We start from the raw sequence: 57,671 nt of genomic DNA on the forward strand, positions 1-57,671 counted from the left end.
AACAATTAAAAGAGTTCGGAGATAAATTATCTGAAGGAAATAAATCTAATATCGAAGGAGCTTTAGCTGAATTAAAAACAGCTTTTGAAACTAAGAACTTAGATACTATCCAACCAGCGTTAGACAAAATTAACGAAGCTTGGAAAGCAGCATCTGAAGAAATGTACAAAGCACAAGCTGAAGGTGGTCAAGCAGGTCCTCAACAAGGACAGCCAAACCAAGGTGGTGATGCTGATGGTACACAAGATGTAGAATACGAAGAAGTGAAGTAAACCCACTTATATAGTTGTAAAGAGAGAAACCGAGTCTGTATAGGCTCGGTTTTTTTATGTGGTAAATTTATAGTTAGGGAGGAATGTGTTTATTTATTTTGTGTAACTTTGTGTTGTAAATGAATTAGTTATGAGTGTAGAGGTAAAGAGACAGCAGATAGTTAAATCCCTTATGGATATTCACGATGAGGCATTGATCGACCAGATAAATGAATATGTCAATGCTCTGAAACGAGTGGAAGAGGAGATGTTTTTACCTATGACAGAAGAGGAATTAGAGAGCAGATTAGCTATATCTCGTAAAGACTATGAGGAGGGAAGGTATTATACCTTAGAGGAAGTAGAAGAGATGAGTACTAAATGGTAGTAGTATGAAAATAATATTATCTGATTTTGCAGCCAGTCAATTAAGGGATATATACTTCTATTATGTTAATCATGTCAGTGTAAGCAAGGCTAAAGAGGTAAAGGATAATATTATTAAAGCAATCAAGCAGTTAATTGATTTTCCCTATTTAGGACAGAAAGAAGGTATGATGTATAGTCGATTCGAGAGAAGGTATCTCTTAGTTTATGAGTATAAAATTCTATATGAGGTAACTGAAGAGAATATTGTTATTCTGGATATCTTTCATACTAAGCAATCTCCTCATAAGATGTATGTCAATGAAGATAGAGAAGAATATCAGAGAAATAATAGTAAACCGAGTCTGTAAAGGCTCGGTTTTTTGTTATCTTTAATTGTATGTAAATTTCAGATACTATGGCAAATAGAGTGTATTTAACTTTTAAAAATAAAAATAACGAGGAGGAAGAGCTAGAAGCTATAGGAACTTTGCCACAATTGTGGCAAGAATTATATGATTTAGAACTACTGAATGAACAAAAAAGTAAACTAATAGAAAGTTATATAACGGAAGGAGATAATAGAGTTTCTTTGATAATTGATAAATCAATAGTACTTAGTAATTTACAACAAAGAATTAATCATAATTTAGCTATTGAAACATCTACTAAAAAGCAATTGAGAAAAGATTTTTACAATTTCTTATTGAATGAGGTGAAAGATGATGAAATTATATGTATTGATTTTGAAGAGTTAAGTTGGTTTTATAATGAAACAGAAGATTTCTTTAGTGAATTAGAATTATTTCATAATGACGATGAGGTATACCAAAGAAGTAGCTTGGAAGACTCAGTTTATAAAATAATGGGATGTACTGATACTTTAAAAAAATACTCTGATATTTATAAACAATGGAGCGATGATAATAAGAGTATTAAGCAATTGTATTTAGAAGAGTATGCGAAAAAACTAAAGAGGGAAGATAGAAAAGAGTTTTTTAAAAATATATTCTATTTATTTTTATGTTTAGTTTTTCTTGTTGTAGGTGTATTAATGCTTATCAAAGAACCCAATCAATTTTGGACAGCATTGAGTGGCGTGATATTTGGATTAATAGGATGTATAGTGTTTGGAGTGAGAATTTATGAATACCTATTGGAATAGATACAGTGTATACTATAGTTAATCTATAAGAAACTTAGTTTATTAGTAATATAGTGTTTTCTCATAACAATTAAACACCCCTTTTCTAAACTGAACTGTACCTACTAATTGATAACCTTTTTTAGTGTAAACCGCATTAGCAGTAGTATTTAGTGTATATGCATCAAAGCGAATAGATGCATAGTTATTGTCTTTGGCGTATTGTTCTGCGAATAGAATCATCTTACTAGATATCCCTTTACCTTGTGCCTTAGGACTGACAAATAATCTATGGATAACAATAAATGGAGTAGGGCTAGTCCAATGTAGATCATTATACTCTACATCATATTCTTCGTTTAAGACCATATAAGCAATTACTTCTTCTTGTTCAACATAGATATAAGCTTGCTTCTTTTGAATGTCATTAGAGATAATATCTTTATTAGGATAAGATTCATCCCATTGATCAATACCTTGACTGAGCATATGTTGTTTTACTTCTTCTAATACATGTAAAGTCTGGGGTAAGTCGGTAATATCAATTGGTTTTATCATCGTTATTTTGTTTGTAGTAAAATGTCTTTTATCTCCTTGTTATAATGATTAGGAGTACTTATTAGAAATGAACTAGGTAAGTCGACATCATACAAATCGTTATAAATAAAGGTAAAGTCTATATAGGGAGGAACAGCCAAGATTATCACTTCATAGCTGATAATAGTATAGTCCTCATTGATATTGGTTGTGCTCTCTAGAATACTAATTCCTCTATCCTTAAAAGCATTTGTAATCGTCAAAACTATATCATCCCATAGTTCTTCTAAGTAATCAAAACTGTTGTGTATATCCACGATAGCATAGTCAAACTGTACAGATAGTGCTACTTTTTGCGGATAAGGAATAAGTAAGTTTTGTTGAGATATAATCGGCATAATGTTATAATGAATAGCTAAAGGTAATCAAAAGCAGTTTTAAAAAACTTAATTTTGTTGATATGATGTTATATGACTTATTATGTTTGACCTATTAATTCAACACATTCAAGAAAAAGTACACTTGACCACAGAAGAAACTGTTCGTTTAGAAGATTATTTTACAGTTAAAAAACTAAGGAGAAAGCAATACCTACTGCAAGAAGGAGAAGTGTGTAAGCACATGGCTTTTGTTGCGAAAGGAGTACTGAAGTCTTATGTGATAGACGAAAAAGGAGTAGAGAATATTAACTTCATTGGTTGGGAAGGCTGGTGGATGGCAGATTCTTATAGTTTCTTTACCGGTGAAAAAGCAGTATTGAACATTGATGCCTTAGAAGAAGTGGAGCTACTGCTTATAAGTAAAGAAGACTATGATAGAATAGTGATAGATCTGCCTGTGATGAGTAACTATTTCAGAATACTGTATGAACGCAGTTTAGCGAATAAAGATAGACGTATATTGAGTAATATAGCCTATAATGCAGAGGAGAAATATGCGCAAATCATTACTTGTTATCCAGACTTAGTCAACCGTATTCCACAGCATCTTTTGGCTTCCTATTTAGGTCTAACCCTAGAAACAGTTAGCCGTATTAAGAAAAAAATGAAGTAATCTACTTGATCTAGATCAAGGGATTGACTTATCTTAGGTCAATGCACAGCTATTTTACTTGCTTTAGCTTTGTCTTCAAAGAAATGAATCATGAAGAACAAAGCATTAGTAGTAGGCGTTAGTGGTATCGCTGGTAGTAATCTAGCAAAAGAACTAATCGCTCAAGATTGGACAGTATATGGATTCGCAAGAAATCCAAAAGGAATTGTAGACGGAGTCATTCCCATTGCTGCAGACTTATTAGATACAGAAGGTTTAGCTATAGCCTTACAAGATATAGCTCCTACCCATGTTTACTTTACCACATGGATGCGTAAGGATACAGAGGCAGAGAATATCATTGTCAATGCTACTTTAGTTAGGAATTTACTAGATGTATTATCTCCTAAACAGAGCATAAAGCATGTAGCCTTAGTAACAGGATTAAAACATTATTTAGGCCCTTTTGAATCTTATGTGAAGTCAGGTATCTTACCTATTACCCCTGTTAGAGAAGAACACCCTCGATTAGAATTAGAGAATTTCTATTATGCTCAAGAAGATGAAGTGTATAAAGCGTCTGAGCGAGACGGTTTTACTTGGAGTATACATAGACCTCATACTTTGATAGGGCATGCAGTAGGTAATCTGATGAATATGGGGATTACACTTGCTGTGTATGCGAGTATATGTAAGGAAGAAGGACTTCCTATGGTGTGGCCAGGATCAGAAGCACAGTGGAATGGGGTGTCAGATGTAACTGATGTAAGCGTATTAGCAAAACAGTTGGTATGGGCATCTACTACAGATACAGCTAAGAATCAAGCATTCAATGTTATCAATGGAGATGTGTTTAGATGGAAGTGGCTATGGGAAGAAATAGCTAATTATTTTGATATACCTTTTGAAGGGTATAAGGATACTATCAGACCATTAGAAGCAACCTTGTTACAGAAGAGTGAGGTATGGCAGACTATTATAGCGAAGCATAAACTACTAGCTATGGATTTAGGTACATTAGTCTCTCCATGGCATACAGATGCAGATTTAGGTCGTCCTATAGAAGTGATTACTGATATGTCTAAGAGTAGGAGATTAGGCTTTACAACTTATAAACCTACAAAAGACTCTTTCATAGAACTATTTGAACAATTAAAAGCAGAACGTCTTATACCATAAAATAGAATTAAGCAGACTACGGTCTGCTTTTTTATTGGTATTATTTTAACCCAGAATAAGCGTTAGCCAAATACTACAAAGCAATTCTACTTCATATCTCTTTCATTAGCTCTAAAACCATACTATAGTATGCTTGTATCACTAATTCAGAGCTATTTTGTATAATTACTTTTCGTTTATCTGTCTATCACTGATTCTGGGTTTAATCAATTTTCTTTAAACTGGACTATCTCGCTTGCTGATTATAGTTGTATTTTTGTAAGAAATAATTTAAGAAGCACAGATGTATATTTTCCTTGTCTTATGGAAGTAAATAGACAAGAGTATAGAAGTGTTTTCTCATTTCATTATCATGACAAATAACACAATAGAACCTCATATTATATCCATACAGAGTACTGTCTCTACTGGGTATGTGGGGAATAACTCAGCTAGTTTTGCTATACAGCTTCACGGAATTAATTGTGTAGCGATGCCTACCATTCTTTTATCAAGTCACACAGACAAGCCTGTTTATTATGGAGAGGCTGTACCTAAAGAATTATTCGAAAAGCTGGCTCGTGGAGTATTAGAAATTAACACGGCACAACTTACGCAGTATGTAGTAAGTGGGTACTTAAAAAGCAAAGAGATAATAGATGCGACAGCACAGTTCATTAAGCAATTAAAAGTACAGCATACCATCACCTATATCTATGACCCTGTATTTGGAGATACGCGTACAGACGGGCTATATATTCCTAAAGAGCAGGCAGATTATTCTAAAGAGCGATTATTAGCGCTAAGTGATATCTTAACTCCTAATCACTTCGAATTAGAATATCTTTTAGGTAAGTGTATAACTAATGAGCAAGAACTACTAGAAGCAGTACAGACAGATGAGGTATTGTCTTCTAAAACCATTGTTTTGACTACAGCCGAAATGAAAGAGAATATTAATCATCAAGTAGAAGTCATCTTGATTAATGAAGGTAAGTTGACTCATTTTTATGCTGATAATATACCTGTAGAAGTAGTAGGGACAGGAGATTTATTCACAGGAACACTCTCTGCACAGCTAACGAAAGGTCGTACGATAGAAGAAGCTATACAGATTAGTATGAACTTTTTGTCTGAAGTATTGAGATATGTTCATCAGCACAGATTGAAAGAAATGAATGCTATGGCTATCTTACAAGCGCAAGATGTTCTAGCAGTAAAGTATTAGTAAAACACAAAGGCAGTACGTTAATATTTCATACTGCCTTTCTTATTTATTACTAACTACTTAGAATTTATGTATGTGATAGCGAAGCTACCATGGTCTTCTGATCAAAGAATAAGTCTATTAGCTCTTCTGTCACCATCAGCGTGATATCGTCATCTTCTTTATATAAGCTATAAGTAGCTTGTTCTATCTCAGGGCTAAACGCAAAATAGATAGTCTGTGTCTCTTCTGTACAACATGCATCTATTATCGCATCGAGTTGTTTGACATTGTGATCTCTTTGATAAATAGAATAGATTGTCAGTTCGCTTTCTTCTTGCTCATAGATAATAATGGCATCCAATGTTTTGCTGTAGTAAATAGAGTTTTTAAAACCAAAATCTAAATTAGCATAACAATAAAAGAAAGCCAACCCTACATTTTTAGTATTTAGCCTATTATAGGTATATCCATTTTTGACATATTCTTCAAATAGAGCAAGCGATGTAGGATTGTCTAAATCTAATTTCTCTAAACTCGATAGAGTAGAAGGTTTTGTATTCACCTTTAGTGTAGCTTGATATTCTTCTACAGGTACATACCCAAATTTTGGGTAGAAGTCCAGTACTGTATCATTTGCAAACAAGAAGTAACCTATTACGATATCTTTATATTCTGCTTCTATATATTCTAATAAGAATCTTGATAAACCTTTGTTTTGATAAGCAGGGTCTGTCATTACAGTACCTAATTGTCCTGTTTTATACGTTTTATTATCCTTCGTTATTTCGAATAGGCTTAAAGTTGTATGTGCGACTATCTTATCTTCTTGGAATAAAGAAAATATGATACAGTCCTCTCCCCAATATCCCGATTGGTAGTATCCTTCAAAGTCAAACTCCCACACCTTCTGACACATTCTATTGAACTCTTTTCGTTTTTGTTCATCATCTTGATAGTTGATATATAGTGTATAAGATGTATCTTTTATAATTACTGATTTACTGGTCATAATCCTTTTTTATTTGATGCAAAGTTCTGAATAAGACCTTATTTATCTATTGACAGTATTGTTTTATAAATGTGCAATAAGTTGTTTTTATTGTTAACTTTGACTTATTAACTACAGAGTGATGAGTCAGCATTTCCCTATTCAGATTATAACATCGGATAGTATTATTCCTTCTTTATTCTCTACTATTACATATAGGGAGAAAGGAATACTGCTGTCTTATTGTATGGAGGGAAGTAATGAACTCAAAGTTGATAACCAAACAGAAATGTTCTCTGTAGGTTCTCTATTGACAGTATTTCCACAGCGTTTGTTCTCTATTCCTACTATAGAAAGTAAGGGGAAGTATCTATGTGTGCTGTTTGATCTGGATAGTATAAAGGATCTTATTCTACCTACTAATTATCAGTTTTTAAACGAGTTGGTGAGACAGCCTGTTATTCATCTGAATGAGGGGGATCAAAAAGTGTTTATAGATTACTATCAGTTGTTGTTGGCCAATCGCAGTACAGATGCATCTGTGTTTTATCCTGATGCGATGAAGTATCTATTGTATTCTTTAATCGCTCATATTAACCGATTTTATGAACAAGATGAGGTAAAGTTGAAGCCAAGTTCGAAGAAAGAAACAACTGTTTTTAGACTGTATAATTTGGTTCATCAGCATTATTTAGCTGAGCGCACAGTACAGTTCTACGCTGATCAACTAAAGCTCACTCCTAAGTATCTAACGACTTTGGTACGCAGGCAGACGGGCAAGACAGTCTCTTCGATTATTAATGAACTAGTACTCACTCAAGCGCAGTCTTACCTTATCGCAACGGATAAACCTATCTACACAATAGCTGAAGAGCTTCATTTCTTAGATGCGACTAGCTTCTGTCGTTATTTTAAAAAATCTACAGGACACTCACCTTTAGCCTATAGACAAGCGCATTTATAGATGATTTAAACAACTATTTGACAATAGAGGTGTATTGATATAAATCATAGCAATTTAACTTCTGTAATCGAATGATTTTCTTGTTCATGAAAAATAGTGATACCTTTGATACATGTCAGAACAAAAGCGAATTACATCTTTTCAACCAATTGTTGATGCTAATGCTAAAGTACTTATTCTTGGGACAATGCCTAGCATAAAGTCACTGTTGTACCAAGAGTATTATGGCAATCGTCAAAATGCATTTTGGAAGATACTCTTTTGTCTTTTCGAACAAGAGTTTAGCGAAGTGTATTCGGATAGGGTGGCCTTGATACAAGAACACGGTATAGCTTTATGGGATGTATTGCAATCTTGTGAACGAAAGAGTAGTCTAGATAGTGATATACAAGAGGAAAAGGCAAATGATATACAAGGTTTACTTCAACAGTACCCTAATATCAACACTGTTGTATTTTCGAGTCAGAAGGCAGCGCTATACTTTAAGAAACACATTGGTTCGATTGCAGGTATTGAGTTATTGACATTAGCCTCACCTAGTGGAGCAAACGCATGTATGAGTTTATCTGAAAAGATAGCAGATTGGCAACAATTAAAAACAAAACTATGAAACAACTTACAAAAGAGCATATTGATTTTCTAATCACATTAAGTCAAAACAACAACAAACCCTGGTTTACTGAGAATAAACCTACTTTCGACAAGGTATTCGCAGAGGTTAAAGCGTATTTCAAGATGATATACGATGAGATGCAACAACATGATAGTATAGATGTATTTCATGTACACCGTATCTATAGAGATGTAAGGTTTTCAAAAGACAAGACACCTTATAAGGATTACTTTGGATTGCATTTAGGACGTACTAAACCAATGCTTAGAGGAGGGTATTATGTAAATATAGAGCCAGGTAGAAGTTTTGTTGGTGGTGGTTTTTGGGAGCCAAACAAAGAAGACTTATTGCGCATTCGCAAAGAGATAGAAATAGATGCAAGTGAACTAAGAGATATTATTGCAGAAGAACAATTCCAGAAGTACTTTGGAGAACTACAAGGGGAGGAACTAAAGACTGCCCCTAAAGGATTTGACAAGGAGCATCCTGCTATCGACTTATTGCGTAAGAAGCAGTATCTCGTGATGCGTTCGTTCACTGATAAGGAGGTATTAGCTCCTAATTTTAAAGAGGAGGTAATTAAGACGTTTCTTGCGATGAGACCACTGTTTGACTATATGTCAGATGTACTGACTACTGATGTGAATGGAGAAAGCTTGTATGGGTATTAATTATTGGAGAAATTGAATTATATAGAAAGCGTGTAGTATGGTGTCTTCTAAGTATTTGGGGAATTTGATTCCTTTTCAGTTTGCAAGTTGGAAGTTTGAGAATAAGTTGCCAATAGCTGATAGTGTTTTTGTTGATGTTATTTTGGATAGTTATTTCTTAAGTGAAAATAGCCAATTAATTACTCAAATAGACTCATTTGTCGGACAAGTTCTTTCTGCAAAATGGAAGGTTACTTTTGAAAGTTTTACTACTTATTTATATCATCAATTAGTATTAAAGAAAGGATATGCCTTCGATAAACAAGAATACATTTACACCACACCAGCAGAAAGTATATCTCTTGAGCAGCTTTGGAATTATTTAGACATAGAAGTTATCGTTTTATTGGATGAAGATTTAGAGGAATGGTCTTTTAAATTTGATATTTCAGGCTTTAACACCCATTTATCAGTACTGTTTACTGTAGAAGGGATGTGGGTTTCACGAGACTTAAATGACAGTAGAACTCCTATAAAAGCGGAGTATAAATTACTCGATTCAGGCTTAGAGTTTTATTATAATGAAGATGTTTATGAATGGGTAAGTACTCGTTTTATATCTTCATTAATATGGGGAAGTCATCGAGGGTGTCGTATTTCCATACAGGAGGAATTATTTGCTATAGCAGGGATGGAAGAGAGAATAGTAAATTGCATAAAAGAATATGAGCAGAAGAATAAAGATGAGATTTTTGTAACTGCTATGGGGGCTTTGGAGAAATCTTTTAATGTAGCTTGGCAGGACTATAATGAGGAATATGAAAAGGATTTTGTATTAGAAAAAGCTAATGTGAATAGAGAATTATTATGGCAATTAGTTGCGCCACCTAATAGTGTAAGAATAGTATTAAACGCCAATGAACAACTTGTTTTTATTCACTACAACGATTGTTATTGGGAGGCAGAGCATGGAATTCACTTTATATATAATGAACAATTAGATTTTCTTAGGATTGGTTTAGGTAGTGATTATTGGGAAGAAGAATAAAATTCATATAATAAAAAATGCTGACCATGGTCAGCATTTTTTGTTTTCAGTTTATGGTTCCCTGTTTCCAGTTTTCTGTTTTCTGTTTTCAGTTTATGGTTCCCTGTTCCCAGTTTCCAGTTCCCAGTTTTCTGTTTTCAGTTTCCAGTTCCCTTTATTCAGTTCCCTAAATTATTTAATAATCTGTACTTCGAACATTTTGTCCCAGTTTTTACCTGTTAGGAAGAATGTCTTAGTTTGTGGGTTATAAGCGATACCGTTCATTACATCTCTGTCTTCGTGATATGTAGTCAGGTTTACTAATTCGCTGAAGTCTATAACAGCTTCGATTGCTCCTGTTTGAGGATTGATTACAGCTACTGCATTTTGTGCGTAGAAGTTAGCATATATCTTACCATCTACCCATTCTAATTCATTAGCGTATGGAATAACATTCTTATCTGTATATACGCTTACTCTGTCTATTTCTTTAAAAGTCTCTGGATCTAGTTTATAGATAAACTCAGAACCTGATGTCATATACAGGTGCTTACCATCATTCGTAAGTCCCCACCCTTCCATCTTCTGAAAATAAGGAAGTGTTTTTTCTTGTTCTAATGTTTCAGGGTTGAATACATAAGCTTCATTGTTTTGATAAGTTAGTTGGTATAGTTTACCATTTAAGATAGTACACCCCTCACCGAAGATCTCCATTGGTTGTTTGTGAATCTTGATGATTTTACCCGTTTTATAATCTACTTGGCGTACACTAGAGATTCCTTTCTTACCTGTTCCTCTTCCCGTGTTCGTTGTTCCTCCACCTTCGCCATTACCTGTACTTTCGTATAAAATACCATTGTAGAATTCTAGACCTTGTGTATAGGCTTCTTGATCATGAGGATAAGTGTTTACTAATTTATAGCTGTAAAAAGCAGGTTCTTTTGGAGCTGTTATTTCTATATTCGTAGTGAATTCTTTATTCGAATTCTCAGCATAAGCAACAGCTTTAATCGTTGTTTTACCTAACTTTTGTTCACCTAAGTTTAGATTTAACACCTCATTTTTGATAGAAGCACCTACTTTTTTGTCGTTGAAGTAATAAATTACAGAGTCTACTTGCGCATTTTCGGTAGTTTTTAGACTCAGTTTTATGTCTTCATTTCCCTTATATAGCTGTTTTAGATGAGTAGTATCAATAGATAAAACATTTTTTTCTAAATTTTTTTTGTTTGAACAGCTTATAAAAGCTACTCCTAATGCTAACGGAACTAGAATGTTATATTTTTTCATTGTCATTTTTTAATTTGATACAATATACAAATCTAATGCGAATAGTTGAAAAAGCTTGGAAAAATAAAAAACCGTTGTATATTTGCAGTGGCAAGTCCTACACGACCAGCTCCCTCTTAATCCTCCAGGGTGGGAACGCAGCAAAGGTCCGAGGTTGTAGCGGTGCGATGTAGGTAGCTTGCCATTTTTTTCTTAATTGTAGATCTCCGTGTTGGAGATTTTTTTTTGCCCTAAAGTTTTTTCCTTTTCCTTTGAATGGATCAGTGACAAAAGTTGGGGACTACGCAAAAAGTTTGGTTAATCTAAAAAGGAAAAACTTCTTATCTCTAACACCTCTATACATCATACGGAAGAATTTAATTTTGGCATTAAATGATTCCGCAGAAGCATTTGTACTTCTATTAATAAAGTAATTGATGATTTCGTTATAGTGTACATTAAAAGTCTTTAAAACAGTACTAAAGTGTTTGAGTGAAGCTTTTTCAATATCATTAAACCAATGAGCTAGCTTAGTCATGGCTATTTCTTTATCTATTTGTAGATTATATATCTGTCTAAGGTTATTAGCTAATAGATAGGCTTGTTTAATCTCTGGGTATAATTCAAATAGTATTTTAGCTCTTTCTTGTTGATCAGATGTCCAATTAATTTGGTTTTTATAAAGTAGAGAACGTGAGCGAACTAAAAGTTGCTTCTTAGTATCTCCATTAGTAAGTATTTCAGGATTATATATAGTGCCTTGTTCCTTAGCCTTTAAAATAGCAGTGTTCTCAGCGTCAAGTTCAGCCCATCGATATTTTATTCTAATATCTTGTACAGCTTCGCTTACAAGCTTTTGTACATGAAAACGATCGATTACCTGTACAGCTTTAGGAAAGCACTTCTTAGCTATCTGTTTCATAGCCCCTGCCATATCTAAAGTAATCTCAGTTACTTTATCTCTAAGCTTTTTAGGTAGTTTAGATAGATGCTTAATTACAGTATCTGATTTTGTTCCTTTAACTATCGCAACAATAGTTTTTTCCTGACCTTTACTGGCTTTAGAAGTCAGTATAGTATATAACTCTCCCATAGATAAACATACTTCGTCTATGGACAACTGATTAGTTATATTTTCTGGGTAGAGTAGCCAGTCTTGTGCATGTTCTTGTTGATCCCATTGTTTGAAACCACTAGTTTTATGTTTGTATTGGCGTTGAAACTTCTCTCCTTTAACCCCAAATAATTCACCAATAACCTTACAGCTAAGTACTTTAGTATCGGCCAATTTTTTTAAGAACTCCGAAAACTCTGTAGTCATTCGTGTTCCTTCTGCGATGATATTCCAATCACGTGATATAATTTCTCCTGTTTGTTTATCTGTCCAACGACGACGTTGAACATGTAGTTTAACTGATTTACCTCGTAATGGGAAGTCTTCAATAGTAATCATACTATAGAAACCTTTAGAAATAAGCTGTCTTTCTGTACATTGATTTGCGTAATCATTCTTCTCTTCAAAGTAGATATGTAGTTTTGTTTCTAATTCTTCTATTTTGGTAATATTGAAGTGTTCTACTAAGTAAGTAGGTAAGATTAGTTTTAGTATTTCTTGGCTATCCATCATAAGGCAAAGATATTATTTTACACTTTCCTCCCCAACCTTTAACGTTGATCCCTTTGAATATCATTGTTGGAGAGGTACGATTTTTGTTATTTTTGTATAAAAAATTTGTTTTGAAGAAGATAACAATTAAAATAGGTAAGGTACTGGGCTGGTTCTTACTTAGTTTATTTCTAATATTACTACTTCTTATCGTTGCGATACAGATACCTGCTGTCCAGAATAAGGTGAAGGATTTTGCAATCACCTTTGTACAGGATAAGATAGGTACCCCTGTGTCCTTAGATAGGATAGAGATTGCCTTTCCAAAAAAAATAGTAGTTAAGAACCTTTATGTTGAGTCTCAACAGAAGGATACTTTGTTATATACTAATTATCTAGGTGTAGATATTAGCTTATTTGCCCTCCTGAAGAGCTCTGTCAATGTCAATAGTGTTCAGTTAGATGGACTAAAGACAGATGTTAAACGCGATAGTCTAGGACGCTTTAACTTTGATTATATCATCGAAGCCTTCGCTTCAGAGGAAGAGGAGGATAAAGAGGACAGTAGCTCTATGGCTATAGATGTAGGTGAGATAAGCCTTAGCGATATCCAGGTGAAGTATAATGATGATTATGATGGTCATCACGTCTCATTTGGGTTAAAGAGATTTATTACGCGTTTTAAACAATTTGATTTAGAGCAGATGAAATTTGCTATTCCTAAGATTGCGATCGCAGGAATAGACTTAAATTATAAAAAAGAATTGCCTTCTCAGGCTTCTATTGAGGCAGCACAGTTAGTGGTAGAGCCGATAGAGGAAGAGTCAAATACTTCTGTGATGCCTATAGTAGATTTAGGTACTATAGAGTGGACAGATAGTAATATCGTTTTTGAGGATAAGGAGAGCAAGTTATATGCTAATCTTGCATTAGGAGCTTTTAAAACTACATTTGAGCAAATTGATTTAAAGAATCAACAGATTGATTTAAAAGAGATCCGTCTAGATGATACTAAGGCTGTTGTTCATTTATTTCCTACAACGATTAAGGCAACACCACCCGTAATAGAAGAGGAGACTGCTCCTGTAGTGGATGAATCTGCTCCATGGAAGCTAGGGATAAAGGAGTTTGCCCTTAACTCTATTGATGTCAAGTTTGACAACGATAACGTTAAGGCATTGACCTTTGGGTTAGACCCTAACCATATTGCATTTACAGATATTAACTTTGATTTAAAAGATTTTCAGTTTTCGCCTAATGTGATCAGAGGAAACTTAGAAGGGTTTTCTTTTAAAGAAAAGAGTGGATTGCAATTAGATAAGTTCAAAACTTATTTTCTATACGGGGATCAAACTACTTTCATTAAAGACTTTATTTTAGAAACCCCTAACTCTAAGTTTGACGCTAATGTAACATTGAATTATAAAGATGTGAATAAGTTGTCAGAGCATTTAGAGGATACTTCTGTGGATGTATTGATCAAAGATTCTCATCTAGGATTAAGAGATGTATATCTAGCTATGCCTACTGTTTTTGAAGAAGCAGGATTAACAAGTTTAACGAATAAAGATTTAGCGGTAGATATTAAAGCAAAAGGTATAGTAGGCGATTTGTCTATCGAACAGTTTTTACTAACTGGATTACAATCTACAACGATCAATGTGGTTGGAAATGTAAAAGGAGCAACTACTCCTGAAAAAGCGATAGTAGATTTAAAACTGAATAAATTTCAGACTTCTGCTAAGGATATCTTTAGTATCGCTCCAAAAGGCGTGTTGCCAACGAATATAGAGATTCCTTCGCACTTATCACTATCAGGTAATGTAAAGGGAGGGATGAAGGCGATACAGTCTCAATTAGCCCTTAAAACGACTTCAGGTAATGCAGATGTAAAAGCGTTCTTCGATCAACGCATAAAAGGAAAAGAGAAGTATTCTTTAATAGCCAATATCAATGAACTAAAATTAGGTCAAATCTTAAAGAATGACTCTATTGGTACACTATCGATGTCTGCTTCTGTAAGTGGGATAGGGCTAGACCCAAAGAATATAAACGCAAAAGGAAATATCAATGTTTTAAAAGCAGAGTATAGCGGGTATAGTTATAACAATATTGAAGTAGATGGAGCCATTGAGGATGGGAAATATACTGTTCATTCTATTAACAATGATCCTAATCTAAACTTTGCATTAGATGCTAGTGGGCTGTGGACAGATAAGGGAATTAGCTTAGACTTATTGGCTGATTTTAAAAATATTGATTTATATAAATTAAGTATAGAAGAAGCTCCGGCTAGTTTTAAAGGAACGATAGAAGGGAAACTAGCTAATATTATGCCTGATGATCTGGATGGTACAGTGTCTTTAAAAGGACTGTCCTATATGTCTGCTTCTAGGGCATATAATCTACAACCAATAGAGATCGTTGCGACGAGTAAGGATACTCATAGATCATTAGGACTGACTTCTGAACTAATAGACTTCAATATGCAAGGAGAGTATAAAATCACTCAACTAGCAGATGAATTAATGAAGACAATAGATGTCTATTATGCAATAGAAGAGCCTAAAAAAGAAATTGCTACAAAGACTGTAACTGAACAAAATGGAGCAGAGGAAAAGGAGCAAGATAAAAACTACTTTACGTATAAACTCTTGGTTAAGGAGAGTTCGGTTATTCACTCTGTGGTACCTAATCTAAAAGAATTAAAACCAATAGAGGTGTCAGGTAAGTATGATGCGAGTACTGATTATATCAGTTTAAAAGGCTTGATACCCTTAGTAATCTACGGAGAAAATGAGATTAATAATATTGCCTTAGAATTAAAACCTGTCAATGAAGCATTAACTTATGGGCTGTCTGTAGAAAGAGTGGCGAATGCTAGTGTGGCGCTTAGAAGAGTATCATTAGAAGGGGGAATAAAAGATAATACGATTAGTTATAATCTGAGTTTAAAGGATAAGTCAGATGCGGTGTGTTATCTTATCGCTGGAGATGTTCGTGCTGAGGATGGAGATATGATAGCGAGATTATATCCAGATGGTTTTATACTAGATTATCAAAAATGGGTAGTCAAACCAGAGAACAGATTTGTATTAAAACCTGAAGGGTTTTATGTGAAGGACTTTAAATTATCACATGAGGATAGTGCTTTAGTTATTGAGTCTAAGGATGAAGTAGCCAATAGTCCAATGAGAATATTGTTTAATGATTTTAGTATTGAGATGTTGACTAAGATGGTTAAGAAAGATGTTCTGTTGGCTAGTGGATTTATTGACGGTGAGGTGTATTTAAAAGATTTAGCTACAGACTTTAGATTTATATCAGATATTGACATTTCTAAGTTACAGGTGATGGAGATAGGGTTAGGTGACTTACATGTCGGAGTGAAGAATGAGAGTGCGAGTAAGTTTATAACTGATATTACTTTACAAGGAGGAGAGAATAAGATATCTATAGACGGATGGGCTGATGCTGATACTCAGGAGATGAATATGAATCTGAACTTAGCTAAGTTCCAAATGGCGGCGATAGAATATTTTGCAAAAGACCAATTGTCCCAAGCAGAAGGATTCTTCTCAGGTAATTTAAAAATAGGAGGAAAGTTTACAGACCCTAAGATATTAGGTGCGATGAACTTTAATGATATAGGCTTCCATGTGAATGATTTAAATGCTGATTTTAGAAAGATTAACGAAAAGATTTCTTTTACAAACAGAGGGATAGAATTAGATAAGTTTAGTATCACAGATACAGATGGAAATATATTAGTGGTAGATGGTCAAGTATTGACGAAGTCGTATCAAGATTTTGCTTTTAATCTGAGTATTAAGGCAGTTGATTTTAAAGCAGTGAACTCTACATCTAAAGATAATGAGATGTATTATGGTAAATTGGTTTTTGACAGTGATATAAAGATCAAAGGAGATTTAAACAAGCCTGTTGTTACTGGAGGTATTGAGATAGGTAAGAAAACCGATTTCTCATTTGTATTACCACAAGAAGACCCTAGTATAGCAGATAGAGAAGGTATTGTGGAGTTCGTAGATCAGCACAGCTTACAATTGGCTGAAATGCAGAAGTATGAAGAGGATTTTAACAACTCAGCGTTGAAAGGACTAGATGTTTCTGTTTCGATTAAAGTAGATAAAGAGGCTAGCTTTACGATGATTATGGATAAGTCAAGTGGAGATAAAATTATCTTAAAAGGAGAAGCAGATTTAGTAGGAGGGATTGATCCGTCTGGTAAAGTAACATTGTCTGGAAGATATGAGTTCTCTCAAGGTTCTTATGATTTGTCATTTAACATGATGAAGAGAAAATTCGAAATTCAGAAAGGAAGTTATATTATCTGGGCAGGTGATCCTACAGACGCTAACCTTCACTTAACGGCAATCTATGAGACGAAGACAGCTCCAATAGATCTATTAGGAAATCAGCTAAGCAGTCTATCTCCTACACAACAAAATATGTATAAGCAGAAGATACCATTCCAAGCATTATTAAAGATGGAAGGCGAATTACTGAAGCCTGAAATATCTTTTGATGTACAGTTAAAAGAAGGAATTACAAGTGTATCTGGAGATGTGCTAAGCAATACAAAGACGAAGTTAGAACAGTTAAGACAGAATGAGTCTGAACTAAATAAGCAAGTATTTGCGTTGTTGTTATTAAATAGGTTTATCGGTGAGAATCCATTTGAGAGTAGCGCAGGAGGAATGAGTGCAGGGTCTATGGCTAGACAGAGTGTGAGTAGATTACTATCAGATCAATTGAATAACTTAGCAGGTAACTTAATCGCAGGTGTAGAACTTAACTTTAACTTAGAATCATCAGAAGATTATTCTTCAGGAAGTAAAGAGAATAGAACAGATTTAAATGTAGCAGTGTCAAAACGCTTATTCTCTGATCGACTAAAAGTAACAGTAGGAAGTAGTTTCGAAGTAGAAGGAAATGCCCGTCAGAATGAACAGGCAGCTAACATAGCAGGAGATATTGAATTAGAATATGCCTTGTCAAAAGATGGTAGATACTTAATGAAAGTGTATAGAAAGAACCGCTATGAAGTAGCTCTTCAAGGACAAATCGTAGAGACAGGAGTCGGGTTTATAATAACGATGAGTTATGAGAGATTCCGCGAATTATTTGAACGTAGTAAAGATAAAAGACAATTAAAAAAGCAATTAAGAGATGAAGCTAAAGCAGAGTAAAATATATAATGGATTAGCGGGATGTCTTGGACTATTATTTATATTCTCATGTAACACAACTCGTCATTTGGCAGAAGATGAGTATCTGTATTCTGGAGGGAAAATAGTGATTAACAGTGATTCATTATCTAAGTCTCAAAAGTCTGAGATGAATGATGAACTCCATGGTTTGCTACGTCCTATTCCTAATGCGACACTGTTAGGTATGCATCCTAAATTATTTTTTTATAACCTAGCAGGGGATCCAGAAAAAAGTAATAAAGTGCGTCGATGGATGCGAAACAAGTTAGGTGAACCACCTGTATTATTCGATCAAGTAGATATGGAGAACAATAAGGCTATTCTATCTAATCGATTAGAGAATCAAGGGTACTTCAATGTAGATGTGACTTATGATACACTTCAACCAAGTGATAAGAAGAAAGGAGCAGAGTATACGGTAATCCCTGGTGAGCAATATAAAATACGTGAGTTTACCTTTGCAAAGGATTCTACAGGTATCAAACAAGAGCTGTCTAAAGCGATGCCCTATACAAGATTGAAAAAAGGAAGAGCTTATAACTTAGATGTTATTAAAGATGAACGTACTAGATTTGATAATTATTTAAAAAATAAAGGATATTATTACTTCAGTGCAGATAACTTATTAGTGCAGGTAGATAGTAGTGTAGGACATCATCAGGTCGACTTAGCTTTAAAGATTAAAGAGAATACACCTAAGTTAGCATTAGAGCTTTATACGATAGATAATATTTATATATTTTCTGATTATGTGCTGTCTGATACGAACTATATGCAGGCTCTTGACTCAGCACAAGTATATAAAGATTTTAAAATAGTAGATCCTAAAGGAAAGTTTAAATCGTCTATTTATGATAGAGCGATTCACTTAAAACATGGAGATACCTATAACAGAAATGATCATAACTTATCTTTAAATAGGTTAGTGAGTTTAGGTGTTTTTAAGTTTGTGAAGAATCAGTTCGAGATATCAGATAGTTTAAATCATAAATTAAACGCTTATTACTTCTTAACTCCTGATAATCCTAAGGCTATTAGACTTGAGTTGTTAGGGAAGATGAACTCAGCTAGTTATAATGGAGCAGAGTTAAACTTGAACTGGAGCAATAAGAACTTTATGAAAGGAGCTGAGGTGTTCTCTGTGTCTGCTTATGGTGGGGCAGATTTCCAAATGTCATCGGCTAATAATGGGTATAATGTATATAAGGTAGGTCTTGAAACTAGTCTGACTTGGCCTAAGATTATATCTCCATTTAATCTACAATCGACTAGTGCTTATATCCCTAAGACACGTGCTATTCTTGGGGGAGAATATTTGGAACGTAGCCAATTGTATTCATTGCAGTCTTTTAAAGCTTCTTGGGGATATCTCTGGAAAGAGAGTGCTTTTAGAGAGCATGATTTGAAAGTATTTGATATTAACTATGTAAAACCTGGGCATGTCACAGATTACTATAAGGAGTATGCAGCTGGTAATCCGTCGCTGGAGAGAGTATTAGATAAGCAGCTGACCTTTGGTCCTACTTATACCTATACTTATACAAATACTAGTAAGAAATTTAAAAAAGGGACAATATACTATCGTGGAGGATTAGATCTGTCTGCTAATATCACAGGATTATTAATGGGGGCTAATGTGGATAAGGATAAGGAAAAAAGTTTGATAGGTGTTCCATTTAGTCAATATATAAAAACAGAACACGACTTTAGACATTACCTAAGACTAAGTAAAACTTCACAGTTAGTGAGTAGAATACACGCAGGTATAGGGATAGCTTATGGAAATTCTAAACAAATGCCTTATACAAAGCAGTTTTATGTAGGAGGGTCAAATAGTATTAGAGCGTTTAGAGCACGTACTTTAGGACCAGGTTCATTCAATCCAGAGATTAACAATGCTAAATTTATACCAGATCAATCGGGAGATATGTTGTTAGAAATGAACTTAGAGTACCGAAAAAAACTATTTAGTATTGTACATGGTGCATTGTTTGTTGATGCTGGGAATATCTGGAATCTAAACGATGTATCAGATCGACCTGGAGGTAAGTTCAGTGGTGACTTTTTAAATGAGTTAGCAATTGGAGCAGGAGCAGGATTGCGATTTGATGTTACATTCTTAGTTCTTCGTTTTGATTTTGCATTTCCATTGCGCGTACCATATCATGCATCAGGTGAACGCTGGGTAATAGATGATATCAATTTTGGAAGTAGTAGATGGCGAAAAGATAACCTAATGTTTAACTTCGCTATTGGGTATCCTTTCTAATATGTGTGGAAACAATACACAAAAAACTCCCCATCTTTTCCTATTGTGGAAAGTTGGGGAGTTTTTTTTTAATTCGCATAATGTGTTGAATATAAAATAGATATATGAATAGGTCTTATGCCTATTAGGTTTGGCATGGTTTTGTATATATACTATTACAGTAAGGTGTTATAAAAAAAGTAAAGAAGTTGAAAAACTTCCTGCTTTTGAAAAAGAAAATTTAAGTGTTTATTTAAAAGTTATGTTATCGAGAGATAACAAGTTAGATCGTTAGTAAGGTGAAGAAGAGAAATCTTCAGGTGAACAGGGAGCTTAGGCTCCCTTTTGCTGTTTATATAGGTTAATTTTATATCGTAATTGGGAATGAATAATAAAAAGTATAAATTTGCAAGAAGCACATAAAAAATAAAAATATGAGTCACAAGATTCTGGTTATAGATGATGATGTTCCTTTCTGCGAAATGCTAAAAACTTTTTTATCTAAAAAAGGGTATATAGTTTCGAATGCATTTAGTAGTACAGAAGCAGAACAGTGTATTGATGAAGAGTGCTATGATATTGTCCTTACAGATGTTAGACTACCTGATAGTAATGGTTTAGAATTACTTAAATATATAAAATCAAAATGTAGAACTTCACAAGTTATTTTAATGACAGGATATACTGAAATTAAAACAGCTGTGAATGCAATGAAGTTAGGAGCATTCGATTATGTAGCAAAGCCAATAAACCCAGATGAGATACTGTTGACAATCAAACAAGCTCTCGAAAGAAAAGCAAGTGTGGAAAGTGGTGAGCCTTTAAAATCAAAAACTAAATCTACTGTAGTAAAAGATGTAGAGAATGCAGAAGAGCAAGTGGAAGAGGTAGAGTATGTAAGAGGCGAAAGTAATGTGTCTAAACAATTACATGAATACATTGATCTAGTAGCACCTACTAATATGTCTGTTTTGATTATAGGTGATAGTGGTACAGGTAAAGAAAATATAGCACATTCTATTCACTTAAAAAGCAAGCGTAAGGATAAACCATATATTGCAGTAGATTGTGGTGCAATCCCTAAGGATTTGGCTTCTAGTGAGTTTTTTGGACATATTAAGGGGTCTTTTACAGGAGCTGTTACCGATAAGGTAGGACACTTTGAGGCTGCTAATGGAGGAACTATATTCCTAGATGAGGTAGGTAACTTATCTTATGAGGTACAGGTACAACTATTAAGAGCGCTTCAAGAACGCAAAGTAAAACCTGTGGGAAGTAGTAATGAAATAGATGTAGATATCAGAGTTATCGCTGCAACTAATGAGGATTTGCCAAAGGCTGTAAGAGAAGGAGAATTTAGAGAGGATTTATATCATCGCTTAAATGAGTTTGGTATTGTAGCTCCTAGATTAGCGGATAGAGGTGCAGATATATTGATGTTTGCGATGCATTTCTTAAACGAGTCTAATATTGAACTTGAGAAAAAAGTAAAGAAATTCTCTTCTGAGGTAGAGTGTATCTTTTTAACTTATGATTGGCCAGGAAACTTAAGAGAGATGAAGAATATCATCAAAAGATCAGTTCTTTTAACCCGTGGAGAGATTATAGAAAAAGATGTACTACCACAAGAGATTCTCGTGCCAAAATCAGAAGTGATTAAAGCAAATACAACAAATGAGACAACAGAGGATGATCTCAAGTTGTTCTCTTCTAGAAATGAAGAACAGGCTATTCGTACTGCATTAGAAAAAGTTAAGTTTAATAAAACTAAGGCTGCGCAAGTATTAGGAATCGATAGAAAAACATTGTACAATAAAATGAAATTGTATAATATTGAATTATAAAATTTAAATGTGTTGAAGATAATTCAACACTTTTTTTATTGAATGATAGGGTTAATATAAAGTAGAGATATGCTTAAAGTTTAAGTATATCTCTACTTTTCTTTTTACCTTTGCTTAAATAAGAGAAGTATAGAATATGGATATAAAAACGCTAATACATCATAATTTAGATGAGTTATTTTATTTAGCTGATAAAAAGGAAATTCTAAATACAGACTTGGTCGTGAAGATTGGAGCTTATGTAGGAGCTGCTGTATTAAGAGGGAGATATGCAGATCAGAAAGAAGTTACTTTAGAAGAGGTAAACGGAGTGTTTGGTATTATAGGAGATTTTTGTAAAGAGAGTTTTGGAGGAAGAAGTTTCTCTAAAACACATTTTAAAAAGATGACAACCTTATCTCTTGAATTAATTCAAGAAACAACGTTTGATGCTGATGTTGAAGAATTCATTGCATCACTGAGAAGCTAAGAGAGATCTATGATATAATTTTAAAAGCCTGAGGATAGAAATGTTCACAGGCTTTTTTTATGTTTAGTTTCCAGGTTAGGATAATCTATTTTTATTATCATATAAGATTCGTAATTGATTGGTAGGGTGAGTTTTGAAACTTTTTACTATATTGTAGTAAACCAACTAAAAAACAATCAAATGAAAATAAAAACAATAGAATCAGCAAGTAATGCTCATGCCTATCAACTATTGATAAAAGACTTGCTAGAGAATTCACTTCGTGTGAATCCTAAACATGAAATCGTTTATAAGAACCAAGAGCGCTTTGATTATTATGAACTGTATAGTAGAGTGAAGCAGTTGTGTAATGTATATCAAGAATTAGGTTTAGAAGGAGGGAGTGTTGTAGGCGTTATAGATTATGATAGTCATCGCTACTTAATGAATTATTTTGCAGTTCCTATTTCAGGGAATGTATTGCATACGATTAATTGGCGTTTAGCGCCAGAACAAATGCTTTATACCATTAATCATGCAGAGGATGAGGTATTAGTTGTGCATGAGGATTTTGTACCAATAGTAGAATCGATCAAGGATAAAATGACTACTGTAAAGCAGATTATCATTATTCGCGATCATACTAATGAAGTTAAGACGGTTTTAGATGTTAAAGGATACTTTGATGACTTAGTTACTTCTTCTTCGAAAGAGTATAATTTTCCTGATTTTTCTGAAGAAGCAGTAGCTACTTTATTCTATACAACAGGTACAACAGGTGACCCTAAAGCAGTATATTTCACTCATCGTCAGTTAGTGCTACATACGATGGTAGAGATGAGTGTGTTATCTCTGATGAATGAAGGGTTTAAAATTACCTCAAAAGATGTGTATTTACCTTTAACGCCAATGTTCCATGTGCATGCTTGGGGGCTTCCTTATGTAGCGACAGCATTAAGTTTAAAACAAGTGTATGTTGGTAGATTTGAACCACAGAGTTTCTTAGAAATCTTTAGAAAAGAGAAACCTACGATATCACATTGTGTACCTACGATATTAAATATGTTATTGACGAGCCCTGCTGCTAGTGATATTGATTTTTCAAATTGGAGTGTATTAATAGGGGGATCGGCATTGAGTAAGCCATTAGCAAGAAGAGCTATGGAAAGAGGTATATCAGTAGTAACAGGGTATGGAATGTCCGAAACCTGTCCATTATTAACGACTTCTTATTTATCTTTAGAGACTATTCAAAATAATCTAGAGTCTCAATTAGAGATTAGAACAAGGACGGGTAGAGCTGCATTACTAGTGGATTTAAAAGTAATAGATGAGGATGGAGTAGAAGTGCCTAAAGATGGTAAAACATTAGGAGAAATCGTAGTAAGAGCTCCTTATCTTACCATGGGATATTATAAAGATAAAAAGAAGAGTGAGGAACTGTGGGACGGAGGGTATTTGCATACAGGCGATATAGCTTGGATTGATGAGAACAATGATGTGAAAATAGTAGATCGTTCTAAAGATGTGATTAAAACAGGAGGTGAATGGATGTCTTCACTCGCTTTAGAAGAGATGATAAGTAGTTATCCAGGTGTGGTAGATGCCGCAGTCATTGGAATTCCTGATGATAAATGGGGTGAACGCCCTTTCGCATTAGTTGTAGCAAAAGTGGGAGTTGAGATTGTGGAGAAAGACTTAGTAGAGCATATGCAAAAGTATGTTGATAAGCAAGTTATCAATAAATGGGCTATCCCTGATCGCTTTGTATTTGTAGATGATATACCTAAAACAAGTGTAGGTAAAATCAGTAAGAAACGTATAAGAGAATTACATGAGTTAAACCAATTAAGATAGTTGTTTGGTCAAGTACGAAATTTGCGGTAACTTCCAAGCCGTAAATTAACTAACGTAATATGAAATTAACACCAACAACAAAACCTACAAAAAGATCTAATCCTAGTTATTTCTGGAAACAGTTAGGGTTAGGTCTTTTTGTTTTGGGGAGCTTGACTACCCAAGCACAAAAAAAGCCTTTAGACCATTCTGTTTATGATGGGTGGCAATCTATTGGAACAAAAACTTTTTCTAATAATGGAGACTGGATTTTATATCAAGTGAATCCACAAGAAGGAGACAAAACTCTTTATATAGAGACAACAAAAAAAACTAAAAAGCTTGTAGTTCCAAGAGGGGAAAAACCTGTATTTACAGGGACGTCTAATTTCTCTGTTTTTTCTATTCGACCTACTTATGCTGATTTAAAAGCAGTAAGAACTAAGAAGAAAAAAGAGGATGAGATAGCAAAAGATTCTTTAGGAATATATAACTTAAAGACAGGAGCTTTAGTAAAGAAATCAGATATTAAGTCTTTTAAAGTACCAGAAAAGAAAGGAGATTACCTAGCATATTTATTAGAGCCAGCTAAAGATACTGCAAAGTCAAAAGACAAAAAGGAGGTAAAGAAACCTGCTAAAAAAGCAGACAAAGACGCTCCTTTAGAATTGGTATTTGAGAACTTAGTAACAGGAGAGAAAATTTCTTATGAGAATGTAACAGACTATTACTTTGATGATCTAGGACAATATTTGGTTTTTGTTACAAAGGATCCTAATGCAAAGAAAAAGGACGATAAAAAAGACGAGACTAAGACTGAGAAAACTAAGGAGGTAGCAGATACAAAAGAAGAAACTGCTAAAGAAGAGAAAGCAAAAGGACCTTTCGGAGTATTTGTAGTTGATTTGAAAACAAAAGCAGTCAAAACAATTTTAGAAGGTACAGGTAAGTATTCTCAGTTCTCTTTTGATGAGAATGGTAAGCAATTAGTGTTTATTGGAACGAATGATGAGGAGAAAGTATTAGTAAAGAAATATGACTTATACTATACTGATCTTGTAACAGGCGCTACAGTATTAGCATCTAATACAACTAAAGGAATGCCTAAAGATTGGGTTGTTTCAGAAAATAACAAACCTCGTTTTAGTAAGAATGGAGGAAGATTGTATTTAGGTATTGCACCAAAACCTATTGCTAAAGACACTACACTTATAGCAGAAGATCATGCAGTAGTAGATATTTGGCATTATAATGAAGACTATATTCAACCTCAACAATTGGTGAATCTAGATAAGGACTTAAAGAGAAGTTTTTTAGCTACTATTAACCTTAAAGATAGGAGTAAACTTATTGCTTTAGCTGATGAAAAAATCAATGGAAGCCAATTAGTAGACGAAGGAAATGCTAATATTGTGTTTAATTCTTCAGACTTTGGACGAAGAGTAGAAAGACAGTGGAATATCTCAGGAGTTTCTTCTTACTACATTGTAGATGTAAATACAGGTAAAGAAGTAGAGGTAGTTGCTGACTTACCAGGTTCAGCTCGTATATCACCAAAAGGGACTGCTGTGGTATACTATAACAGTGAAGAAGGTAATTGGTATGCTTATGATGTGAAATCAAATATTACAAAACACTTAAATAAAGGTTTAACTGTATCTTTTGCAGATGAGACTTTTGATATGCCTGACAATGCTTCTTCTTATGGGATCCAAGCATGGACAGATAATGACGAGTCTGTTTTAATTAGAGACCGTTTTGATATTTGGGAATTTTATTTGAATAGTAATAAAGCTCCTAGAATGGTTACTAATGGATATGGACGTAAGAATAATATTGCTTTTGATGTATTAAAGTTAGATGATGAAAAGCGTTCATTCAACAGAAATGAACAAGTAATCTTAGCAGCATTCAATGAACAAACAAAAGATGCAGGATTCTTTACTACAGAAATAAAAAGTACAAAAGCACCTAAAGAAATATTAATGCAACCATATAGTGGTTATAGTTCTTTGTTTAAAGCGAAGGATGCTAATGTATATGGTTATTTAAAAGGTTCTTTTACAGAGTCAATGAATCTTTATGTTACCAATGATTTAGTATCCGCTACTCAATTAAGTGATATTAATCAACAACAAAAAGAGTACAATTGGGGTACTGCAGAGTTAGTACATTGGACTACGCCTAAAGGGTATGAGTCAACAGGAGTGTTATTCAAACCTGAAGATTTTGATGCAAATAAAAAGTATCCAATGATTGTATACTTCTATGAGAAGTTATCTGATAACTTGCATCGATATGAAGCTCCAGCACCAACACCATCTCGTTTAAATATTTCATATTTTGTAAGTAATGGTTATTTAGTGTTTACTCCAGATGTTAGTTATGTAGATGGACATCCAGGTAAGTCAGCAGAAGAATATATCAATTCAGGAGTAGAGTATTTAAAACAAAATAAATGGGTTAATGCTGATAAAATTGCTATCCAAGGACAAAGTTGGGGAGGATACCAAGTTGCTCATTTAATTACAGTAACAGATATGTACGCAGCTGCATGGTCAGGAGCTCCAGTAGCGAATATGACATCAGCTTATGGAGGGATCCGTTGGCAAAGTGGTATGAGCCGCCAATTTCAATACGAAAAAACACAAAGTAGAATAGGAAAAACACTTTGGGAAGGACATGACTTATATATTGAAAACTCACCATTATTTAGAATGCCATATGTAAAAACACCAGTGGTGATTATGCATAATGATAACGATGGGGCAGTGCCATGGTATCAAGGTATCGAAATGTTTATGGCATTAAGACGTTTAGGAAAACCAGCGTGGATGTTAAACTATAATGGAGATGAGCACAACTTGATGAAACGTCAAAATAGAAAAGATATTCAAGTACGTCAACAGCAATTCTTCGATTACTACCTAAAAGATGGTAAGGCACCAGTTTGGATGGTAAAAGGAGTTCCTGCTACAATGAAAGGAAAAGATTGGGGATTTGATCTAACAGAAGATCAGGTAAAATAATCTAAATAGATAAGAACAAAAGAAGGGCTATTCTGTGAAGAATAGCCCTTCTTTATTTATGCTAATTTCCCTTAGATGAAAGAATGAATAGAGTAAAACGAAAAAAGACAGCGAAGTGCATGCTGTCTTTTTTACTTAAATCAATATATTCAACTACTCTATTTTTGTGCAGGTAATGTTCTTGTTAACCAACCTCTTTTGTTAGCGGTAGCGATAGCGTAAGGAGTAATCCAGAATAGAGTAAACGTATAGAATATACTATATGGATACGCCCAGAAAGACTCTGCTACGCTATATCTTTTCGAGTAGAAAAATACTTGAATACTCGAGAAGATAAAAATACTTACTAAAGCAGAAGTGATAAACACTAAAGGTTTAGTCGCTATGAAGAATAACATTAAGATTAATAAAGGATAAGCCATTAGTACTCTTAACCATTGGTTTAGTAATAAAATTCTTGGACCTATTGTCGATCCCTCTCTAAACTTCTTAAAAGCAAATTTACTCATAGCAATGTTTTCTCTTACATTACTTCTTTCCCAACGAATAAACATCTTGTATAATGTTCTATACTCTTCAGGAGTATTCGTTAATACATAAGCATTACGTTGGAATAGTACGTGATATCCTTGTTTTAGAATCATATTTGTCATGGCTCTATCTTCACCGATATCAGAAGGTTGCCCCATGAAGGTTTGGTTGATCCAATCTTCTAAACAGTTCATTACAGCTTCTCTTCGATATGCTGCTAATGCTCCTGGGGTACATAGTACTGATCCTAAAGCACTCTGAGCAGAACGTATAAACTCAAAACTGAATACAAAACTTACATTTAGCATTTTAGGAATAACTCCATCCTCTGTATTTAGTACTCTTACATTTCCTCCTACAGCACCACATTTCTCGTTGTACACGAATGGGCTAACTAAGTTTCTAAGAGTGTCTTTTTTTACAATAGAATCACTATCTACTGTGATATAAACCTCTCCTGTACCTATATTAAAACCTCTGTATAACGCGTGTCTTTTTCCTTGGTTTTTAGGTTGTTGTAAGATAGATACTCTTTCTCCTAATTCTGCTTTAGCTTTCAGCATCCAGTTCCACGTATCATCTTTACTACCATCATCTATAGAAATAATTTCTAACTTCTCTACTGGATAATCACCATTTGCTAAACTAAGTAGGGTATCATATACTAAACGTCCTTCATTATAAGCAGGAACAATGACAGTACATGTTGGTAATTCTTCATCGCTTAATGAAGCAACAGGTTTATATCTAAAATAAAGATATACTATATAAAGTAAGAAGCTCATTTGTAAAACAAATAGAACAAGTCCAAAGTTAATTACAGTAGAACCCCAAAATGATTTTAATTGTTCGAAACGTATTCTCTCGAAGTATGGTTGTAATTTGTAAATTAAAAATAATCCTACCCCCATTAGTAAAAAGGTACCTCCTAAAACGATATAATCAGTTGTAGATAATGATTTTGTCTTTAAAGGTTTTCCTTCTTGTTTGTCTAAAGGAATTGATTGTGGCGTATTAATCGTTTTGTCGTTTTGCATAACCTTATCTTTTAATATTGTTATACTATTTGCGTGTTTGTTTTATAATTTATTTTTTAGTGTTTGTATTTGAGAATATATCTCATTATAAAAGTTTTATTAACCAAATAGTCACTTAAGTACCTTCAATAGTTGTGCCATCGCTGTTTTAGACAGTTTGGACCTCTTTTTAACAAAATAAATGACACATAGTGTAGATAGTTGGGGAATGAAGTGAGGTCATTATACTCTCTTTTGCTGTAGAATAGTATTTATTAGTACTCTTGTGGAATAGTACATTTACACATTTTAGTACCTATACTTAATTGATAAAGTAGATTAGAAAGAATATTTAAAACAGTATTTTTGTAAAGCTACTTGTTAGAAAAGGAGTGCAAATAGAAAAGAAAAATAGGATTATGAAAGAAATTATAGGAGATTATAAAGCAGTCTTAGACTTAGGAGAAATGAAAGTAGATCTAGTATTGCATATAGAAGATATAGATAAAGTTACTTTAGACTTACCTAGTCAAGGAGCGATGGGAATCGAAGCTACCAATATAGCTTTTAAAGAAGCCAACTTAAGTTTTTCTGTCGCAGCTATGGGAATGAGCTTTGCAGGGGCGTATATAGAAAACAAAATAGAAGGAAAGATGAGTCAAATGGAACAAGAACTACCTGTTGTTTTTGAAAAGACAGTAATTACTCTACCAGGAAATCCTTCGTTAGTATCTACAGAAGAAGAATTATTGGCCTTAGCTAATAAAGAACAAGGGGAGTATAAGTATAAGGTAGAAGATTACTTTCAACGTCCTACATCATCTGGATTTCAACTCTCACCTAATGGGAAGTATTTATCTTATAGAGAAAAAGATGAGAAGAATAAACGCCATGTGTATGTAAAAGAGATTGAGACAGGTAATATCATCCGTGTAATAGAAGAAGGAGAAGAGTTGGTAAGAGGGTATGGATGGATTAATGATGACCGTTTAGCGTATGTAATGGATAATGGAGGAGATGAGAACTACCATATATATGCTGTGAATGTAGATGGTACTAATAACATAGATCTAACCCCATTTGATAAGGTACAAGCAGGTATTCTGAATATGCTTAAAGAGCAAAAAGATTATATCATTATCACAATGAATCTTGAAAATGCTCAAATATTTGAACCTTATAAGATTAATATCAATACAGGTGAATACGTTAAGCTATTTACGAATGATGATCCATCTAATCCTGTATCTGATTATGATTTTGATAAAGATGGTAATCTTAGAGGATATTCTAAGGTGTACAATGGTATACAGACACAGTATTTTTATAAAGCAGAAGGAGAAACAACTTACCAATTATTTCATACCATAAATTGGTCTGATACCTTCTCTCTTATGGCATTTAATTATGCGTCTACAGATAAAGATGAAGCTTATGTTTTGACTAATTTAGATTCTGATAAGCAACGCATTGTACTGTATAACTTTAGAACAAAGTCTGTAGTTAAAGAAGTATATGCTAATGCAGAGTATGATGCTTCTATTATTGGACTTTCTCGTAATAGAAATTGGGAGATAGATTACTTGGGGTACGAAGGCGAAAAAGTTGTGATAGAACCAGTAAGTGAGACTTTTAAGAAGATTAGTGCTGATCTAGACAGACACTTTGGAGAATATGAGTACTCTATAGCAGCTAAGACAGAAAAAGAAGACCGTTATTTGATTATAGTACAGAGTGATAAGCTTTATGGTAAGTATTATAATTATGATAAAGATACAGGTGATGTTACTTTGCTTTACGATCTAATGCCTCAATTAAAAGAAGAGGATATGGCAGAGATGTTACCTATCTCGTTTATGAGTCGTGATGGGATTAAACTGCACGGATATATTACATTACCTAAATCTGCTAAAGAAGGAAATAAAGTCCCTTTAATTGTGAATCCACATGGAGGACCACAAGGTATTAGAGATAGTTGGGGCTTTAACCCAGAGACACAGTTATTCGCAAGTAGAGGATATGCAACATTACAAGTGAACTTCCGTATATCAGGAGGTTATGGGAAAGAATTCTTTACATCAGGTTTTAAACAAATCGGACGAAAAGTAATGGACGATGTAGAAGATGGAGTACAATACGTTATTGAACAAGGATGGGTAGATGCTTCTAAGATTGCTATTTATGGTGCTAGCCATGGAGGATATGCTACACTGATGGGATTAGTGAAGACTCCAGAGCTGTATACTTGTGGAGTAGATTATGTTGGTGTATCTAGTATATTCACATTCTTTGAATCATTCCCAGAATATTGGAAGCCTTATAAAGACATGGTTAAAGAGATATGGTATGATTTAGATAATGAAGAAGAAAGAGAGATTGCTCGTGAAGTGTCTCCTGTCTATCAATTACATAAAATCAACAAACCTCTTTTCGTTGTTCAAGGAGCGAATGACCCAAGGGTAAAAATAGCAGAGTCTGATCAAATTGTGGAAGCATTAAGAGCACGTGGTTTTGAAGTACCTTATATGGTAAAATATGATGAAGGGCATGGCTTTGCAAAAGAGGAGAACAGTATTGCTTTTTATAAATGTATGATGGGCTTTATCTCAGAGCACTTAAAATAAAGAACAAAAAGATCCCTGTTATACATAACAGGGATCTTTTTATCTATTAATATTCGCTATTAGAGCCAAATACTGTCTTTCTATTTACATATTTACCTCTCGTAAAGTCAGGCATCTCTTGTACCTGACCATGTGCTGCTATAGACTTCTCACTTAGAGGAGTCACTGCATACCAAGTAGCCAAGTCATAAATGTCAAATGGGAATTCTATATTTCTTTTGATACTTTCCACAAAGGCATTGATCATAAAGTAATCCATACCACCATGACCAGCACCTACAGCTTTAGCCTCATTGTTTTTCCACAGCGGATGGTCATATTGCTCTAAGTAGTCTTTAGAGTTAGCCCATTGATGAGAATGATCCATCTCTTTTTCGAAGTAGATAAATCCTTTGTCTAATCCGCCAGAGCTAATCTCTTGCCAGATACCATCAGTACCTTGTACTTTAAAACCTAAATTATATGGGCGTTGTAGAGAAGTATCATGAGTCAATACCATTGTCTCTCCATTCTCACATTTAAGTGTTGTAGTAACGATGTCTCCTTGTTTAAAGTTTACTTTTGCATTAGGGTGATCTTGACCGCCATTCTCTACGATGTACTGATGTAATCCCCTTGCTTTAGAAGCCATAGAAGTTAGGTGAGTGATTCTATTCCCTCTATTGACATTAAACATAGCTGCTAGAGGACCTACACCATGCGTAGGGTATAGTTCCCCATTTCTAGTGACATAGTGATCTGTTCTCCATTTCGCTTCACTAAATCCTTTCTCACCAAATTCTACACCTCCACCATAAGGTTGTACCCCATCGTTAAATAAGACATTTCTAAGGTCGTGTTGATATCCACCAGTACCGTGGATTAATTCCCCAAACTTACCTTTCTTTACCATATTGAAGACAGCCATGATATCACGGCGGTAACACACATTCTCTAACATCATCAGAGGTACCTTTGTCTCTTCATACACATTTACATAATTCCAACATTCCTCTAGCGTCATGGCTCCACATACTTCCATACCCACTATCTTGCCTGCACGCATAGCTTCTGTCCCTTGTCTTTCATGCCATTCCCAAGGAGAGGAGATAATAACAGCATCTATATCATTGCGTTTTAGAAGATTTTGGTAGTCATAATCTCCTTTGTCATATACGATAGGTTGTTTTTTATTGTGTTTATCTACGATTTTTTGAGCGCGTTTGATCATTCTGTCATCAGGATCAGCCATTGCGATCACTTCTACATCGTCTCTTTTTAGTAATTCATCTAAGTGCACTTGCCCTCTTAGTCCTACAGCGATCATTCCGATACGCACTTTTTTAGTGTTGCTTGAGAAGCTAAATAAAGAAGAAGGTACGATTAATGCACCTATACCAGCCATACTGGTATTTTGAAGAAAAGCTCTTCTATTCATAATAGTTATAGTTAATAGGTTAGAACTCAAAAATAGAAGATAAGAAGGGGAATAAAAAGTAAAACAGTTAATTATTTCTCAAAATGTACTTTAGAGCTAGTTTGAGTAAGAGAACTTATGTCAACGGTGTTTGTATAAAGTAACTATGATAGTCTAAAGTAAAATGTGGTACTTTGTAAAAAAGCAAAAGATGAAAATAATCAGAGAAATGCCTATTGTGAAAAGCGATAGACTAGTTTTAAGAGAATTAAGAAGAAGTGATGCTCCACAAGTATTTGAATACTTTTCTAAAGATGAAGTAACAGAATACTATGATCTAGCAACGTTTACGACTGTAGAACAAGCAGAAGAACTGATTCAGATATGGAATGATAGAACGATAAATGGACAAGGTCTTCGATGGGCTATAACTTTAAAGGGAAATGATGAACTAATAGGAACATGCGGATTTCATAGTTTATCACTAGAGAACAGTAGAGCAGAGATAGGATATGAAGTAACTCCTGCCTATTGGGGGAAAGGAATAGCTAGTGAAGCTGTAGCCTTAATGTTAGAGTTTGGCTTCACTACATTAGATTTGCATCGTATAGAAGCTTTTATTGATCCTGCGCATGATGCTTCTCGTCGTGTATTACAGAAAAACGGAATGAAAACAGAAGGCGTACTACGAGATTATTTTTTTGAGAAGGGAAGATATGTAGATGCAGAGTTACTATCTATACTGACTGATAAATAGGGAGTTATATTTTTTTAGAAAATAAAAAAGCCAATTGTTCATGATTAGATGACCAATTGGCTTTTTAGTATTTAAATTTTTAAAGGGATATGTGACAAATGTAGGGCATTTATAACTAGTATAAAAGCCAAAAATTGTCTTTTTTATAAGATAAAGTTCTTTTATGGATAATAGAGCTTATCTGTGTAATCAAAGGGTAAAAACAAAGTATTTTGTGCTTTTGTTCTTTTATTAGTTTAAAATTTTCACACCTTTTAAGAATATCCAACGCATACATATTTTATCTCCTTTATCAGTTTTGAATACTTTAAACTGAGGAGCTAAGATTGTAGCGGTTACAGCACTTGTCAGTGGTAACCAAAAACCACTTAATGCTGTAAAAGTAGAGAATGCTAAACGACATAAAATGAATAGTACTGCAAAACTCAGAAACTGTAAGATGATGGTTTTAGTTGATACACTCATGATTTAATCATTTTTGTTTATATATTTTCCTTTTTTACTTCCTTCGTATAGTTCATATTTTACTAAACGAGCTTCTAGTTTTCCATTGTATAGTTTAATCTTTCTAGAAGGTCTTAATCCTACGAATTTTAAAGCTTCTACATTACCTGTGATAAACCAGGCTTCTGTGCCAGGATAGCCTTGTTTTAATGTATCACCTACTTCTCTGTAGAAGCGTTCTAGATCTATGTCTAGACGTTCTCCATAAGGAGGGTTAAACACCATGTGTAGTGGGCCTTCAGTTTCCTTTTGAGTATCGAAGAAGTTCGCAGTTTTTATCTCGATATATTCGTCTAAGTTAGCATTTCTTACGTTATCTATCGCTTTTAATACTGCAGAAGGTGCCTTATCGTATCCTTTTATTGTATAATGGAACTCGCGTATTCTTTTTAATAGCGACTCTTGTACCTTGTCAAAAAGCTCTGCATCCCAATCATTCCATCTTTCAAAAGCAAACTCTTTTCTATTGATATTTGCAGGGATATTACAAGCGATCATAGCCGCTTCTGTTAAGATTGTACCAGAACCACACATTGGATCCATAAAATCACTTCTACCATCCCATCCTGACATTAATAACATTCCTGCTGCTAACACTTCATTGATAGGAGCGATATTAGTAGCTGTTCTATATCCACGGTGGTGTAGAGAGGCTCCTGACGAATCTAGAGATATTGTACACAGGTCTTTTTGTAAGTGGACGTTAATTCTTAAGTCTGGATAATCTTTATCTATACTTGGGCGTACTCCACTTTTATTTCTAAACTGATCTACGATAGCATCCTTTGCTTTTAACGCAACGAATTGAGAGTTGTTAAAGTTATCAGAGAATACTGTAGCGTCTATTACGAAGGACTGATTAGCTGATAGATACTCACTCCAGTCAATACTTTGAACTCCTTTATATAAGTTTGCTTCATTATATACTGCAAAAGTAGCAATAGGTTTTAGGATTTTTAAAGCTGTACGCAGAGATAGATTGGCTTTATACATAAAACCTTTATCTCCTTTAAAACTCACCATTCTAGTACCCTGTTGTACATTTAATGCACCTAATAATTGTAATTCTTTTGCTAGTACTTCTTCAAAACCGAAGAAGGTCTTAGCCACCATTTTAAAATTTTCCATCTTTCTTCTTATATAAGGAATAATTGACTATTCTGCTTTAAACCAATATACTACGTCTGATAAAAATAGTATAATTTACTACGTTTTTTTCATTATTTCAAGACTATTTTAGTTAGTTATAAAATCCTGATATGTCTGTGATATATGCTAGGTTTAATCCGCAAAAATAAAGTAAATTTGCAGGCTAATTAAAAAGTTTTAAAATAAAAGTATGTCAAAAGAGAACAAAGCTTGGTATAAGTCGTGGTTTGACACCCCTTATTACCATACTTTATACAAAGATAGGGATTACGAAGAAGCACAAGTGTTAATTGATAATTTAACTCATTATTTAAATTTAGAAGAAGGGGCAAAAGTGTTAGATTTAGCTTGTGGCAAAGGAAGACATTCTATATATTTAAATTCTTTAGGTTATGATGTTACAGGAGTAGACCTGTCTCCTAATAGTATAGAAGAGGCTAGTAAGTATGCCACAGATACACTTCATTTTGAAGTACGTGATATGAGAGAGCCTTCTACAGAGAAGTATGATGCTATCTTTAATTTGTTTACTAGTTTCGGATATTTTCCTGATCCAGCTGATAATATGCGTACATTAGATGCTATTCATCAGAGTGTAAATGAATACGGATTAGCAGTAATCGACTTTATGAATGTAGATAAAGTTATCGCTAATCTAGTACCTTCTGAGGTTAAAACAGTAGACGGAATTGACTTCCATATCACTAGAAAATACGAAGACGGGTTTATTATCAAAGAGATTGTCTTTGATGCAGATGGAGAACACCACGAATACGAAGAACGTGTTAAGGCGTTAAGACTAGAGGACTTTGAAGCGATGATGAATGAGAAAGAGATCTACCTTTTAGATGTTTTTGGTGATTATAAGTTGCGCAAGTTTTATAAAAAAGAATCAGATCGATTAATTATGATTTTCAAATAAGCCGATGGTTTATATTATACCTTTATTATCAGTTATTGCAGGGTATTTAATAGCAGTGCTATTACAGCCCAAAAACAAAAAGAATTTAAAATTGCTAATGGCCTTTAGTGGATCATTCCTGTTAGCATTGACAGTCACCCATTTGTTACCTGATGTGTATGCAGCTAGTGAAGCCGCGTCATTAGCAGAACATGTGGGACATAGTCATGATCACGGACACGACCACAGTTCTGGTAATATTGGTTTCTTTATTATGATCGGGATTGTCTTCCAGATTATATTAGAGTTTTTCTCTAAAGGGGCAGAGCATGGGCATGTACATACTCATGACAAATTAGACAAGGTACCTTGGCTTTTATTTATCAGTTTGTGTATCCATGCCTTATTTGAGGGAATGCCAGTGAGTCAGCACGAAGAGTTAGCATGGGGTATAGCGATACATCACTTGCCGATAGCAGTGATATTAACTGCCTTTTTTATTAACGCAAATATGAATAAGAAGGTGGTGCTTTTCTTTATGGTTGTTTTCTCTCTGATGACACCATTAGGAACATTGGTTTCTAGTAATGTAGATTTCTTGACTCAGTATTACGCTGAGATATCTGCTATAGTAGTAGGTATTTTATTCCATATCTCATCGACTATTATCTTTGAGAGTAACGAAGGACATTCATTTAATATCAATAAGCTTATAGCTATAATATTAGGAGTAGTAGCTGCTTATTTTATATAAGTAGAATTATAATAATATGAGGAAGACGATTCGAAAGAGTCGTCTTTTTTATTATAGTTAGTTGAGCGTAAGATCTAAGATTAACTTTCTTTAAATAGAATGTCTAGAGCTTTCATGGTGGCAAATATTTTAATACAATCAAATACCTTTCTACAATATTCTTTCTGTACTAATACTACCCTTCATTTATGATAGTATTATACTCTTTAAAAGCCATTATTAATCGAATAGAAGGTTCCTGTATCGTATAGATAGCGTCAATAAAAACTTCAGCATCTCGTTCAGAAGTAATTATTACCTCATTATTCTTACTATGCTCCTCTTCTTTTTCTTTTATAACTTTGAGAATGAAATCTGTCAAACGTTGGTAGCCACCAAGTACAATATCAGTTTCCACTAAAGCTTGTTGTTCTATAGGCGGAAGTTTATTAAGGATTATATTGTTTTTGTGTATAGTATTCATTTTTAGTATATTATTTTTTTACAAAGGTATCGAATCGAAATAAAATAGTATTCTTTTTTTCTTACGGAGGTATTTTATACGTGTTATAATATGATAAGAATTGTATATATTTGTAATACAAATAAATACAAAGATATACTTATGAGTACAAAGAAACCTAAAAAAGCTGGCTCTTTTCGATTAGATACAGGTCTATATAATCATATAGAAGAATTAGCAAGAAAGAATAATCGTAGTTTTAATAATCTATTAGAAACACTATTGATTAAAGCAACTAATTATCATGAGCCTAATCAGGATAGTATAAATGCTATGAATGAAACTAATTTAGAAACTATTAGCAAAGAAGAGTTTCACGATTTTATTGATAAAATGTAGTGTATGTATCAACTGCAACTTACATCTCAGTTTAAAAAAGATCTTAAGAAAATTAAGAACAATAAGAAACGCTTGAAGAAAGTACTTGATCTTATTGACTTATTGATAGAAGGAGGTGTAGGTAATGTTCCAATTGAAATGAGGCCACATAAATTAATTGGTAATTGGAATGGGCGCTTAGAGTGTCACATCGAATCAGATTATTTAATTATCTGGTTTGAAGAGAAAAATCCAAATATTATCAGATTAGAACGTGTAGGGTCACATTCAGAATTATTTGAATAGTTCTGTTAATATAGGTAGGAAAGATAAAGTATCGATATATACTGTACTAAGTCATTATTTTTCTAACTAAATGAAGTCCACCTGTGCTATACGCTATATCTATTGGTACGATAGTATTATCTAAGAAGAACTCCCCTTTATTGTATTGGACTATTCTCTCATCAAGGAGGAGTAGATGGTCATTGCCTTCAGTGAGTACATCTAAGTTATGCTCAGTAAGAGGTACACGTTCTATATAATCTATATTGCCGTATGTAGAGAGTTGAGGTATAGAGATTAGTTGTTCATTGAGATAGGTAGTATATTTCGTAGCTCCTCCAGGAAAACCAGACCAAGGAAGTGCTTTTCCGATCTCAAATTCTATATTAGTCAAGTCACCTTTAAATAGAAAGAGTTTCTCTTCTAGATCTAAAAATGGGAGTGGTAATGATTTCTTTTCAAATACTTCTTCAGCTTCCCAAAAGTGTACTACCCTATGAGCCCAGTCTACATTGTCATAGTCTTCGACTAGTAAATCCTCTTCCCAATAGTGCATATACAGTTGTCCTGTTCTGAGTGGGAGTGTAGACTGCTTGAGTGCCTTTTTTTGCTCCTCTGATAGGTCAATATAGACAGGAGGTACTGTTGGGGCATTCGTAGAGGAGGGTTTGTTTTCTTTTTTTCCAAATAGCTTTGATAGAAATCCCATAGTAAGACAAGTTTATTTATTCTAAACTAAGACTTTTTATTGAGATAATGGTATTCTAACCTCTAAAATCAACAATTATAATCTTCATAAAAATTAATCTGTAAACCTAAGAATTGCTCTAAATCCTCTAAATTATGTTTAATCGTATCGTGTGCTCCTTCAAAGACAGTGACAGCATTACCCTCTTTTAAATTTACAGATAATACGCAGAATCCACCACCTTTAGCAGGTAAGGTATTCCATAGTGTAAGAGAGTCTATTTCTTCTTTATTAAACGTAATAGCAAAGGCTTTATCCGCAAATCCAATCCTATTATTCGGTTTATCTATCCATATAACAGAATTGTTTTTACTCTGTAGTTTTACAAGATCAGAAGTACTTTTGATTCTTTCATTTTTTAGATAATTACTTGGTGCAGTAAGGGAGTAGTTGAATACATAAGTAGCTGATAATACTAGTTTCGGTGTATATATGTCATCTGCTAATAGGTCGGGATAATCATACTTAGTATTGATATTCAGTGAAGTGAAGCTATAAGCTACAGTTCTAAACTCAGGATCATCTATGGTATAGTTTAGTTCGAATGTGATATGATCAGATTCTGCATAGAAGAACAAGTGATGTTCATTATAAAACGTATAGGTAGCAGTAGAACCTAGATCGTGCTCTAGAATCTCTTTTAGTTGATATAAGCTAGTGTCAGATCCGTCTGGAGCAAAGCATTTAGTATAGTAACTCGTAGGAGCTACATCAGAACGTATATCATCTATATAGGTACCTAAATTATCTACAGTGATATTGCCAATGCGTACAGGGTAGGTTGTTTCTGCATAGAATCCATCCGAATGAATATACTCTTGTGCTAATAACTCTTCTTTAGTCGTGTTCCAAGGCACAAATAGTGGCGTGGGAGCTAGAATTTCATAGCCCTTGAGATAATCATTATGAGATGTATTTGTTAGTTTATAATTCTGTTTGTAGGTAGTTCTGTATAGCTTATGTATATTATTTGTTTTATCGTTGAGGTGTTGAGTTACTAAGTTGATGTCGAAATGAAACTGTTCGGCTAAGTATAGCCATAGTTTTTCTGTACCTACATAATCACCAGGGATGTAGTACTGTCTATCTTGGTAGATGAACATACTTGGCTCGCTATAGTCCGATGTCTCTAGATAAATGTATTCTATTTTAGGGATAAGGATTATTTCATCTTCACTTTCATAAGATCTGTTGGTGATAATAATTTTGTTATCTGTTATTTTCACGATTCCTCTATCCTTATTTTCTTTTGGAAACTTACTTTTATTCGAAAACCATCCCATACACTTATAGTTAAAAAGATAAAGGTAGAGAATATCAGTGATTCTCTACCTTTATCCACTATGTTTTTCATTGTGTTTTATAGACCATTATCTAGATAAAGAATACTACTAGGATGGAATTTACGATTATTAATCATAATGTATTGGCCAGTTAAGCTCTGCTTTAGATACCATAGCTGCCCTACGACAAGTGTAATACTGCTTTCTAATGTATTCTGTATAACCCACTCTTTAGCAGAGAGGATTTCTCCTTTTTTGACAGTGAAGGAAATACTTTCTGTTTTGTGAATTTCTTGATAGTTAAGTTGATGATATTGTATAAATAACTCTACTTTAATCTCAGATGTATTATCTTCAAAGTTAAAATAGTCATTGATAGTAGAGGTATCTATACTAATACGTGTTTGATGACTATCTAGTTTCTGAAAAGTAATTGGTAGGGTACAATACTCTCCAAAAGGAGTATTCGTATTAAAGTCAAAACCTACCATCCCGCTTAGATCTGTATTAAAGTAAGTGCGTTGACCTAAAGGAAATACTTCATTATTACGCAACTGTGCTAATGCATGCGTGTTCATTCTAAGGTGCATTTTTTTACAATGATTGTTGTTCATCGCGAGTTGGATGAGGTGTCTTAATTGCCTATTGCATTTCTGCACCGTACCAAAGTCTGTAGCTGCCTGCTTCGTTTTTTTAGTCTGTTTTTGTTTAGAGGGTTTGCCTTGCATAATGACTTTGTTATCTACTATTCTGAATACAGAGTTTAGATACTTTCCTTGAGGTCTCCCTTTTGCATCAATTTTTGCCATAATTGTTATAATTTATTGGTTATACTTTACTTTCATAGTAGTCTTCATTGACTATTGATTTGGTTCATTTATTATTATGTGAGTCCTACGTGAGATACGTCTCCGTTTTTTTGCTTGATTTAACGGAGTGAGTACGGACTCATAACGGATTCACTACGGACTCAATTCGAGTAAAACCCTACTAGAATACAACCAGACATCAAATGTGATAGCAGTTTCTGTTCTATTTTTATCCTTGCGTTTTCTCTTTGCAAAGTTTTGAATTATAAATATGTTTTTTTTTGAGATGGGAAAAAATGACCACAAATGTCCTAAAATGGCCACAAATGACCTATCTCGATTAAAAAATGATCTATAAAAAAGGTAAAACAGACAGACTTGTCTGTTTTTATTTCTATATTTGTTTCATGAAAAATAATTCACCTAAGGAGAGAGTATTAGAGGCTGCTACTTTACTCTTTCATCAATATGGATATAATAGCACAGGGATCAATGCTGTGATAGAAGAAGCTAAGGTGGCTAAATCTAGCTTTTATGATCATTATAAAACGAAAGATGATCTAGCTGTAGCGTATCTAAAAGCTAGACATGACTATTGGTTTATGGGACTGAAAGAAGATGTGGAGAAGAAGCGCACGATTAAGGAACGCATCATAGCAGTGTTTACCTATATTATAGAGATGAATGAGAAGGAGGGATATAGGGGCTGTGCATTTCTTAATATGTTGTCAGAGCTACCTGAGCATAAAGGGAAAATTTATGAAGTCATCCATCAGCATAAGACAGAATTACAAGCATATTTTAAGGCATTAGTGACAGATGAGAACAGAGCCTTTATGTTATATATGCTGTTTGAGGCAGGGCTGACAGAGAGTCAAGTCTATCAGGACTCAGCCTATGTAAAGAAAACAATAGAATTACTAAAACAAGATTTAATCTAAATGAAGCGATATATAGCAAAATTTAAAACAACAGAGACTAGTCCACAATCAGCTACTTCCAAACATTCTATATACTCAGGGATAGGAGGTATGTTAGCGATAGGTGTGATAGCCTTTATGACTAAAGAATTAGAAATGCCTTTAATCATGGCTCCCTTTGGAGCGACCTGTGTATTGGCATTTGGAGTACCTGATAGCCCATTAGCACAGCCTCGTAATATCATAGGAGGTCATTTATTAGCGAGTATAGTAGGACTGCTATGTCTTACTTTTTTAGGAACAGAATGGTATTCTCTAGCGATAGGAGTAGGTGCAGCGATAGGATTAATGCTAGTGACTAAGACTACACATCCACCAGCAGGTGCAGATCCTCTAGTCATTATACTAGGAGGAGCGAGTTGGTCTTTTATTGTTAATCCTGTTTTGGCAGGATCTGTTATTATCACAGTAATAGCCTTGTTATTTAACAATATAAGCAAGCTGAGAAAGTATCCAAAATATTGGTGGTAATAATCAGATTAATTACGGTACTATTTATATATCCGTAGGGATAGTGTTTAGGCGTTTTATATTTTTGCGCAAAAAATATGAAAAAATCGTATAACCATCTCATAGGTATTATATTAGGTAAATTAACTTGGTTTGTAGGTATAGGTGTTATTGTTAGTATGGTATTAGTGCTTAATAAGAAATTGCCAGATACTGCAGGATGGGTGTTTTTAGTGATCTTACCTTTTTTTATTGCTGGTATAGTATATAGTTTATTTAAGTGTTGTAACAGTATTTCTTTTGAAGGAGATCACCTTATCATTAAAACTTTTAAAGGGGATAAGATGCTATATTCTGTAAAGGATATTCAAGATATAGACATACTAGAACACCGAAGCTCTGGTGTATTAATGGGGTATAGTTTAGTATTAACCATGGGAGGACAGCGCAATAAGGTATGGAACTTGTCAGGGTATAGTGAGAAGACGCTGAAAGAGATTATAGGTCATTTACCTGATGAGGTAGATGTATAAGTGATGATAACATAAATAATGAAAAAAAACCATAATCTAGTAAGAGTATGGGCTTATTCATTATATTGTACTAATCATACTTATCACATCGTCTAAACACTACGAATTGTTTGATACCAATAAATATGCTCTCTACAGGAATGTTACTGATATAGTCAGCTAATATATTTAATCCTTCGTCCCAAGGTTCGTTATCTAAGAGGCAGTCACCTATTATTTCTCCTGACTGTTGTTTTGATATATACATTTTTAGCCAATGGAACTTCTGATCTCTAGATAACATAGACTCAAGTTTAGAAACTAATAATAAATATAATTCATCACCACTCAGCTCTCTGTTAAAAGAACCTTGAACACGTAAGTCACTTAATGCGGGATGCCATAGTACTTCATCACTAGTGAAATCATATTCTGGTGAATGGGTATCTGTAAGGCTCTCTGCGATGGGTTTAAAGGTAGAGGTGATATAGTTCTCTACTACAGATGCTATTCTATCTTGTACCGTTTCGCCTATCCCAGCGATGCTTTCCATAATACCATCAGGAAAATGAGTAGGATGTGCAGTATTAATCATGAGGTGCATTAGTTCTTTTGCATAATCAGGATTTCGGATGATTCTGAATTCCAATAGTAATTGGTCATTAACGATGATAATCTGAGTAGCTTTATCTACTTGGATTGTATAGTTTAATTTAGTGATTTGGTCGACTAACTCATGTAGTAATATCTCTTCTTCAGTGTGGGGTTGGTCGTGACTTTCTGTTTTCTTCTTCTGGAAATTAAATAGTTTCATAGCTGTGATTTATTGTAAAGATAAGTGTTAATAGTGTATTTCTTTTATGTTGAGATGTTTTTGAATATTTATCTATAACTGAACACTTATTTTAATAATAAATTCAAAATATCTATCTTGCGGTAACAAAAACAACAATACATGAAGAAAGTTATATTATCAGCCTTTATCCTATGTGGTAGCTTATTACAAGTAGTAGCTCAGAATCCACAGGCGTACAAGAATGGAGTGATTGTATCAGCACACCCAGAGGCAAGTAGAGTAGGAGTAGATATCCTAAAAAAAGGAGGTAATGCAGTAGATGCTGCTGTAGCAGTAGAGCTAGCATTAGCTGTGGTATATCCAAATGCTGGTAATATCGGAGGTGGAGGATTTATGGTGTATCGCGGTAAGGATGGTAAGATAGACGCATTAGATTATAGAGAAAAAGCTCCTATGCAAGCAAGAGAAAATATGTATTGGGGAGGAGATGGAGAAGCTATAACAGAATTGAGTATGAGAGGAGCCTTAGCAACAGGGGTACCAGGTACAATAGCAGGTATGGTACAAGCTCATGCTAAGTACGGTTCTCTACAATGGGAAGAATTGGTACAGCCAGCTATAGACTTAGCAGAGAAAGGATTTAGTATTACAGAAAAACAAGCAGGTGAGTTCACTAAACAACACGATAACTTCGTGAAATTTAGTACACAAAGTACAGCTATTACTGAAAAAGAACAGTGGTCAAAAGGAGATGTGTTTATTCAAAAAGATTTAGCTGAAACACTGAAACGTGTACAAAAAGAAGGACATAAAGGGTTCTACGAAGGGAAAACGGCTGAGTTAATCGTAGGAGAGATGAAGAGAGGTAATGGAATGATAACTCTTGAAGATTTAAAACGCTATGAAGCAAAATGGAGAACGCCTATAGTAGGAGAGTATAAAGGATTAAAAGTAATCTCTATGCCACCTCCGAGTAGTGGAGGTATTGCCTTAATCTCTTTGTTCCAATCCATAGAGAAATACCCTTTAGCAAAGTGGGGATTCCAATCTGAAAAAACAGTACAAGTAATGGTAGAAGCAGAACGCCGTGTATATGCAGATAGAGCTGAGCACTTAGGAGACCCTGATTTCTATAAAGTGCCTGTAAATCAGTTAGTCAATAAAGAATACAATCTAGGGCGTATGGAGTCTATGTCTTTTGACAAAGCAACGAAGAGTACTGATGTTAAAGCAGGAGAGTTAGGCGGGTATGAGAGCGATGAGACAACGCACTACTGTGTAGTCGATAAATGGGGAAATGCCGTGTCTGCAACGACTACATTAAATGATTCTTATGGTTCTAAAACGATAGTAGGAGGAGCGGGATTCTTGTTGAATAATGAGATGGATGATTTCTCTGTGAAGCCTGGTACACCTAATATGTACGGATTAGTAGGAGGAAAAGCGAATGCGATAGAACCAGAAAAGCGAATGTTAAGCTCAATGTCTCCAACAATTTTAGAGAAAAATGGTAAGTTGTACATGGTAGTAGGTACACCAGGTGGATCGACAATTATCACTTCTGTGTTTCAAACGATTCTAAATGTAACTGAATTTGGGATGAATATGCAAGAGGCGGTATCTGCTCCTCGTTTTCACCACCAGTGGCTTCCTGATCATATCGATTATGAACCAACAGCGATTACGGCTGGAGTGCGAAAAGCGCTTACTGATAAAGGTTATATCCTAAAAGAACGCAAACCTTATGGACGCGTAGAGGGAATCTTAGTCAATAAAAATGGTACTTACCAAGCAGGAGCAGATACTCGTGGAGATGATATCGCTATAGGATACTAGTTGAATTAGGAATGTTTTTTAACGCTCTGTCCTAGACAACGAACTATATCACACAATATTTACAAAAGGTTATCTTTCATTAGATAGCCTTTTGTATTTTAGGTTTAAGATATATGTGGTTAATTTGAATTTCAATAAAAAGAAGGAAAAGAAATGATAAACTTGATGTTAGAAAAATATAAGAAGATGGTGGAGGAGTTAGTCTCTGAACCTATCCACTTGAAGAAATATGAATATTTAGGAAAAGAAAGAAATCATGAGAATGCAATAGATAGACATCGAGTATTAGTAGGGTTCTTACACTCAGAAGAATTGAGAGAGGAGCAGTTGTTAATTAAATTGTTTGAAGCGGAGATAGCAAGTAGGCGAGAAGATGATTTTCAGGGATTCACAGAGGCATTAGATCTAGTAGCGTATCTAGTTAGTTTATATCAACGTTCTGATTATATCTCCTTATTTATTCAAGCGAAGAATGCTAACTTTGATACGTATTGCGGATTTGATAGAGAGTATTTGCTACACAATGGAGTGAAGAATACATTTGAATGGATATCCCATCAAGAGGTAAGTTGGAAAGAAGATTTTTATGACTTAATTGGAGATAGTCTAGCAGAATGTGATTGGGATGAAGAAGACATTGTAGAGTGGAAGGAAAGAAAACAAAGATATTATAGCCTTTGTCCTGAAGAGATGTCTACAGAAGGCATTGTTTATTATGCATTGGATTTAGAAGAAGATGAAATTGCCAAAGCGTGTATTCAATCTTGGGAAGAGAATATCACTGTATGGAATAAGGAAAGATGGGAGGATTATGTGTCTTTCTATAAGGGTATAGGAGATATAAATAAAGTGATAGCAGGAAGAGAAGCGCTATGGGAGTATGTAGAGGATGATGCTTGGAGTAAAGCAAGCTTCTTAAGTAAATTAATAGAAGATTATCTAAGCATTAAGGAGTATGTCAAAGCATGGTTAAAGTTAAAAGAAGGAATATTATACTTAGAAGAAGTAGAGGAGTGTTATGAAATAAATTTAGGAAGGTACTATGTGATATATGCTTGTAATTTACTGATAGGAATTTCGAATAAAGAAGATATGATGTTCAAAGATATATATCCATGGATAAAAACAACTTTAAATAAAATAGAGGTTTACCCTTATCTTTTAGAAAGAGCTATACAGGTTTTTGTACTAAGTGGAGATAAAGAGTTAGAGAATAAGTACATTCTAGAATTAGAATTGTTGCAAAAAGAATAATATAAGCGTGTTAAAGTATTTGGTATTTAGTTAATTAAGTTTTTGTTTTTAAAGAAGAAGTTTAAAAAATCACTATATTTAAGAGACTTTTTAAACTTCAGGCTTATGAATACCACATTAACTAATAAGACCGCTGCTATATATCCTTTTGTAGATGAGAAGGGAATGTATGGATATTGTAATCAAGATAAACAAATTGTCATTAGTCAACAGTATGCTAGTGGAGGATTATTCACTAAGTCAGGTTATGCTGTAGTGCGTGATAAACAAGGGATGTACGGTGTAATAGACCTAGAGAATAAAGAGGTACTGAAGTGCAGATATGATCGAATAGAGTTATATGAGGTAGGGCGTTTTACAGTAGCTAATATTGTGCAGTCATATACTGTCCATAGTCGCTTCTGGCAATGGAAGTTCTTGCCTAACTTTAATATTATGAGTACTAGCTCTTCCTTTAAACCGCTATGGGGGACAGAGGTCATAAGAGAGAAAGTAACTGTATTAGCATTAGATACAAGGCAGGTATTAGATACAAAGACGGTTACTAAAGATAAACTCTATAGAAGTGGTACTTCTATCAAGATAAAACAGATTGGTAGTAAGTTAATTCAGGTAGGAGATGATCTGTATTTTGCAAAAAAAGATAGATTAAAACGGATAGTCAAAAAAGTAGTTAGTACCTATGATAATGGATTGCGATGGGTGAGAAAAGTGAATGATGATGAGGTAAGAGTGTATAATCTGAAAGGTAAAAGAGTGAAGTCCTATGAAGTAATTCCTCAACCTGTTTTTCCAATTACTTATAAAGGGAAGGAATACAAGGTAACTATGCAGACAGCTAAGTCTCACTTAATAGCTAAACCAACTATCTGTAGAGATACAATAGGGAATGGAAGGTATTATGTCAACTATGAATTTGATATGTATATTCCTGTTCATCTAAAGATAATTGATATTAAAAGTGAACGCAGTATACAAGATATTTGGAAGAATGTATTGAATATTTATCCCGTAGTCTCTAAGCATTTCTTTATAGTGGAAGTAGCTCCTATTAGTGCGGAAAGTAGAGTAAACGAATTCTATATCTTGACAAAGCACGGAGTACTTAAAGATTGTTTAGATAAGCCAAGTGATTACTCAATTACCTCTTATTACAATGAGGTACTTTGGCCTGCAAAAGAATTATTAATAGATCAGAAAGATATCCCTCAGGGGTTCTTACTAGAGAAGATTAGAACGATAAGCAGTATAAAAGAACCTCTTTATTTTGTGTCGATTAAAAAGGATCAAGTAAGTAGAGTAGGAGTGTGGAATGTAGATCTTCAGGAGTGGCTGTTATCTCCTATATTTTATTCTTTGCGGTTGATGGATAATATCAAGTACTGTGTATTTCAGTTAGAAGAAAATGGCTTGTATGGGATATTAGATATCACTACTAGAACTGTGGTGTACGAACCTATATTTACCTACGTAAAAGATGGAGTAGAATACTTAGCTGAGGTAGAGTTAGAAAGAGAGAAAGGTGAAGTGAAGAACGTATACAATTGTTTTTATATAAATTTAGTGAATGGAGAGGAATTTCATCCAGGAAAAGACATTTTAGAGTTTACATCCCGAAAGGTATAAAGAAAAAACCTCTATAGATTAGATTCTATAGAGGTTTTTTCTATGTGATTTATTGCTTTACTATTTTATGCCTTTTTTTCTTGAGTAATTGTAATCGTGTAGTGCGCAAACTATCGCGAGTTTGTTTTCTTAGATACTCATGATGTAAGAACCAACCACCAATACCTCCTATAATACTTCCAGTCACAATATCGATAAAACGAGCTTGAATTAAGATATTAGGTGTACTGATAATAGGATTACCCGCCTCTGCAAGAAGCACTGTAAGAGCTGTAATAAAGATAACAGCTACTGCATAGTTACGAGAAATAAACATTTCTATAATAAACTGAAGTACCATTATACAAATACATAAATATAAAGGTGCTGTAGAGACTGAGATAAGTGCCCAACAAAGTCCTAATCCGATAAAAGTACCTGCGATACGCTGTAATGCACGTTGCCATACGTGGTATAAAGAAATCCCTTGCATAATGGCGGCACAAGAAATAGGGATCCAATATGGATTGTCAAATTTCAATAGATGACCTATTAATAAAGAAATACACATGAAGGCGCCTACTATAATAGATTTGATAAGGTAATCAAATTGGTCTTTGACTGGGACAGGACGTACTAGGCGTATAGTTGTTTTACTGTTGTATTTCTTGCCTACTATAACACTGTATATTAAGGCTAGAATACAAGCAAACATGGTTCCCATGACTACATATCCTAGACGTGTAGGGATAGTTGCTAACTCAAATGGCATATTACTAGACATAGAAGCTACCATAATAAAAAAGAAGCTACCAGGGGGGCGAGTATTGAAATATAGGTTGACCCAATGAACTGCAGTAACGAATATACCAAAGGCTATAGCAGAAGCAATAAAGTTAAAGCTAAACGATATGCCTACTGCAAAGGATAACATAAAACCAAAGGAACATACCAGCATGGTGATCATGCGCTGAGCAGTAGGAATATTAGAAGGGAGGTATAAGATAACTAATCCTGCTAGACAGGCTAAAAGTCCTGCTTGAAGATTGTCAAAATACCATCCTGTTAATAAGGGAAGTCCTGTAGCGAGCATTGCCATCAAAGGGATATGCCACAGTCGTTCGCTGTGTTTTAATTTAAATAGTGTTTTGCTCTCTTGTTGTAACAAGTTTACAAAAAAGTTATTCTTCATTTTCGTTGATTCTAAAAATTCTCTCAGTAGAGATTAGTGCTGTGGAAATGCTTTACCTTATCGGGTAAGTATAAGAGATAAGATATTCTTTAGTATTGGTAAGCATTTGAACAATACAAAGGTAAGGAATTTGAATCAAAGAGGTAAAATGATAGAGATGAAATAGATTTGTATCGTGATTATTACATATTATTATAGTCTTATTTACTCATTTTTTTATTGAAGTAAAGAATATAAGTATAAATGTATATATTTAAAATAAAAAAGTGAATATGGGAGAAGTTAACTATGTAATCGATGGTTTAAAGAAAGTAGATACTAGTGTTACTAAAACAACATTTAGTAAATTTTCTAGTTGGATTAAATTTAAAGTAGGATATAGAGGAGTAAATGGACAGTTTACACTAACGTATTCTCAATTCATGTTTAGTTTTAATAGAGCAGGAGGTGCTGTAGAGTATAGGGTACTACCATTAAAACAAGTAATCTCTTATTCTATCACAGAGATAGATAGTCAAAAATCGCAATTGGTATTATGGTTGCGAACAGGAGAGCGTATTCAATTAAACTTTACAGGAGAGGATCTAAAAGAAATCATTAAAACCTTTTCTTCTATATACAATAATATGAGTATATAAAGTAAAAATCCCTACAAAATCTTTGTAGGGATTTTTTAAAGACTTAAGAAAGTTGTTGTTTAAAACTATTAATTTTCTCTGTTAATTGAGAAGCTAATTCAGGTGTGTTAATTGATCCATTACTAAAATTATCTTGAAAACTAGGTAATGAAAACTGACATTTAATATTCCCTCCAAAGTAAGGAAATATGCTTGAAGCATTATCCATGACAGATTGTCCTCCACGAGGTCCAGGTGATGTAGATAATAACATCATTGGTTTGTTTTGAAAGAAGTTTTTCTCCACTCTAGACCCCCAATCAAATATGTTTTTAAAAGCAGTACTAAACGTACCGTTGTGTTCTGCTAATCCTATAATAATAGCATCAGCATTTAGAATCGCTTGATTAAAATCTAATGCTTGCTGAGGTACACCTTGGTTATTTCTATCTTGTGAATAAATAGGCATCTCATAGTCATTGATATCTAGAATATTAATGTTATGTCCTTCAAATTGAGTAGTTACACTTTTTACTAATTCTAAGTTTATAGAAGTACTGCTATTGGTAGCAGCAAAAGCTAATATATTCATTGTTGTTTTATTTTTCTGTTTCGATGAGACAAAGGTATATGTAGAAACAAAGAAGCACACTTAATCTAGAATAAGTTTTTCAGAAATAGGGTCTTGTATGTTCTACTCCTAGTTGCAGTGAATTACAATAAAAAGGAGAAGCATTAGTGGGTAGATACAGAGTCATATATCGAAAAAAGACATGCATAAAGAATTTTTCTAAAGGGAATAGCATTGTAATCCTTCAGTTTCCTGAATATATGTATGAAGAGAACCAGGAATTTTTAATTTCTATCATATAAAGGAAGTAAGGAAAGAGGAGAACATTTTTTCCTATAAGTCTTATCAATCTGTTTAGCATCTTATTTTCAACAAAGTATATAAAATACTTTTTGAAGTGAGAATGAATCCTAATTTTTCAATTGAAGGGCGATAAATATGATTTTTGAGAAAAAAACTATAAGAATAAAATATTTTTGTTATAGAATTTTTAATTCTAATCAAGGCCTTGTTTAATGTGTATATATAATAATTACAGTTTTATAGGTTTTTTATATTGATAAAAAGTTGTAATTAATGTGTTTAATTTATCATTTATGTTGAATATACTATATGGGTATAAGAATTTTTAATAATATGTTTAAGTGTTGAGTGTTTATAAATTTTACCACTGTTGTTTTTTATTTTGTTTTTGTTAATATTTGCTTTGTTTCGTTGTTTTTTATATAAAAAATAAATTTGTATAGTGTAATGTATTTAAAATTGTGTTAATATTTGTATTTTTGATAGAATATTTAGATTGTAATTAATAAAAAACACAATATAATGAAAACACCACATTTGCTAATTTTAATAATATTCACACTTGGAATAGGAGCGTATGGTCAAACTGGTATTGGAACTCAAATTCCAAGTAGTTCTTCTGAGTTAGAGATTAAGTCTAAAGATAAAGGAGTTCTAATTCCACGTCTTGAATTAAAAAATACTAAAGATAAGTCTACTATTGTTGGAACAGAGTATCCTGAAAGTTTGATGATTTATCATACGGGAACTAAAGCTATGTTAGCGGGATACTATTTTTGGGCTGAGAATCATTGGAATGCCTTAGTTTCTAATACTACTTTACAGCACTATATCAAAGAAATTGCGGATCCGAATAGTGTTACGGTTACATATGATGAAGGAGACTATATTTTTACATGGATTAATAAGGATACTAATATTAAAGAAACAATGAAACTTAGTGATGTTATTAAGACGTTTGAGTCTTTGACATCATTATCTACGGTGTATGATGAAGGAGAGGCTGTATTAGTATATAAACCTGAGCGAGGTATTGAAAATAACGTGAAGCTGACAGAGCTTTTAAAAGGAAGTACTGTGTTTACGGAATATATAGAGAGTTTTGTTCCGTCTGCTGTGAAAGAAACAGTTACGAATGTAACTCGTTATAATAAAGAAGGAGTAGAAGAGAATATTGCAAATGTACCTAATGCAGGTATGATTTATTATAAATATATAAATGAGAGTTCTATTCCAGAATATATTACCGTATCTCAGGATGTGAGTAACGATTTTAAGACTATTGTTAATCAAGCTGAAAATACAGAGCATATAAAAAATATTGCAAAAACAGTAAAAGGGAATGATAATTTTTATTCGACTGTTAAAGAGGAGATTATAGGGAAATGGGATGAAAAAGATGTGATGCGATATATAGTGAAGTTAAATAAAGCTACTTCTTTTACCTCTGTTGAGTTACCAAAAGTAATTTCAGGCCTAGTAGTAGATGCTAAATTGATTAATGAGAGTAGTAATTCGATGACAAGAGGAGTGATTAGCAAACAAGTCAGTGGGACAAAGACAGTTTTGGCTATTGGTACTGCGGGGACTATTATTCAGAATAACCCAGCTGGTAACTATTATGTAATTGTTGAATATATAAAGGAGTAAAAGGGATTTTATCTTTTTTATTTTAATTGTTTAAACTACAGGATATGTATAGATATTTATATAAGATTTTAGCCCTTTTATTTTTAGGATTGACGAGTATGCCTTTATTTGCTCAAAGAGAATATCCTGGAGGAGTAGGGAATGTACAGCTTTGGTTAAAACCAGATAATAGAGTTAAAATGTATTCTTCTACTGAAGTTGATGAATGGGCAAATGCACCTGTAACTACTGATAGTCATTTGAATATGACTTTTAGTGCTGTAAGTCAGGCAGGAAAGCAAAGGCCTACTTTATTAAAGGGAAGTTACAAAATGAATTTTAATAATGCATTGGTGTTTAATGGTAGCCAATTTTTAGCTACACCTCTTGGTATTAGTGGATTTGTTGATGGACTGACTGTTTTTGGTGTATATATTGCGGAAAAAGGAAAGAATGAGAAAAGGATGTACTATATGGGATTTGGTAGTACTGATCCTTCATCTAAATCTACAAGAAGACCTTCTATTGGATTCAGTCCAAAAGAAACGGGGGGACGTGTACGTCTTACTAGTGCTAGAGATGGACATGGTGGATATGAGATTAATACAACAGCTCTACAGACTACTTATGTGCCAGAAGGAGCAACTAATTATGTGACTTTCAGGTTCAGTGGAACAGAATATTCATTAGATAGTAAAGGAAATAAATTAACAGGAGCAGCTAAGGGGGCTTTAAAACCAGATGAAGGAGTTATTATTGGAGGAGCGAGTTTGACTTCAGGGTTCTTTATGGGACAAATAGGAGAAATTATTGTTTACAATCGAAAGTTAAATGGAGCTGAGACAAGTAAAATTGAGAGTTATTTAGCAACTAAATATGGTATTACATTAGATAATGCAGCTTATATGTCATCTTATGGAAGTGTTTTCTGGCCATGGGGGCGAACAGGTTTAGGGTATCATAATAATGTAGCAGGTATTTTTAGAGATGATGCTAATACGAGTATTTCTGTATCTCGTTCTACTGCTTCAGGGGCAGCTTTGACAGTAAATACTATAGGAACAGAGTTTGAAGTTGGACTTGGGGTAATTCAAGAGGAACCATTAAATAGAGATAATGCTGCAATCTACTGGGGAACTAATATTGGTCAAGGATATACTTCTACTAAAGTAAATGATCATGGATGTGGATATAGTGAGATATTAGATGATAAATTTTGGTTATTTAGGAAGACTAATTTAGGAAGTACTATAGTAGAAGTGAGGGCAGGTGGAGAAGATTTTCCTTATAGTGGTCAAGGGTATGATGTGAAAATGTTGGTAGCTAAAACAGAAGCTGATGCTAGAAATCAAAATTGGTTAGCTGTTATTCCTGGACAATACATAGGAGGGGAGCTTGATGAGCATTTGTTCAGATTGCCAATTAATAGAGACGAATTATATATAACTTTTGGAGCAGATGCAGCCGTGGCACAATGTAATGCTTGTACTACAAACGAAACAGGATTGTTTAATTTTAGTTCTCGCCAATGGACTGCTGGATTAAAAAGTGTGTCAAATTTAACAGTGTCGAATGGATTGAGATTTGATGTTACTTATAAGACCTATAGTAATGGTAAGGAAACCCCTTCTATGCAAGCGTCAAAATATCCAAGAGTGTCTAATGGAACTCTTTTAGAGTCTAAATTTAGAGGGGTAAGAGGAAGTGATGATAACTATTCGATTACAAATATTACATTTAAGGATGGGGCTACTTTTGCTAAATTTAAAATTTATGGAATAGATAAAACTAGTACAAGTACCGATATGGTAGAGGTAATAGGGTATTGTGGTAATACGACTTATAGAGGTGTGATTTCGAGTAGTTCTAATAGTAGTAAAAAGACTTTCTCTATTGGTGGAGGTATTGTCACAGGATTAAAACGGTCTAGTATTTCGAATAAAAATGGGGCAGCAGTTGTTACTTTTCCGCATGAGGTGACAAGAATAGAAATAAAGCATAAAATTCATTATAGAACTAAGTCAAGAGGATATCAAGGAATTGCAATTGGAGATTTTGAGTTAAATTGTCCAAGACCTGCATCTCCTAATCCAGATGGGATAGAGTTTACATTACAAGCACCAGCAAAGGTAGTTTCATGTAGTGGTTTTGAGTATACATTTAAAGTGTGGAATTATTCATGTGAACCCCGTTATGTTAAGATTGAGGATGAATTACCTGAAGGAATGTTTTGGGTTGATGGAGGGTTGATGTCTACAGAAGGTGCTTTTAATGATGCAATTTTCAATAATTATGAAGGAACCAGAAAGCTAGAGATAGATAAGGTTAAATTAGACCCTATGACTTTTACTACAATTACAGCAAGGGTACGTTTTAAAGACGATGCAGTAGCAAAAGTCTACGAAAATAGAGGACAATTGACATATACAAGTCTTAATGAGAATAAGGTACTGACTATAGAGAGTTGTGATTACAATAATTTTACATCGTGTACATCTACTAAAGTTGAAATGATTTATCAGCCTAGAGTATTATCTCCTGAAATAAGTATTGAGCCTGTTTTGAATAAATGTTATAAAGAAAATGGCATTATTACAATTAAGGCTAAAGTAAAAAACCCAAATCCAACTGTTACATTTGCTGATTTGAGAATTATGTTTTTGTATCATGAAGACTTTAGGTTTAATAAATTCCAATCTAATCTGGGACAAGGAATGATAGAAAGTGAAGAAGGAATGCACATTGTCGAAGGCTTAAATATTAATGGAGGAAGCACCTTAGAATTAACATATGAGTTACAGGCATTAGATTTCTTAGCAATAATAGAAGCCGCAACAGGAAATAAATACACTAAACCTAGTGAAGTCCCTGATGCAGATATTGCTCAAGTGGTTGATTTTGGAGCAAGTATAGAGTTAATAGGAAATTCTGAGGATGTATGTATTAATTCGAGCTTGGATGATGCGTATACTGTATTAGATCCAACAATTCCATTCTGTGGAGGTAGTTTAATTTGTTATTATCCAGGAGTAGAAGGTAGTATAGTAAAGAAAAATGCTGATTTTGTTATCATGACTAGTTTAGATCGTAGTAATGGAGAGCTTTTAGCAGAAGATGGTATAAATGCAATTCTTTATTTAGAATCTAAATCTAAAGGATTTGTTCTTACTCGATTAACTGATACACAGATTAAGGCGTTTTCAAACCCTATAGCAGGGATGATGGTTTATGATACAACTAATAAGTGTATGAAGTTGTACAATGGTAAAATATGGGCTTGTATAGTGCAATCATGCCCTGACAATTAAAAACAAGAAGAAAATGAAAAATAAGATTTTTTTTAGTTATATTTTGTTTTGTGTGGGTATTATCCCTTTATCTGCATGGAGCCAACAAATAAATATTGGGAGTAAAGATTATTTTTTATCTCCAAACTCTATACTAGAGTTTCCTGATGATGATACCCGAGGTATAGTTTTACCTAAGATTAATAGAGCTCTTGCGACTAGTGCAGTGGAAGGCACATTAATTTACGATGTGGTAGATAAAAAAATTAAGTACTCTAATGGTATAAATCAATGGGTAGATTTATCGATTAATACAGGTGAGGTAAATATAATAGCCCAAGATAAATTAACTGAAATAGCAAGTGCTAATATTTTAATAGGAAATGACCCTTCTGTGGCCATAGATGGAGTTCTTGTATTAGATAGCCCAAGTAAAGCATTGGTTTTACCTAGAGTAGAAAGCCCACATTTAAACATAGTTTCTCCACCAACAGGTACGATAGTTTATGATACAAAATCAAATATGATGTGTGTTTTTAATGGTAAAGAGTGGGCTTTTTGGGCAGCAGAGTAATCTGTCAGTGAAAGATAGTATTGTTTAAATTCTGATTATTTTGATTGACGAGACACGAAAGTGTGATTTTTTATAACACAATTTTGAGAAGAGTTACCTTGTGATGAGGTGACTCTTCTTTTTTATGTAAGTTTTAAAATTATAAAAGTATATAAGAAGGGGGGATTATGCTAAATAAGAAGAAGTGAAAAAGTAAATAATACTATTTGTTTGCGAGAGGTGTTTTATTGTAAAAGAATGAAAACTACAGTTTTTTGATCTGCTAAAAAATATTTTTTTTAGATGTATTTATTGTTTTATTGTAAAAATGTTGATTTTAATTATTAATTTTTTCGTTATTTTTTTAACTATTTATCAGTTTTTTTATTAAAAAAAATAATTTTTATTGATTGTTTTTTCATTTGTTCTGTGTATTAATTTTTATTTATATAAAAATATATATTTGTTATTGTTTTTTATGTTTTTTGTTCGTAATTGTTTGTAATTTTATACAAAACAATTAACATTTAACTATAAAAAATACAATAAAATGAAAAAGCCGAATTTTCTTATTATGATAATTTTTACACTAGTTAGTAGTGTGTATGGTCAGACTGGAATAGGAACCCATTTGCCCAATAGCTCATCTGAATTAGAAATTTATTCTAATAATAAAGGAGTTTTGATCCCGCGTATTGAATTAAAAAACAGTACAGATAAGTTGACAATAGTAGGAACAGACTATCCAGATAGTCTAATAGTATATCATACAGGTACTAAAGATATGTTGGCAGGTTTTTATTTCTGGAGTGGAGATAAATGGAATACTCTTGTTTCTAATACAACTTTGAATCACTACATAAAGGAGATAGCTGATCCGAATAGTGTGAAAATTATTGAGGATAAAGGTGATTATATCTTTACCTGGATTAATAAAGATACCAATGAAGAAGAAACAATGAAACTTAGTGAGGTTATTAGGAAATTTGAGACCTTAACTACTTTGACTCCTGAAGAGATAACAATGTATGTTTATTTAGAACAAAATCCTGTTACTG

General features: G+C 33.7%; 50 protein-coding genes, 1 other RNA gene and 1 pseudogene (2 of these 52 only partly in view). 35 read left to right on the plus strand and 17 right to left on the minus strand.

Annotated elements, in window-relative coordinates:
* The 4 genes from dnaK to MYRA21_RS11325 form a co-directional block, all read left to right on the plus strand.
* Positions 1-272, plus strand: partial view of a molecular chaperone DnaK gene (dnaK, locus tag MYRA21_RS11310; RefSeq protein WP_006256763.1) — the final stretch only. 1,624 nt of this gene lie to the left of the window's left edge; the window shows 272 of its 1,896 coding nt (coding positions 1,625-1,896); its start codon lies beyond the left edge, outside the window; it ends in the stop codon at positions 270-272.
* A 130-nt stretch (positions 273-402) separates the two neighbouring features.
* Entirely contained in the window at positions 403-639 is a 237-nt protein-coding gene (locus tag MYRA21_RS11315; protein WP_006256762.1) for a hypothetical protein, read from the plus strand.
* Positions 640-643: 4 nt separating this feature from the next.
* Positions 644-988 (plus strand): type II toxin-antitoxin system RelE/ParE family toxin, encoded by a 345-nt coding sequence (locus MYRA21_RS11320; protein WP_006256761.1) that lies wholly within the window; start codon positions 644-646, stop codon positions 986-988.
* A gap of 47 nt (positions 989-1,035) precedes the next feature.
* Positions 1,036-1,782 (plus strand): hypothetical protein, encoded by a 747-nt coding sequence (locus MYRA21_RS11325; protein ID WP_006260813.1) that lies wholly within the window; start codon positions 1,036-1,038, stop codon positions 1,780-1,782.
* Positions 1,783-1,824: 42 nt separating this feature from the next.
* On the opposite strand, the gene MYRA21_RS11330 is transcribed toward MYRA21_RS11325, so the two are convergent.
* Both MYRA21_RS11330 and MYRA21_RS11335 read right to left on the minus strand, forming a co-directional pair.
* Positions 1,825-2,319, minus strand: a complete 495-nt coding sequence (locus MYRA21_RS11330) for a GNAT family N-acetyltransferase (protein WP_006260814.1) — start codon at positions 2,317-2,319, stop codon at positions 1,825-1,827.
* A 2-nt stretch (positions 2,320-2,321) separates the two neighbouring features.
* Complete coding sequence (locus MYRA21_RS11335; protein ID WP_006260815.1) at positions 2,322-2,696, minus strand: hypothetical protein; 375 nt, start codon at positions 2,694-2,696, stop codon at positions 2,322-2,324.
* Between the two features lie 82 nt (positions 2,697-2,778).
* Between MYRA21_RS11335 and MYRA21_RS11340 the strand changes: the two genes are divergently transcribed.
* The 3 genes from MYRA21_RS11340 (at position 2,779) to pdxY (ending at position 5,716) form a co-directional block, all read left to right on the plus strand.
* Complete coding sequence (locus MYRA21_RS11340; protein ID WP_039329058.1) at positions 2,779-3,351, plus strand: Crp/Fnr family transcriptional regulator; 573 nt, start codon at positions 2,779-2,781, stop codon at positions 3,349-3,351.
* A 90-nt stretch (positions 3,352-3,441) separates the two neighbouring features.
* The gene (locus MYRA21_RS11345) at positions 3,442-4,509 is read left to right on the plus strand and encodes an SDR family oxidoreductase (protein ID WP_006260817.1); all 1,068 of its coding nucleotides are present in this window, start codon (positions 3,442-3,444) and stop codon (positions 4,507-4,509) included.
* Positions 4,510-4,861: 352 nt separating this feature from the next.
* The gene (pdxY, locus tag MYRA21_RS11350) at positions 4,862-5,716 is read left to right on the plus strand and encodes a pyridoxal kinase (RefSeq protein WP_006263142.1); all 855 of its coding nucleotides are present in this window, start codon (positions 4,862-4,864) and stop codon (positions 5,714-5,716) included.
* Between the two features lie 67 nt (positions 5,717-5,783).
* On the opposite strand, the gene MYRA21_RS11355 is transcribed toward pdxY, so the two are convergent.
* Positions 5,784-6,707, minus strand: coding sequence for a GNAT family N-acetyltransferase (locus MYRA21_RS11355; RefSeq protein WP_006260819.1), 924 nt, complete (start codon positions 6,705-6,707; stop codon positions 5,784-5,786).
* Between the two features lie 121 nt (positions 6,708-6,828).
* Between MYRA21_RS11355 and MYRA21_RS11360 the strand changes: the two genes are divergently transcribed.
* The 4 genes from MYRA21_RS11360 (at position 6,829) to MYRA21_RS11375 (ending at position 9,961) form a co-directional block, all read left to right on the plus strand.
* On the plus strand, positions 6,829-7,650 hold the full coding sequence (locus MYRA21_RS11360; protein WP_006260820.1) for an AraC family transcriptional regulator: 822 nt from the start codon (positions 6,829-6,831) through the stop codon (positions 7,648-7,650).
* Between the two features lie 112 nt (positions 7,651-7,762).
* Positions 7,763-8,260 (plus strand): DNA-deoxyinosine glycosylase, encoded by a 498-nt coding sequence (locus MYRA21_RS11365; protein ID WP_006260821.1) that lies wholly within the window; start codon positions 7,763-7,765, stop codon positions 8,258-8,260.
* A complete protein-coding gene (locus tag MYRA21_RS11370; protein ID WP_006260822.1) occupies positions 8,257-8,934 on the plus strand; it encodes a DUF2461 domain-containing protein in 678 nt (225 codons plus the stop codon). Before MYRA21_RS11365 ends, MYRA21_RS11370 begins: the two co-directional genes overlap by 4 nt.
* 37 nt (positions 8,935-8,971) lie before the next feature.
* Positions 8,972-9,961 (plus strand): hypothetical protein, encoded by a 990-nt coding sequence (locus MYRA21_RS11375; protein WP_006260823.1) that lies wholly within the window; start codon positions 8,972-8,974, stop codon positions 9,959-9,961.
* Between the two features lie 171 nt (positions 9,962-10,132).
* On the opposite strand, the gene MYRA21_RS11380 is transcribed toward MYRA21_RS11375, so the two are convergent.
* Positions 10,133-11,230 (minus strand): glutaminyl-peptide cyclotransferase, encoded by a 1,098-nt coding sequence (locus MYRA21_RS11380; RefSeq protein ID WP_006260824.1) that lies wholly within the window; start codon positions 11,228-11,230, stop codon positions 10,133-10,135.
* A gap of 88 nt (positions 11,231-11,318) precedes the next feature.
* Between MYRA21_RS11380 and ffs the strand changes: the two genes are divergently transcribed.
* An RNA gene (gene ffs / locus MYRA21_RS18770) (signal recognition particle sRNA small type) lies at positions 11,319-11,417 on the plus strand.
* A gap of 93 nt (positions 11,418-11,510) precedes the next feature.
* Here ffs and MYRA21_RS11385 read toward each other — a convergent pair.
* On the minus strand, positions 11,511-12,497 hold the full coding sequence (locus MYRA21_RS11385; protein WP_039330388.1) for a transposase: 987 nt from the start codon (positions 12,495-12,497) through the stop codon (positions 11,511-11,513).
* Positions 12,495-12,836 (minus strand): annotated as a pseudogene (locus MYRA21_RS19170) (transposase); the annotation flags it as partial. The gene MYRA21_RS11385 and the pseudogene MYRA21_RS19170, both read right to left, overlap by 3 nt.
* A 110-nt stretch (positions 12,837-12,946) precedes the next feature.
* Between MYRA21_RS19170 and MYRA21_RS11390 the strand changes: the two are divergent.
* The 6 genes from MYRA21_RS11390 (at position 12,947) to MYRA21_RS11415 (ending at position 27,451) form a co-directional block, all read left to right on the plus strand.
* Positions 12,947-18,025, plus strand: a complete 5,079-nt coding sequence (locus tag MYRA21_RS11390; protein ID WP_006260825.1) for a translocation/assembly module TamB — start codon at positions 12,947-12,949, stop codon at positions 18,023-18,025.
* Positions 18,006-20,315, plus strand: coding sequence for a BamA/TamA family outer membrane protein (locus tag MYRA21_RS11395; protein ID WP_039329061.1), 2,310 nt, complete (start codon positions 18,006-18,008; stop codon positions 20,313-20,315). Before MYRA21_RS11390 ends, MYRA21_RS11395 begins: the two co-directional genes overlap by 20 nt.
* A 413-nt stretch (positions 20,316-20,728) precedes the next feature.
* Complete coding sequence (locus tag MYRA21_RS11400) at positions 20,729-22,138, plus strand: sigma-54 dependent transcriptional regulator (RefSeq protein WP_006260828.1); 1,410 nt, start codon at positions 20,729-20,731, stop codon at positions 22,136-22,138.
* 136 nt (positions 22,139-22,274) lie between these two features.
* Positions 22,275-22,607 carry a hypothetical protein gene (locus MYRA21_RS11405; RefSeq protein ID WP_006256743.1) on the plus strand — a complete coding sequence of 111 codons (333 nt, stop codon included), beginning with the start codon at positions 22,275-22,277 and terminating at the stop codon, positions 22,605-22,607.
* A 180-nt stretch (positions 22,608-22,787) separates the two neighbouring features.
* On the plus strand, positions 22,788-24,443 hold the full coding sequence (locus tag MYRA21_RS11410; protein ID WP_006260829.1) for a fatty acid--CoA ligase: 1,656 nt from the start codon (positions 22,788-22,790) through the stop codon (positions 24,441-24,443).
* A gap of 59 nt (positions 24,444-24,502) precedes the next feature.
* On the plus strand, positions 24,503-27,451 hold the full coding sequence (locus MYRA21_RS11415) for a prolyl oligopeptidase family serine peptidase (protein ID WP_006260830.1): 2,949 nt from the start codon (positions 24,503-24,505) through the stop codon (positions 27,449-27,451).
* A 158-nt stretch (positions 27,452-27,609) separates the two neighbouring features.
* On the opposite strand, the gene MYRA21_RS11420 is transcribed toward MYRA21_RS11415, so the two are convergent.
* Entirely contained in the window at positions 27,610-29,019 is a 1,410-nt protein-coding gene (locus tag MYRA21_RS11420) for a glycosyltransferase family 2 protein (protein WP_006256740.1), read from the minus strand.
* A gap of 398 nt (positions 29,020-29,417) precedes the next feature.
* Between MYRA21_RS11420 and MYRA21_RS11425 the strand changes: the two genes are divergently transcribed.
* Positions 29,418-31,622 carry a S9 family peptidase gene (locus MYRA21_RS11425; protein ID WP_006260832.1) on the plus strand — a complete coding sequence of 735 codons (2,205 nt, stop codon included), beginning with the start codon at positions 29,418-29,420 and terminating at the stop codon, positions 31,620-31,622.
* A 46-nt stretch (positions 31,623-31,668) separates the two neighbouring features.
* On the opposite strand, the gene MYRA21_RS11430 is transcribed toward MYRA21_RS11425, so the two are convergent.
* Positions 31,669-33,039 (minus strand): Gfo/Idh/MocA family protein, encoded by a 1,371-nt coding sequence (locus tag MYRA21_RS11430; RefSeq protein ID WP_006260833.1) that lies wholly within the window; start codon positions 33,037-33,039, stop codon positions 31,669-31,671.
* Between the two features lie 190 nt (positions 33,040-33,229).
* Here MYRA21_RS11430 and MYRA21_RS11435 point away from each other — a divergent pair, with 190 nt between their 5' ends.
* Entirely contained in the window at positions 33,230-33,775 is a 546-nt protein-coding gene (locus MYRA21_RS11435; protein WP_006260834.1) for a GNAT family N-acetyltransferase, read from the plus strand.
* Positions 33,776-34,006: 231 nt separating this feature from the next.
* Here the strand turns inward: MYRA21_RS11435 and MYRA21_RS11440 are convergent, their stop codons facing one another.
* Both MYRA21_RS11440 and MYRA21_RS11445 read right to left on the minus strand, forming a co-directional pair.
* The gene (locus MYRA21_RS11440) at positions 34,007-34,240 is read right to left on the minus strand and encodes a hypothetical protein (RefSeq protein ID WP_006256735.1); all 234 of its coding nucleotides are present in this window, start codon (positions 34,238-34,240) and stop codon (positions 34,007-34,009) included.
* Between the two features lie 3 nt (positions 34,241-34,243).
* The gene (locus MYRA21_RS11445; RefSeq protein WP_006260835.1) at positions 34,244-35,392 is read right to left on the minus strand and encodes a class I SAM-dependent RNA methyltransferase; all 1,149 of its coding nucleotides are present in this window, start codon (positions 35,390-35,392) and stop codon (positions 34,244-34,246) included.
* A gap of 226 nt (positions 35,393-35,618) precedes the next feature.
* Here MYRA21_RS11445 and MYRA21_RS11450 point away from each other — a divergent pair, with 226 nt between their 5' ends.
* On the plus strand, positions 35,619-36,350 hold the full coding sequence (locus MYRA21_RS11450) for a bifunctional 2-polyprenyl-6-hydroxyphenol methylase/3-demethylubiquinol 3-O-methyltransferase UbiG (protein ID WP_006256733.1): 732 nt from the start codon (positions 35,619-35,621) through the stop codon (positions 36,348-36,350).
* A 4-nt stretch (positions 36,351-36,354) separates the two neighbouring features.
* Positions 36,355-37,083 (plus strand): hypothetical protein, encoded by a 729-nt coding sequence (locus MYRA21_RS11455; RefSeq protein ID WP_006260836.1) that lies wholly within the window; start codon positions 36,355-36,357, stop codon positions 37,081-37,083.
* A 175-nt stretch (positions 37,084-37,258) separates the two neighbouring features.
* Here MYRA21_RS11455 and MYRA21_RS11460 read toward each other — a convergent pair whose 3' ends face one another.
* Positions 37,259-37,546, minus strand: a complete 288-nt coding sequence (locus MYRA21_RS11460; RefSeq protein WP_006260837.1) for a DUF1778 domain-containing protein — start codon at positions 37,544-37,546, stop codon at positions 37,259-37,261.
* A 141-nt stretch (positions 37,547-37,687) separates the two neighbouring features.
* Here MYRA21_RS11460 and MYRA21_RS11465 point away from each other — a divergent pair, with 141 nt between their 5' ends.
* Complete coding sequence (locus MYRA21_RS11465; protein WP_006256730.1) at positions 37,688-37,924, plus strand: hypothetical protein; 237 nt, start codon at positions 37,688-37,690, stop codon at positions 37,922-37,924.
* Between the two features lie 3 nt (positions 37,925-37,927).
* Positions 37,928-38,209, plus strand: a complete 282-nt coding sequence (locus MYRA21_RS11470; RefSeq protein WP_006260838.1) for a type II toxin-antitoxin system YafQ family toxin — start codon at positions 37,928-37,930, stop codon at positions 38,207-38,209.
* A 46-nt stretch (positions 38,210-38,255) separates the two neighbouring features.
* On the opposite strand, the gene MYRA21_RS11475 is transcribed toward MYRA21_RS11470, so the two are convergent.
* The 3 genes from MYRA21_RS11475 to MYRA21_RS11485 form a co-directional block, all read right to left on the minus strand.
* Positions 38,256-38,897 (minus strand): hypothetical protein, encoded by a 642-nt coding sequence (locus tag MYRA21_RS11475; protein ID WP_006260839.1) that lies wholly within the window; start codon positions 38,895-38,897, stop codon positions 38,256-38,258.
* A 68-nt stretch (positions 38,898-38,965) separates the two neighbouring features.
* A complete protein-coding gene (locus tag MYRA21_RS11480; RefSeq protein WP_006260840.1) occupies positions 38,966-40,219 on the minus strand; it encodes a hypothetical protein in 1,254 nt (417 codons plus the stop codon).
* A gap of 77 nt (positions 40,220-40,296) precedes the next feature.
* Entirely contained in the window at positions 40,297-41,028 is a 732-nt protein-coding gene (locus MYRA21_RS11485) for a hypothetical protein (protein WP_039329064.1), read from the minus strand.
* 407 nt (positions 41,029-41,435) lie between these two features.
* Between MYRA21_RS11485 and MYRA21_RS11490 the strand changes: the two genes are divergently transcribed.
* From MYRA21_RS11490 to MYRA21_RS11500, 3 genes are all read left to right on the plus strand, one after another.
* On the plus strand, positions 41,436-41,969 hold the full coding sequence (locus MYRA21_RS11490) for a TetR/AcrR family transcriptional regulator (protein ID WP_039329066.1): 534 nt from the start codon (positions 41,436-41,438) through the stop codon (positions 41,967-41,969).
* Entirely contained in the window at positions 41,970-42,479 is a 510-nt protein-coding gene (locus tag MYRA21_RS11495; protein ID WP_006256723.1) for an HPP family protein, read from the plus strand. It begins immediately after the preceding gene.
* A 77-nt stretch (positions 42,480-42,556) separates the two neighbouring features.
* Positions 42,557-42,991 (plus strand): hypothetical protein, encoded by a 435-nt coding sequence (locus MYRA21_RS11500; RefSeq protein WP_039329069.1) that lies wholly within the window; start codon positions 42,557-42,559, stop codon positions 42,989-42,991.
* 70 nt (positions 42,992-43,061) lie between these two features.
* On the opposite strand, the gene MYRA21_RS11505 is transcribed toward MYRA21_RS11500, so the two are convergent.
* Entirely contained in the window at positions 43,062-43,784 is a 723-nt protein-coding gene (locus tag MYRA21_RS11505; protein WP_006263159.1) for a DUF6348 family protein, read from the minus strand.
* Between the two features lie 141 nt (positions 43,785-43,925).
* On the opposite strand from MYRA21_RS11505, the gene ggt reads away from it, so the two are divergent.
* The 3 genes from ggt (at position 43,926) to MYRA21_RS11520 (ending at position 48,482) form a co-directional block, all read left to right on the plus strand.
* Positions 43,926-45,602 (plus strand): gamma-glutamyltransferase, encoded by a 1,677-nt coding sequence (gene ggt, locus MYRA21_RS11510; protein ID WP_006256720.1) that lies wholly within the window; start codon positions 43,926-43,928, stop codon positions 45,600-45,602.
* A 153-nt stretch (positions 45,603-45,755) separates the two neighbouring features.
* Positions 45,756-46,856 (plus strand): hypothetical protein, encoded by a 1,101-nt coding sequence (locus MYRA21_RS11515; protein WP_039329071.1) that lies wholly within the window; start codon positions 45,756-45,758, stop codon positions 46,854-46,856.
* A gap of 105 nt (positions 46,857-46,961) precedes the next feature.
* Positions 46,962-48,482 (plus strand): WG repeat-containing protein, encoded by a 1,521-nt coding sequence (locus tag MYRA21_RS11520; protein ID WP_039329073.1) that lies wholly within the window; start codon positions 46,962-46,964, stop codon positions 48,480-48,482.
* A 49-nt stretch (positions 48,483-48,531) separates the two neighbouring features.
* Here the strand turns inward: MYRA21_RS11520 and MYRA21_RS11525 are convergent, their stop codons facing one another.
* Positions 48,532-49,653 carry an FUSC family protein gene (locus tag MYRA21_RS11525; RefSeq protein WP_039329075.1) on the minus strand — a complete coding sequence of 374 codons (1,122 nt, stop codon included), beginning with the start codon at positions 49,651-49,653 and terminating at the stop codon, positions 48,532-48,534.
* A gap of 272 nt (positions 49,654-49,925) precedes the next feature.
* Between MYRA21_RS11525 and MYRA21_RS11530 the strand changes: the two genes are divergently transcribed.
* Positions 49,926-50,291 (plus strand): hypothetical protein, encoded by a 366-nt coding sequence (locus MYRA21_RS11530; protein WP_006256716.1) that lies wholly within the window; start codon positions 49,926-49,928, stop codon positions 50,289-50,291.
* Positions 50,292-50,334: 43 nt separating this feature from the next.
* On the opposite strand, the gene MYRA21_RS11535 is transcribed toward MYRA21_RS11530, so the two are convergent.
* The gene (locus tag MYRA21_RS11535) at positions 50,335-50,862 is read right to left on the minus strand and encodes an NADPH-dependent FMN reductase (RefSeq protein ID WP_006256715.1); all 528 of its coding nucleotides are present in this window, start codon (positions 50,860-50,862) and stop codon (positions 50,335-50,337) included.
* 804 nt (positions 50,863-51,666) lie between these two features.
* On the opposite strand from MYRA21_RS11535, the gene MYRA21_RS11540 reads away from it, so the two are divergent.
* The 4 genes from MYRA21_RS11540 to MYRA21_RS11555 form a co-directional block, all read left to right on the plus strand.
* A complete protein-coding gene (locus MYRA21_RS11540) occupies positions 51,667-52,794 on the plus strand; it encodes a hypothetical protein (protein ID WP_006263164.1) in 1,128 nt (375 codons plus the stop codon).
* 44 nt (positions 52,795-52,838) lie between these two features.
* Positions 52,839-56,081, plus strand: a complete 3,243-nt coding sequence (locus MYRA21_RS11545) for a hypothetical protein (protein WP_039329078.1) — start codon at positions 52,839-52,841, stop codon at positions 56,079-56,081.
* A 13-nt stretch (positions 56,082-56,094) separates the two neighbouring features.
* A complete protein-coding gene (locus MYRA21_RS11550; protein WP_039329080.1) occupies positions 56,095-56,634 on the plus strand; it encodes a hypothetical protein in 540 nt (179 codons plus the stop codon).
* A gap of 529 nt (positions 56,635-57,163) precedes the next feature.
* A protein-coding gene (locus tag MYRA21_RS11555; RefSeq protein WP_006266687.1) for a hypothetical protein crosses the window boundary here: on the plus strand, positions 57,164-57,671 show its beginning. The gene runs 917 nt beyond the window's last position; the window shows 508 of its 1,425 coding nt (coding positions 1-508); it begins with the start codon at positions 57,164-57,166; its stop codon lies beyond the right edge, outside the window.

Source organism: Myroides sp. A21 (genome assembly GCF_000807225.1).
In the GTDB taxonomy this organism is placed as follows: Bacteria; Bacteroidota; Bacteroidia; order Flavobacteriales; family Flavobacteriaceae; genus Flavobacterium; species Flavobacterium odoratimimum.

Coding starts and splice junctions, on each gene's coding strand:
- MYRA21_RS11480 (WP_006260840.1), bottom strand. CDS start 40,219: ATGGGATGGTTTTCGAATAAAAGTAAGTTTCCAAAAGAAAATAAGGAT.
- MYRA21_RS11400 (WP_006260828.1), top strand. CDS start 20,729: ATGAGTCACAAGATTCTGGTTATAGATGATGATGTTCCTTTCTGCGAA.
- MYRA21_RS11535 (WP_006256715.1), bottom strand. CDS start 50,862: ATGAATATATTAGCTTTTGCTGCTACCAATAGCAGTACTTCTATAAAC.
- MYRA21_RS11475 (WP_006260839.1), bottom strand. CDS start 38,897: ATGGGATTTCTATCAAAGCTATTTGGAAAAAAAGAAAACAAACCCTCC.
- MYRA21_RS11490 (WP_039329066.1), top strand. CDS start 41,436: ATGAAAAATAATTCACCTAAGGAGAGAGTATTAGAGGCTGCTACTTTA.
- MYRA21_RS11345 (WP_006260817.1), top strand. CDS start 3,442: ATGAAGAACAAAGCATTAGTAGTAGGCGTTAGTGGTATCGCTGGTAGT.
- MYRA21_RS11320 (WP_006256761.1), top strand. CDS start 644: ATGAAAATAATATTATCTGATTTTGCAGCCAGTCAATTAAGGGATATA.
- MYRA21_RS11550 (WP_039329080.1), top strand. CDS start 56,095: ATGAAAAATAAGATTTTTTTTAGTTATATTTTGTTTTGTGTGGGTATT.
- MYRA21_RS11455 (WP_006260836.1), top strand. CDS start 36,355: ATGGTTTATATTATACCTTTATTATCAGTTATTGCAGGGTATTTAATA.
- pdxY (WP_006263142.1), top strand. CDS start 4,862: ATGACAAATAACACAATAGAACCTCATATTATATCCATACAGAGTACT.
- MYRA21_RS11450 (WP_006256733.1), top strand. CDS start 35,619: ATGTCAAAAGAGAACAAAGCTTGGTATAAGTCGTGGTTTGACACCCCT.
- MYRA21_RS11525 (WP_039329075.1), bottom strand. CDS start 49,653: ATGAAGAATAACTTTTTTGTAAACTTGTTACAACAAGAGAGCAAAACA.
- MYRA21_RS11370 (WP_006260822.1), top strand. CDS start 8,257: ATGAAACAACTTACAAAAGAGCATATTGATTTTCTAATCACATTAAGT.
- MYRA21_RS11340 (WP_039329058.1), top strand. CDS start 2,779: ATGTTTGACCTATTAATTCAACACATTCAAGAAAAAGTACACTTGACC.
- MYRA21_RS11375 (WP_006260823.1), top strand. CDS start 8,972: ATGGTGTCTTCTAAGTATTTGGGGAATTTGATTCCTTTTCAGTTTGCA.
- MYRA21_RS11460 (WP_006260837.1), bottom strand. CDS start 37,546: ATGAATACTATACACAAAAACAATATAATCCTTAATAAACTTCCGCCT.
- MYRA21_RS11415 (WP_006260830.1), top strand. CDS start 24,503: ATGAAATTAACACCAACAACAAAACCTACAAAAAGATCTAATCCTAGT.
- MYRA21_RS11435 (WP_006260834.1), top strand. CDS start 33,230: ATGAAAATAATCAGAGAAATGCCTATTGTGAAAAGCGATAGACTAGTT.
- MYRA21_RS11355 (WP_006260819.1), bottom strand. CDS start 6,707: ATGACCAGTAAATCAGTAATTATAAAAGATACATCTTATACACTATAT.
- MYRA21_RS11515 (WP_039329071.1), top strand. CDS start 45,756: ATGATAAACTTGATGTTAGAAAAATATAAGAAGATGGTGGAGGAGTTA.
- MYRA21_RS11330 (WP_006260814.1), bottom strand. CDS start 2,319: ATGATAAAACCAATTGATATTACCGACTTACCCCAGACTTTACATGTA.
- MYRA21_RS11425 (WP_006260832.1), top strand. CDS start 29,418: ATGAAAGAAATTATAGGAGATTATAAAGCAGTCTTAGACTTAGGAGAA.
- MYRA21_RS11360 (WP_006260820.1), top strand. CDS start 6,829: ATGAGTCAGCATTTCCCTATTCAGATTATAACATCGGATAGTATTATT.
- MYRA21_RS11440 (WP_006256735.1), bottom strand. CDS start 34,240: ATGAGTGTATCAACTAAAACCATCATCTTACAGTTTCTGAGTTTTGCA.
- MYRA21_RS11495 (WP_006256723.1), top strand. CDS start 41,970: ATGAAGCGATATATAGCAAAATTTAAAACAACAGAGACTAGTCCACAA.
- MYRA21_RS11335 (WP_006260815.1), bottom strand. CDS start 2,696: ATGCCGATTATATCTCAACAAAACTTACTTATTCCTTATCCGCAAAAA.
- MYRA21_RS11485 (WP_039329064.1), bottom strand. CDS start 41,028: ATGGCAAAAATTGATGCAAAAGGGAGACCTCAAGGAAAGTATCTAAAC.
- MYRA21_RS11405 (WP_006256743.1), top strand. CDS start 22,275: ATGGATATAAAAACGCTAATACATCATAATTTAGATGAGTTATTTTAT.
- MYRA21_RS11505 (WP_006263159.1), bottom strand. CDS start 43,784: ATGAAACTATTTAATTTCCAGAAGAAGAAAACAGAAAGTCACGACCAA.
- ggt (WP_006256720.1), top strand. CDS start 43,926: ATGAAGAAAGTTATATTATCAGCCTTTATCCTATGTGGTAGCTTATTA.
- MYRA21_RS11520 (WP_039329073.1), top strand. CDS start 46,962: ATGAATACCACATTAACTAATAAGACCGCTGCTATATATCCTTTTGTA.
- MYRA21_RS11420 (WP_006256740.1), bottom strand. CDS start 29,019: ATGCAAAACGACAAAACGATTAATACGCCACAATCAATTCCTTTAGAC.
- MYRA21_RS11540 (WP_006263164.1), top strand. CDS start 51,667: ATGAAAACACCACATTTGCTAATTTTAATAATATTCACACTTGGAATA.
- MYRA21_RS11325 (WP_006260813.1), top strand. CDS start 1,036: ATGGCAAATAGAGTGTATTTAACTTTTAAAAATAAAAATAACGAGGAG.
- MYRA21_RS11365 (WP_006260821.1), top strand. CDS start 7,763: ATGTCAGAACAAAAGCGAATTACATCTTTTCAACCAATTGTTGATGCT.
- MYRA21_RS11530 (WP_006256716.1), top strand. CDS start 49,926: ATGGGAGAAGTTAACTATGTAATCGATGGTTTAAAGAAAGTAGATACT.
- MYRA21_RS11500 (WP_039329069.1), top strand. CDS start 42,557: ATGAAAAAATCGTATAACCATCTCATAGGTATTATATTAGGTAAATTA.
- MYRA21_RS11380 (WP_006260824.1), bottom strand. CDS start 11,230: ATGAAAAAATATAACATTCTAGTTCCGTTAGCATTAGGAGTAGCTTTT.
- MYRA21_RS11430 (WP_006260833.1), bottom strand. CDS start 33,039: ATGAATAGAAGAGCTTTTCTTCAAAATACCAGTATGGCTGGTATAGGT.
- MYRA21_RS11465 (WP_006256730.1), top strand. CDS start 37,688: ATGAGTACAAAGAAACCTAAAAAAGCTGGCTCTTTTCGATTAGATACA.
- MYRA21_RS11410 (WP_006260829.1), top strand. CDS start 22,788: ATGAAAATAAAAACAATAGAATCAGCAAGTAATGCTCATGCCTATCAA.
- MYRA21_RS11445 (WP_006260835.1), bottom strand. CDS start 35,392: ATGGTGGCTAAGACCTTCTTCGGTTTTGAAGAAGTACTAGCAAAAGAA.
- MYRA21_RS11395 (WP_039329061.1), top strand. CDS start 18,006: ATGAAGCTAAAGCAGAGTAAAATATATAATGGATTAGCGGGATGTCTT.
- MYRA21_RS11315 (WP_006256762.1), top strand. CDS start 403: ATGAGTGTAGAGGTAAAGAGACAGCAGATAGTTAAATCCCTTATGGAT.
- MYRA21_RS11545 (WP_039329078.1), top strand. CDS start 52,839: ATGTATAGATATTTATATAAGATTTTAGCCCTTTTATTTTTAGGATTG.
- MYRA21_RS11470 (WP_006260838.1), top strand. CDS start 37,928: ATGTATCAACTGCAACTTACATCTCAGTTTAAAAAAGATCTTAAGAAA.